This window comes from Ramlibacter aquaticus (assembly GCF_015159745.1).
Taxonomy (GTDB): Bacteria; Pseudomonadota; Gammaproteobacteria; order Burkholderiales; family Burkholderiaceae_C; genus Ramlibacter; species Ramlibacter aquaticus.
In genome coordinates, this window is the sequence record NZ_JADDOJ010000026.1 from 1 (window position 1) to 47579 (window position 47579).

Sequence of the window (47579 nt, forward strand, 5' to 3'; positions counted from 1 at the left end):
GGCGGCGGCCGGGTAGTGCGGGAGCGGGTGCGGCGCACCCTGCACCGCGGCCGTGGCCTGCGCAGCGGGCATGGCCAGGGCAGGGGCATGGGCCACGGCCCGGCCTGGCCCACCCGCGTCCCGCACATTGCCGGCCCCGTCGACCTCCAGCCATACCAGCTCCGACCCCACGGCCAGCATGCTGCCGGGCGTTCCCATCAGCCCGGTGACGGTGCCGTTCACGGGCGAGGGGATCTCCACGGTCGCCTTGTCCGTCATCACATCGGCCAGCACCTGGTCCTCCTTCACGGCGTCGCCGGGCTGCACATGCCAGGCGACCAGTTCGACCTCGGCGATGCCTTCGCCGATGTCGGGCGTTCGGATCACGTAGCTGCCCATGGCTCAGCCCTCCATCGCCTGCCGCATGGCGCGACCCACGCGGTCCGGCCCGGGGAAGTAGTTCCATTCCTGCGCGTGCGGGTAGGGCGTGTCCCAGCCCGTGACGCGGGCGATGGGGGCCTCCAGGTGGTAGAAGCAGTGCTCCTGCACCAGGGCCGCCAGCTCGGCGCCGAAGCCGCTGGTGCGGGTGGCCTCGTGCACGACCACGCAGCGCCCGGTCTTCTTCACCGAGGTGACGATGGCCTCCAGGTCCAGGGGCCAGATGGAGCGCAGGTCGATGATCTCGGCGTCGATGCCGGTCTCGCGCGCGGCGGCTTCGGCCACCCAGACCATGGTGCCGTAGGTGAGCACCGTCAGCGCCTGGCCGGGCCGGAACACCGCGGCCTTCTCCAGCGGCACCGTGTAGTGGCCCTCGGGCACCCGGCCCATGGCGTGCTGGCTCCAGGGCACCACCGGCCTGTCGTGGTGGCCGTCGAAGGGGCCGTTGTACAGGCGCTTGGGTTCCAGGAAGATGACCGGGTCCTCGCATTCGATGGCGGCGATGAGCAGGCCCTTGGCGTCGTAGGGGTTGCTGGGCATCACCGTGCGCAGGCCGCAGACGTGGGTGAACAGCGCCTCCGGGCTCTGGCTGTGGGTCTGGCCGCCGTAGATGCCGCCGCCGCAGGGCATGCGGATGGTCAGGGGCGCGGTGAAGTCGCCGGCCGAGCGGTAGCGCAGCCGGGCCGCCTCCGACACGATCTGGTCCGATGCCGGGTAGAAGTAGTCGGCGAACTGGATCTCCACCACCGGCCGCAGGCCGTAGGCGGCCATGCCCACCGCGGCGCCCACGATGCCGCCCTCGGAGATGGGCGCGTCGAAGCAGCGCGAACTGCCGTACTTCTTCTGCAGGCCCTCGGTCACGCGGAACACGCCGCCGAAATAGCCCACGTCCTGGCCGAACACCACCACGCGGGGGTCGCGGCCCATCATCACGTCCATGGCCGAACGCAGGGCCTGGATCATGGTCATGGGCACCTGATGCGGCGTGTCGGCCTGCGCGTCGGCCCGCTCGCCGGTCCTGGGGGTCGTCACCAGCATCTCACACCCCCAGTTCGTCACGTTGCCGGCGCAGGTGCGCGGGCATGTCCTTGTAGACGTCCTCGAACATCGCGGCCGGGCCGGGGATGTGCCCGTCCAGCAGCGTGCCGTGGCGCTCGGCCTCCTTCTGCGCGGCGGCGACCTCCGCCTCCAGCGCCGCCTGGGCCTGGGCGTGCAGGTCCTCGGACCATTCACCGAGTTGCACCAGGTGCTGCTGCAGCCGCGCGATCGGGTCGCCCAGCGGGAAGCGCTGCCAGTCGTCGGCGGGCCGGTACTTGGAGGGGTCGTCCGAGGTGGAGTGCGGCCCGGCGCGGTAGGTGACCCACTCGATCAGGGTGGGGCCCAGGTTGGCGCGGGCGCGCTCGGCGGCCCAGCGCGAGGCCGCGTACACGGCCAGGAAGTCGTTGCCGTCCACGCGCAGCGAGGCGATGCCGCAGCCCACGCCGCGCATCGCGAAGGTGGTCTGCTCACCGCCGGCGATGGCCTGGAAGCTGGAGATCGCCCACTGGTTGTTGACCACGTTCAGGATCACCGGCGCACGGTAGACGTGCGCGAAGGTGAGGGCGGTGTGGAAGTCGGCCTCGGCGGTGGCGCCGTCGCCGATCCAGGCCGAGGCGATGCGCGTGTCGCCGCTGATCGCCGAGGCCATGGCCCAGCCCACCGCCTGGATGTACTGCGTCGCGAGGTTGCCCGAGATGCTGAAGAAGCCGGCCCGCCGGTACGAGTACATCACCGGTAGCTGGCGGCCGCGCAGGGGGTCGCGTTCGTTGCTCATCAGCTGGCACATCAGCTCGCTCATGGGCACGTCCTGGCGTGCCAGCAGCAGGCTCTGCTGCCGGTAGGTGGGAAAGCACATGTCGCCGGGCGAGAGCGCGAAGGCGTGCGCCGTGCCGATCGCCTCCTCGCCCAGGCTCTGCATGTAGAACGAGAGCTTCTTCTGGCGCTGGGCCATGAGCATGCGGGCGTCGAAGATGCGCGTCTTCATCATGGCGCGCAGGCCCTGGCGCAGCCGCTCGGGCGCGAGGTCCTCCGGCACCCAGGGCCCCGTGGCGCGGCCGTCCTCGCCGAGCACGCGCACCAGGCCGTCGGCGAGGTCCATGGTGTCCGCGGGGCGCGTGTCCAGGGGCGGCTTGCGCACGGCGCCGGCCGGTGAAACGTGCAGGTAGGAGAAGTCGGTGTGGCAGCCGGGTCGCCCGCTGGGCTCCGGCACGTGCAAGCGCAAGGCCTGGTGCTGGCTCATGTGAAGTCCTCGTCCCGGGGTGCCGGGCTTGTCTCTCAAGGGACACGCCCCACCGGGTGGGCAGGGCGCGCAGCCGGGGCGCCACGGGTGGGTGGCGCCCCGATCCAGTTTACGGGGAAAGCCAGCAGCCGGGGGCGGGGGAAGCCCCGGTACAGTTGCCGCCATGTCCCGAACCGTCCAACGCAAGACTTCGTCTCCCGTCCCCCGCGCCGCACCCTCCGGCAGCTCGTCCGTTCACGCCGTGCCCGCCGCACCGTCGGCGGTGCCGCCCTTCCGCCCCATGGGCGACCTGGTGCGCGAGCACGCCGCCGCCCGGCCCTTCCAGCCCGCGCTCATCCAGGGCGAGCGCCAGGTGACCTGGGGCCAGCTCGACGCCATGGCCGACCGCATCGCCGCCTCCCTGCAGCGCGACGGCGTGAAGCCGCAGCAGAGCATCGCGATCTGCGGCGGCAACTCGCTGGAGTACGCCGCGCTGTTCCTGGGCGCGCTGCGCGCCGGCGTGGTGGTGGCGCCCATCCCCACCGGCGCGACGCCCGAGCAACTGGCCGGCATGGTCGAGGACAGCGAGGCCGCCCACTTTTTCGTGGACGCCGCCGCCCACCCGATCCGCACCCGGGCCCGCCGCATCTCGATGGACGGCTCGGCCAGCCCGTCGTTGCAGGCGTGGCTGGCCCCCGAGGGCAGCCGCCCCGCGCCCGTGGCGATCGATCCGGCCTGGGCCTTCAACATCATCTATTCGTCCGGCACCACGGGCACGCCCAAGGGCATCGTGCAGCCGCACGGCATGCGCTGGATGCACGTCGTGCGCGCCGACAGCTACGGCTACAGCGCCAGCAGCGTCACGCTGCTGGCCACCTCGCTGTGCTCGAACACCACGCTGGTGTGCTTCTTCCCGACCATCGCCAAGGGCGGCTGCGCGGTCTTCATGGACACCCCGCGCTTCGACCCCCAGGTCTACCTGCGCCTGGCGCAGCGGCACCGCGTCACGCACACCATGCTGGTGCCGGTGCAGTACCGGCGCGTGATGGCGGTGCCCGACTTCGACCGCTACGACCTGTCCGCCTTCGTGATGAAGTTCTGCACCAGCGCCCCCTTCCACGCCGACCTGAAGGCCGACGTGCTCAGGCGCTGGCCGGGCGGGCTGGTCGAGTTCTACGGCATGACCGAAGGCGGCGGCACCTGTATCCTGGAAGCGCACAACTTCCCCGGCAAGCTGCACACGGTGGGCCGGCCGGCGGAGGGCCACGACATCCGGCTCATCGACGAGGCGGGCCAGGTGCTGCCGGCGGGTGAAGTGGGCGAGGTGGTGGGCCGCTCGGGCGCGATGATGACCGGCTACAAGCACCAGCCCGGCAAGACCCGCGACGCCGAGTGGTACGACGCGCAGGGCCAGCGCTTCATACGCACCGGTGACGTGGGCCGCTTCGACGAGGACGGCTTCCTGGTGCTGATGGACCGGCGCAAGGACATGGTCATCTCGGGCGGCTTCAACATCTACCCCAGCGACCTGGAGGCGGTGCTGCGCGAGCACCCGGCCGTGGCCGACGCGGCTGTGGTGGGTGTGCCGTCCGAGGAGTGGGGCGAGACCCCCGTGGCCTTCGTGGTGCCCCGCGAAGGCGCGCCCGACGAAGGAGCGCTGCGCGCCTGGGCCAATGAGCGCCTCGGCAAGACTCAGCGCCTCTCGGCGGTGCGTTTCATGCACGAGCTGCCCCGCAGCGAGATCGGCAAAGTCTTGAAGCGGGAACTGCGGGACGGGTTTCGCTGAGCTGGTCGCGTTACGGCGGCCGGGTGCTGCTTTGTGGCCCCGGCGGCCGACGGCGGTCGGCGCGTTGCGTTCCCTGCTTGCATTGCGTCAGCTACATCCAGACGCGGGCGGCCGTGATCTCGCTGCGTTTCATGCCTGCATGACCTCAGGCCCACCCGGCCCCGGCAGCCCTGTGCCGCGCCGACTGTGGCGGTCGGCACTTCGTGTCCGACTTCCCCTGCGATGCGCGGTCCAGGCCCTGCGGCGTAACTCGCTACGCGCCCGCCTGCGGCGACCGCTTCGCTCAGACAGACGCCGCAAGTCAGAGGACGAAGGGCCTGGCCCTGCGCTTCTCGGGCGCCCCACACGGCGCGGCACAGGGCAGCCGGGGCCGGGTGGGCCCAACACGTGTGGGCGCGCAGCCGTTGAGCGCCAGCGTCAATTCATGCTCGGGTGATGCGGACGCTCCACGGCGGCGCGCCCAGATGGTGTTCTCGCCCCGCTGGCCGGCCTGTGGCGGGGGCGATTTGTGACGCGGCTGGAATTTGCGGCCTGGGGTCGGGAGCGCGGTCCGCAGGTCCGCGCGTCGTCTCATGCTCACGGCGCCTGTTTGAGCGGAGCGGTGGCGCAGCCAGCGCGTAGCGAGTTGCGCCGTGCCGGCCCCAGGCCGCAAATTCCAGCGGAGTCCGCGCAGCGGACCGCGGCAGTATGAGCCCCCGTCACAGGCCGGCCAGCGGGGCGAGCGCGAGGTCGAAGAGCAAAGCGTGACGCCAGCCAGAACCACCAAAACGAGCGCGAGGTCGATGAGCGGAGCCCGACGAGCCGAGACTGCGATGCGTCCGCGAGGAGGGCTGAAGAGTGACGTCGCGCAGAAGATGCGGCGCGACGCAACGCTCCTCCGGCCTCAGACCTCCGCGACCAGCTCGATCTCCACGCAGGCACCCAGCGGGATCTGCGCCACGCCGAAGGCACTGCGCGCGTGGGCGCCCTTGTCGCCGAACACCTCGCCGAACAGCTCGCTCGCGCCGTTCGTCACCAGGTGTTGCTCGGTGAAGTCCGGGCTGGAGTTGACCAGGCTCATCACCTTCACGATGCGCTTGACCTGGTTCAGGTCGCCCACCGCCGCGTGCAGCGTGCCCATCAGGTCGATCGCGATCTGGCGCGCGGCCTGCTTGGCTTCCTCGGTCCCCATGGTGCGGCCGAGCTGGCCCACCCAGGGCTTGCCGTCCTTGCGCGCGATGTGGCCCGAGATGAAGACGAGGTTGCCGGTGCGCACGAAAGGCACGTAGGCCGCCGCGGGCGTGGCCACCGGGGGCAGGGTGATGTTCAGCTCTTTCAGCTTGTCGTAGACGCTCATGGCGCTCTCCTGGGTTCTGGCGTTCAAAGCGCGATTGTAGGAAGGGCCGAGGCCCTGTACGCCGCAACGCGGCCGCCCGCGCTCAGCCGGCCGGGCTCACCGTCACGGCCACGCTGAGGCTGTGGTTGGCGCCGCCGTGCAGCACACCGCGCACCGGCGACACGTCGGAATAGTCGCGGCCGGTGGCCAGCACGACGTAGTCCTCGCCCGGCGCGCGGCGGTTGGTCGGGTCCAGCGCGGTCCATTGCCCCGGCCCCTCGGCCCCGGGCAGGTACACCGAGACCCAGGCGTGCGAGGCGTCCGCGCCCACCAGCCGCGGCTGCCCCGGGGGCGGCTCCGTCAGCAGGTAGCCGCTGACGTAGCGCGCCGGCAGCCCCAGGCTGCGCAGGCAGCCGATCATCACGTGGGCGAAATCCTGGCAGACGCCCTTGCGCAGCTGCAGGGCCTCCAGCGCGGGCGTGCCCGCGTCGGTGGCCGCCGGCACGTACTCGAACTCGTCATGCACGCGCTGCATCAGGTGCGTGGCGGCCTCCAGCAGGCCGCGCCCGGGGGGGAAGCTGGGCAGCGCGTAGGCCATGAAGTCGGCATGGCGCGGCACGTAGGGCGATGCGAACGCGAATTCGGTCGCCGGGTCGTAGCGGCTGGCCCGGTGGTAGCGCAGCCGCTCGCGCGCGTCCTCCCAGGCCATCTCATGGTCGGGCTGCGCGGCCGCGCGCGTCTCCACCACGCTGCGCGCGACCACGCACAGCGACTCGTGCGGCGAGGGCAGCGAAAAGAAGGTCCGCAGGTTGCCGAACACATCCGTCGATTCGCTCCGCTGCGCAGGCTCGGGCGAGATCTCCAGGCTGTGGCGCAGCAGCGCCTGCTGGCCGCCGTCCGCGGGCCGCAGGTGCGCGATGTGCTGCGCGCTGCGCACCGCAGGTGCGTAGTCGTAGCGGGTTTCGTGGACCAGCTGCAGCCGCATCGCTTCAGGCGCCCACGCTGTGGCGGTCCAGCGCGTGCTCGAAATAACGCGCCGCCAGCGCGTCCGACAGGTGGAAGGCCGCACCGGCACAGGACTGCAGCAGGGCGAGCAGCGCGCGCGGCTGGCCGGCCGCGTCGCGCGTGGCCAGCAGCTCCAGGCTCCAGGCGGCCGGATCGGGCAGGGCCTGCGCGATCGCTGGCAGCTCGCCGCCGGCGCTGCCCGCCAGCCGGGCCAGCCGCCCGCGCAGGGTCTGCGTCACCCAACCCAGCGAGCGCGGGTTGTCGCGGTCGATCACCAGCAGGTCCAGCAGGGGCGGCAGGTCGTGGCGGCGCTGGTAGTGGGCGTGGAAGGTGATGGTGCTGTCGAACAGGGCGAGCAGCGCCTCGTAGCCGTCGCCGTCCTGCACCGCACCGGTCTCGAAGGCCATGCCCATGGCGTCCGCCAGGAAGCCCAGGCGCTCCAGGTGGCGGCCGATGGAGAGCAGGCGCCAGCCGTCGTCCCGGGTCATGCGGTCGGTCTGGGCGCCGGTCATCGCGGCGGTGGCCACCGAGAGCGATTCCAGCAGGCGTATCGCCTCCAGCGAAGCCTGCTCGCCACGGCCGGGCAGGGCCTGGCAGCCGAGGCGGAAGTCCTCCTCGGCCTGCACCAGCAGGTTCCACTGCTCCTGCGACAGCCGCTCTCGCACCGCGGAGGCCGCGCCGCGCAGCGCCGCCAGGTTGAAGCCCACGCTGCTGGCGTTGCGGCTGTCGCCCAGGGCGGCGACCAGCGAGCGCTCGAAGACGCGGCGCGCCTGCGTGGCGACGGGCACGGCGGGCAGCACCAGGCCGTTGCGCTGGGCCAGCGCTCCCAGCCAGGCGATCAGGCGCTGGGAGCTCTGGTCCTCGCCGTTCAGGCTTTCCAGCACCAGCCGCGCGAGGCGGGCCGTGTTCTCGGTGCGCTCGGTGTAGCGGCCCAGCCAGAACAGGTTCTCGGCCGCGCGGCTGGTCGTGGTCCGGCTGCGGTGGCGGACGTCGGCCGCGGGCTGGTCCGACACCAGCAGGGTGCTCTGGTCCACCTCGCCCTCGGTCATGACCCAGGTGTCGGCGCTGCTGCCGCCGCGCTGCATGGAGGCGATGTCCAGCGTGGTGCCGGCGATGCGGGTGAGCCCGCCGGGCAGCACCCGCCAGGCGCCCGGCCCGTCGGAGACCGCGAACACACGCAGCATCATGGAGCGCGGCAGGATGCGGTTGCCGTCGGGCGCCCGCTTCCAGGTCGGCATCTGCGACAGCGGCAGGTAGGCCTGCACGGTGTGGTCCTCGGGGGCGCGCAGGATGCGGCCGGCCCACTCGTCCAGCCCGCGCCGGCCCAGCTGCTTGCCCAGCACCGCGCCGGCGTTGCCGTAGGTGGGCTTGACCACGCTGCCCGAGAGCTGCGGCAGCACCGCCTCCAGGGCGGCGCGCTCGCCGCACCACCAGGTCGGCACCGAGGGCAGGGCCAGCGGCTCGCCCAGCAGGTGGCGCGAGAGCGCGGGCAGGAAACCGAGGATGGCCGTGGACTCCAGCAAGGCCGAGCCCGGCGCGTTGGCCACCAGCACGTTGCCGGCGCGTATCGCCTGCAGCAGGCCGGGCACGCCCAGCTGGGAATCGGCGCGCAGCTCCAGCGGGTCCAGGAACTCGTCGTCCAGCCGCTTGAGCAGGCCGTGCACGCGTTCCAGGCCGGTCAGGGTCTTCAGGTAGAGGCGGTCGCCGCGCACGGTGAGGTCGCTGCCCTCGACCAGCGTAAGGCCCAGGTACCGCGCCAGGTAGGCGTGCTCGAAGTAGGTCTCGTTGTAGGGGCCGGGCGTGAGCAGCGCGATGCGCGGCTCCTCGCCGCCGGCGGGGCAATGGGCACGCAGCGAGTCGATGAGCGCGCGGTAGGTGCCGGCCAGCCGCTGCACCTGCAGGCCCCGGAAGGCCTCGGGGAACAGGCGGGAGATCAGGAGGCGGTTCTCCAGCAGGTAGCCCAGGCCCGAGGGGGCCTGGGTGCGCTGCGACACCACCCACCAGCCGCCCTGCGCGTCGCGCGCGAGGTCGAAGGCCGCGATGTGCAGCCAGGTGCCGCCGGCGGGCTGCACGCCGTGCATGGACCGCAGGTACCCGGGGTGGCCCTGCACCAGCGCGGGAGGCAACAGGTTGGACTGTAGCAACTCGCGCGGGCCGTAGACGTCGGCCAGCACGCGGTCCAGCAGCTTCATGCGCTGGAGCACGCCGGTTTCGATGCGCGCCCAGCTCGCGGGCTCGACCAGCAGGGGAAACAGGTCCAGCGACCACGGCCGCTGCGGTCCGTGCGTGTCGGCGTAGACGTTGTAGGTGATGCCGTTGTCGCGCACCTGGCGTTCCAGGTTGGCGGTGCGGCGGTCCAGGTCGGCGAAGCCGCCCGGCCCCATCTGCTCGAAGAAACGCTGCCAGGGGGCGCACACCGGGCCCTGGGCGCCGGGGCCAGCCGACAGGCGAGCGCGCAACTCGTCGAAATGGCCGGCCGTGGCCGCGGGCGCCAGGGCGGCAGCCAGCGCCGACGGCGAGGCCTCCGCATCGCGGCCGAACAGCGAATCTTCCGTGGCGTCGGGCTTGTCCAAGTCGCAGATTCTTACATCGAAGCGCGGGCGGGGCTGCGCGCCGCCCGCGGCAGGGCCCGGGCTGCCCAGTCGGACCGCCGTGCGCGCTGCCGGCGCACAGCACCCGGCAGGCGGTTCCTACAGGACTGCCGTGCCGCCCGGGCCAAGCTACGGCGCATCAGACACAACGGGAGATCACTGATGCGACACACCCTTGGCATCGCCGGCGCGCTGGCCGTCGCCGGCCTCGTCGGCCTCACGGGTTGCGACGTGCGCAAGACACAGGAGGGGCATGTGCAGGCGCCCAAGTACGAGGTCGAGAAGAAGCAGTCCGGCGAGGTGCAACTGCCCAAGTACGACGTCACCGCGCCCGACGTGAAGGTCGGCAGCACGCAGAAGGAAGTGACCGTGCCCAAGGTCGAGACCGAGAAGAAGACCATCGACGTCCCCTCGGTGGACATCACCACGGCGCGCGACAAGGAAAAGCAGAAGCAGGGCGGCTGAGGCCCGGCCAAGCCCGCCCGGGGCGGGCCTGTCAAGGCCCGCCGCAGCAAGAATTGCCGCCTGCCCGCGAAACAGGCAGGACAGCCGGAACCCGCGTGGATGCTCGCTGTGCGCGCGGCGTCCCCGGCTGCCCAACAGGGTTATCCACAGCGCCGGTGGATATTTTTTTCAATCCTGGCCCACCCGGCGCAGGTCCAGGGTGAAGGGAAACTCGCGGCTGGCGGCGACCTGGGCGCTCGCCGGCGGCACCGCCAGCGGCCCGGCCGTGTGGCCCATGCGGAAGAAGCGCGCGAGCCGCCGGCTCTCGGCCTCGTAGGCGTTCACCGGCAGGGTCTCGTAGTTGCGCCCGCCCGGGTGGGCCACGTGGTACTGGCAGCCGCCCAGCGACCGCTGCATCCAGGTGTCCACGATGTCGAACACCAGCGGCGCGTGCACGCCGATTGTGGGATGCAGGGCCGAGGCCGGCGCCCAGGCCTTGTAGCGCACCCCGGCCACGAATTCGCCCGCCACGCCCGTGGGCTGCAGCGGCAGGGCGTGGCCGTTGCAGGTCACCGCGTAGCGGCTTTCGTTGAGCCCGCTCACGCGCACCTCGATGCGCTCCAGCGAGGAATCGACGTAACGCACGGTGCCACCCGCCGTGCCTTCCTCGCCCATCACGTGCCAGGGCTCCAGCGCGTTGCGCAGGGTGAGCGTCATGCCCTGGGCCCTGAACTCGCCCACGCGCGGGAAGCGGAATTCGAAGTGCGGCTCGAACCACTCGTCCTCGAACGCATGGCCGGCCTCGCGCATCTCCTGCAGCACGTCGGCGAAGTCCATGCGGATGAAGGCCGGCAGCAGGAAGCGGTCGTGCAGCTGCGTGCCCCACCGCGTGACGGGTGCGTCGTAGGGGCGCTTCCAGAAGCGGGCCACCAGCGCACGGATCAGCAGCTGCTGGGCGATGCTCATGCGTGCGTGCGGCGGCATCTCGAAGGCCCGCAGTTCCAGCAGGCCGAGCCGGCCGGTGGCGCTTTCCGGGGCGTACAGCTTGTCGATGCAGAACTCGCTGCGGTGCGTGTTGCCGGTCACGTCGACCAGGATGTTGCGCAGCGTGCGGTCCACCAGCCAGGGCGGCATGTCCGCGCCGTGCAGTTCGCGCTGGCGCGCGATCTCGCGCAGGGCGATCTCGAGCTCGTACAGCTGGTCGTTGCGCGCCTCGTCCACCCGCGGCGCCTGGCTGGTCGGGCCGATGAACAGGCCCGAGAACAGGTAGCTGAGCGAAGGATGGTTGTGCCAGTAGAGCACCAGGCTGGCCAGCAGCTCGGGGCGGCGCAGGAAGGGCGAGTCGGCCGGGGTGGCACCGCCCAGCACCACGTGGTTGCCGCCGCCGGTGCCGGTGTGGCGCCCGTCGGTCATGAACTTCTCGGCCGACAGGCGGGATTCGAATGCGGCCCGGTACAGGAACTCGGTGTGCTGCACCAGCGCCTGCCAGTCGTGCGCCGGGTGGATGTTGACCTCGATCACGCCCGGGTCGGGCGTGACCTGCAGCAGCTTCAGGCGTGGGTCGCGCGGCGGCGGGTAGCCCTCGATCACCAGCTGCATGCCCAGGTCGCGCGCGGTGGCCTCCACGGCGGCCAGCAGGTCCAGGTAGTCCTCCAGGCGCGCGAGCGGGGGCATGAAGACGTAGAGCAGGCCGCTCTGGCCGCCGTGCTCGCGCTCCGCGCGCGGGCCGTTGGCACGCTGCGGGTCGCGCGCTTCCACGCACAGCGCGGTGCGCGTGATGCCGCGCGCGGATTCGAAGCGCTGCGGGGCTGCGGCGTCCGCCTGCGCCCCGGCCGGGCCCTGGCCCGCAGCCCCCGCGCCGCCGGCCGCGCCCGCCGCACTGGCGGGTGACTGCATGACGCGCGCAGCCTGCGTCCGGCTTGCAGGCGTGGCCGCGCCGTAGCGCGCCTGCATCTCGACGAAGGCCGGCAGGCCGGCCCGCGCCTCGGTCGGGTCCTGCGGGGTCATGAAAGGCTGGTCGCCGCGCGTCACCCAGGGCAGCGCGTCCAGCGGCAGGCGAAAGCCCATGGGCGAATCGCCCGGGATCAGGTACATCCGGTCGTCGCGGAAGAACCAGGGGCCGGTGCTCCACACCGTCGACGCGAGCGCCGGCCCGGTCACGTTGGCCTGCAGCGGCAGGGCGTAGCCCACCGGCTTTTCCAGCCCCTGGCCGAAGACGCGGCGCAGGCGCACCCGCTCCAGCTCGTCGTCCAGGCGCGAGTCGAAGGGGTCCACGTTGACGGGCAGCCGCCGCTCACGCCACAGGTAGTAGAAGGTGTCCTCGTAGCCGGGTTGCACGAAGCGGTCGGTCAGGCCGAGCCGGGTGCACAGGCTGCGCAGGAAGCGCTCGGCATCGGCGGCCGTGTAGCTCGCCGGCACGCGTTCGTCGGCGAACAGCGAGGGGTCGGACCACACCGGCTGCCCGTCGGCGCGCCAGTAGATCGACAGGGCCCAGCGCGGCAGCTGTTCGCCGGGGTACCACTTGCCCTGGCCCAGGTGCAGGAAGCCGCCCGCGCCGTACTCGGCCTGCAGCTTCTGCACCAGCGCCGTGGCGTACTGGCGCTTGGTCGGGCCCAGCGCCTCGGTGTTCCACTCGGGCGCGTCGCGCTCGTCGATGCCCACGAAGGTCGGCTCGCCGCCCATGGTCAGGCGCACGTCGCCTTCGGCCAGTTCCCGGTCCACGGCCTCGCCCACGGCCAGCATGCGCTGCCACTGTGCCTCGGTGTAGGGCTTGGTGACGCGCGGCGATTCCAGGATGCGCGTTACCTCCATGTGGTGGCTGAACTGCACCTCGGCCTCGTCCACCAGGCCCTCGATGGGCGCCGCGCCCGAGGGCTGCGGCGTGCAGGCCAGCGGCACGTGCCCCTCGCCGGCGAGCAGGCCCGAGGTCGGGTCCAGCCCGACCCAGCCCGCGCCCGGCAGGTAGACCTCGCACCAGGCGTGCAGGTCGGTGAAGTCGACCTCGGTGCCGCTGGGACCGTCCAGCGACTTGACGTCCGGCGCGAGCTGGATCAGGTAGCCCGACACGAAGCGCGCCGCCAGGCCGCAGTGCCGCAGCAGCTGCACCAGCAGCCAGCCGGAGTCGCGGCAGGAGCCGCTGCCCTGGGCCAGCGTCTGCTCGGGCGTCTGCACGCCCGGCTCCATGCGGATCAGGTAGCGGATGTCCTGCTGCAGCTGCTGGTTGATGGCAACCAGGAAATCGATGGTCGGCTTCTCGCGGCGGTCCACGCGGTCCAGGTAGGCCGCGAGCCTCGGCGTCAGGGGCTCGGCCGCGAGGTAGGGCGCCAGCTCCTGCGCCAGCAGGGGCTCGTAGCGGAAGGGAAAGCGCTCGGCCGCGGGCTCGAGGAAGAAGTCGAAGGGGTTGTACACCGCCATCTCGACCACCAGGTCCACCGTGACCTTGAACTCGGTCGTCGGCTCCGGGAAGACCAGCCGGGCCTGGTGGTTGGAGAAGGGGTCCTGCTGCCAGTTGATGAAGTGCCGTGCCGGCTCCACCGTCAGCGAATAGGCGAGCACCTGGCTGCGCGAGTGGGGCGCGGGCCGCAGGCGGACCACCTGGTGACCGAGCCGGACCGGGCGGTCGTACCGGTAGTGCGTGACGTGGCGCAGGGCGGCATGGATGGACATGCGACCCATGCTAGCAAGTCTGGGGCCCGGTCAGGGGCCGGGGCGCTGCGAGCAAGGCCCGGGCCCGAACGCTTTCCCAGGCAGGATTCACCCGCCGTGGGCCCGCCAGCGGCCTGTTGCGTTGTGCACGGATGGGCACCGGACGGGGCTGGATGCCGGTGCTGGCCGGCGTGGTGGTGGGCACGGCCTTGCAGGTGCTCCAGCCCTCGGCCTGGCCGGCCGGCGGCTACGCGGCCCTGGGCGCGTCGGGCCTGCTCCTGGCCGCCCTGCCCTGGGCCGGAGGTCGGCGCGTGCAGGCCCCGCTCGCGTGGGCGCTGGCCGCGGCGGCCCTGGCCTTCGCGGCCGCGGGGGGCCGCACCCTGGAGCGAGCGGCCGGCCGGCTGGACCCGGCGCTGGAGGGGCGTGACCTGGTGGTGACCGGCGTGGTGGGCGCGCTGCCCCAGCGGCTGGACACCGGCGCGCGCTTCCGCTTCGAGCTCGAGTCGGCCCGGCTCGCGGGCCGGGCGGTGGCGCTGCCGCCCGGCCTGCTGCTCGCCTGGTACGGCGCCGTGGACGCCATGGAGGACCAGGCCGAGGCGCGTTCGGTGCGCGCCGGTGAGCGATGGCAGTTCGCGGTGCGCCTGAAGGCGCCGCACGGCGGCGTCAACCCGCACGGCTTCGATGTGGAGCTCTGGCTCTGGGAACAGGACCTGGGCGCCACCGGCTACGTGCGGGCCGGCGCATCGGACCCGCCCCCGCTGCGCCTGGGCATGACGACGCGCCACCCGGTGGAGGCGGCGCGGCAGCGGGTGCGCGACGCGATCTTCGCCCGCGTGCCGGACGCGCGGCTGGCCGGCATCGTCGCGGCGCTGGTGGTGGGGGACCAGTCTGCCATCGAACGCGGCGACTGGGACGTGTTCCGGGCCACCGGCGTCGCGCACCTGATGAGCATCTCGGGGCTGCACATCACCATGTTCGCCTGGGCCGCCGCGGCCTTGCTGCAGCGGCTGTGGCGGCGCTGGCCCCGCGCCTGCCTGGCCTGCCCGGCGCAGCACGCGGGGCTGGCCGGTGGCGTGCTGCTGGCCACCGGCTACGCGCTGTTCAGCGGCTGGGGCCTGCCCTCGCAGCGCACGGTGCTGATGCTCGCGTGCGTGGGGGCCTTGCGGCTCTCGGGCCGGCGCTGGCCCTGGCCCGCCACCTGGCTGCTGGCTTTCGCGGCGGTGGCGGTGGCCGATCCCTGGGCCTTGTGGCAGGCGGGCTTCTGGCTGAGCTTCGTCGCCGTGGGGGTGCTGTTCGCCTCGGGGCCCCGCGCGGCCGCGGCGCAGCGGGAGGCCGCGGCGGGGCCGCACGCCGTCCGCCCCGCGCCGGCCGGCGGGCGGAGCCGGCTGCGCCGGACCGGGCAGGCCCTGGCGCGCAGCCTCGCCGGCGGCGCCCGCGAGCAGCTCACCGTGACGCTGGCGCTGGCGCCGCTCACCCTGTTGCTGTTCGGGCAGGTCTCGCTGGTCGGCCTGCTGGCCAACGCCCTGGCGATCCCCTGGGTGACGCTGGTGCTCACGCCCCTGGCCATGGCCGGCGTCCTCGTGGCGCCGGCCTGGGACCTGGCGGCCGGCGCCGCGTCCCTGCTGGCGGGCGTGCTGGGCGCCCTGGCCGCCTTGCCGGGTGCGGTGCTGTGGCGGCCGGTGGCGCCCGTGTGGGCCGCGGCCCTGGGCGTCGCCGGCGGGCTGCTGCTGGTGCTGCCCCTGGCGCCGCGGCTGCGGCTGCTGGGCCTGCCCTTGCTGGTGCCGGTGCTGGCCTGGTCCGTGCCCCGGCCGGCGCAGGGCCAGTTCGAGTTGCTGTTCGCGGACGTGGGCCAGGGCAACGCGGTGCTGGTGCGCACCGCGACGCACGCGCTGTTGTACGACGCCGGGCCGCGCTGGGGCCCTGACAGCGATGCCGGGCAGCGCGTGCTGGTGCCCCTGCTGCGCGCACGGGGCGAGTCGCTGGACATGCTGGTGCTCAGCCATCGCGACACCGACCACACCGGCGGCGCGGCCGCGGTGCTGGCCACCCAGCCCGGCGCGGTGCTGGTGGCCGGCCTGGAGGCCGGCCATCTGCTGTGGCGGCTGCGCCCGGGTCGCGCCTGCCTCGCCGGCACGCGCTGGACCTGGGACGCCGTGGGCTTCGAGCTGCTGCACCCGCGCGCCGAGGACTTCCAGCCCGGCGCGAAGCCGAACAGCCTGAGCTGCGTGCTGCGCATCCGCGCCGGCGTGGCGCAGGGCACGCCGCGTGTGGACGCGCCGGCTGCCAACGTGGCCTCCGCACCGGCGGGCACGGCCCTGCTGGTGGGCGACCTGGAGCAGGCGCAGGAGCTGCGCCTGGTGGGCGAGGGCGCGCCGCTCGCCGCCGACCTGCTGATGGTGCCCCACCATGGCAGCAAGACCTCGTCGTCCGGCGCCTTCCTGGACGCGGTGTCGCCGCACTGGGCCCTGGTGCAGGCCGGCTGGCGCAACCGCTTCGGCCACCCGGCGCCCAGCGTGCTCGCGCGTTACCGCGAGCGGGGCATTCGTGTCGTGGACAGCGCGCACTGTGGCGCCGCGACCTGGGCCAGTGCCCAGCCCGACGCGCTGCGCTGCGAACGCGAGGCCGATCCACGCCCCTGGCGTCACCGGCCGCCCTGAGGGAAGACCCGAAACAGTCCCGTTTGCGGCCCGGAACTTGCTATTCTGTGGCACAGGAGAAACGCGCCCCATCATGCTCAAGTTCGACGAGATGTTCTCGCAGCTGCCCGAGGGCGGGCAGCCCCTCAATTTCACGGGCGGCGCGCAGGACCTGCGCCAGCACTACCTGGCCTATGCGCAATGGCTCGCGCGGCAACCGCAGGAGGTGATGCGCGCACGCCGCGAAGAGGCGGAGATGATCTTCCGCCGCGTCGGCATCACCTTCGCGGTCTACGGCGCGAAGGACGAGGATGGCGCCGGCACCGAGCGCCTCATCCCTTTCGACCTGATCCCGCGCATCATCCCCGCCGGTGAGTGGGCCGAGATGGAGAAGGGCCTGGTGCAGCGCGTCACCGCCCTCAACCGTTTCCTGCATGACGTCTACCACGAGCAGGAGATCCTGCAGGCCGGCGTGATCCCCGCGGAGCAGGTGCTGAACAACATGCAGTACCGGCAGGAGATGATGGGCGTGTACACGCCGCACCGCGTCTACTCGCACATCGCCGGCATCGACATCGTCCGCGCGCCCGACGCGCAGGGCAAGGGCGAGTACTACGTGCTGGAGGACAACCTGCGCGTGCCCAGCGGTGTCTCCTACATGCTGGAAGACCGCAAGATGATGATGCGGTTGTTCCCGGACCTGTTCTCGCAGCACAAGGTGGCGCCCGTCATGCACTACCCGGACCTGCTGCTCGAAACCCTGCGCGCGTCGGCCCAGCCCGGCGCGCCCGACCCGACGGTGGTGGTGCTGACCCCCGGCATGTACAACAGCGCTTATTTCGAGCACGCCTTCCTGGCGCAGCAGATGGGCGTGGAGCTGGTCGAGGGCCAGGACCTCTTCGTCAAGGACCGCTTCGTCTACATGCGCACCACCCGCGGGCCGCGCCGCGTGGACGTGATCTACCGCCGCGTGGACGACGACTTCCTGGACCCCTCGGTCTTCCGTCCCACCTCCACCCTGGGCTGCCACGGGCTGGTGGACGCCTACCGGGCGGGCAACGTGACGATCTGCAATGCGATCGGCACCGGCGTGGCCGACGACAAGTCGATCTACCCCTACGTGCCCAAGATGATCGAGTTCTACCTGGGCGAGAAGCCCATCCTCAAGAATGTGCCCACCCACATGTGCCGCCAGGCCGACGACCTGAAGTACGTGCTGTCCAACCTCAAGGACCTGGTGGTCAAGGAGGTGCACGGCGCCGGGGGCTACGGCATGCTGGTCGGGCCGGCCGCAACGAAGCAGGAGATCGAGGATTTCCGCAAGGCCCTGGAGGCCAACCCCAGCGGCTACATCGCGCAGCCCACGCTCTCGCTGTCGTCCTGCCCGACCTTCGTGGAGAGCGGCGTGGCGCCGCGCCACATCGACCTGCGGCCCTTCGTGCTCTCGGGCAAGACGGTGCAGATGGTGCCGGGCGGGCTGACGCGCGTGGCCCTGAAGGAGGGGTCGCTGGTGGTGAACTCCTCGCAGGGCGGCGGCACCAAGGACACCTGGATCCTGGAGGAATGATGACCACCCCGACGGACCTTCGGCCCTGCCCCTCGAGGGACGGCACCAGCGGCCCGGCAACGCCGGTTTTCGCGGCGCCCTGCGCCCAGACCCTTTGACTCGCGCACAAGGCAAGACTGCGATGCTTTCCCGAACCGCCGACCACCTTTTCTGGATGTCCCGCTACACCGAGCGGGCCGAGAACACCGCCCGCATGCTGGACGTGAACTACCAGACCTCGCTGCTGCCGCAGTCCGCCGAGGTCGCGCAGGTGGGCTGGCAGGGCATGCTGTCCATCAGCGAGCTGATGCCGGCCTACGCCGCCCGCCACGGCGAGATCGTGCCCGACCGCGTGATGGAGTTCATGGTGAAGGACGAGGGCAACCCGTCCTCCATCGTCTCCTGCCTGCGCGCCGCCCGCGAGAACGCGCGCGCCGTGCGGGGCTCGCTCACCACCGAAGCCTGGGAGACGCAGAACCAGACCTGGCTGGAGATCAACCGCATGCTCAAGGCCGGTGAGTTCGAGCGCGATCCCGGCCAGTTCTTCGAGTGGGTGAAGTTCCGTTCGCACCTCTCGCGCGGCGTGACCGTGGGCACCATGCTGATGGACGAGGCGCTGCATTTCATGCGCCTGGGCACCTTCCTCGAGCGGGCGGACAACACGGCCCGACTGGTGGACGTGAAGTTCCACGCGGTGCAGAGCGACTTCTTCGGCACCGCCAGCGAGAAGGACCAGGAGTACGACTTCTACCACTGGAGCGCGATCCTGCGCAGCGTCTCCGGCTTCGAGATCTACCGCAAGGTCTACCGCGACGTGATCAAGCCCGAGCGCGTGGCCGACCTGCTGATCCTGCGCCCCGACATGCCGCGCTCGCTGCATGCCAGCATGAACGAGGTGGTGTCCAACCTCTCCATGGTGGCGAACGACCAGTCCGCCGAGACGCAGCGCCGCGCCGGCAAGCTGCGCGCCGACCTGCAGTACGGCCACATCGACGAGATCCTGGCCAACGGCCTGCACGCCTTCCTCACGCAGTTCCTGGACCGCGTGAACGAGCTGGGCGGCCACATCAGCCGGGACTTCCTGGTTCCTGCAAGCGCCTGATCCCGCGACGCAGGCCACGGGCTGGCGTGCGCGACGATTCGCCGGGCCGGGGGCCGCGCGGGCCGGACCCGGCTCAGGCCGGGGGCAGGGCGCGCCGCACCTCCTGCCCCAGCTCCAGCACCGCCATCGCGTAGTAGCTGGACCAGTTGTAGCGGGTGACGGCGTAGAAGTTCTCGGTGCCGGCCACGTACACGGGCGGCTGGTCGCCGTTCTGCAGTTCCACCAGCGCCAGCAGGCCGGTGTGCTGCAGGGCCGGGCCCTCCAGTTGCGCGCCCCGGGCCAGGAAGGCGGGCACCGTGAAGGTCGGCAGGATGTCCGGCGCGAGCAGGGCCTCGAGGTCGGCCCCGGGCAGCAGCCGGACGGGGTACCAGGCGGGCAGGCCCGGAACCCAGCCGAAGGCCTGGAAGTAGTGGGCCACCGAGCCGATCACGTCGGCCGCGCTGCGGTCCAGGTCGATGTGCCCGTCGCCGTCGAAGTCCACCGCCCAGCGCGCGAGGCTGCTGGGCATGAACTGCGGCAGGCCCATGGCGCCGGCGTAGCTGCCCAGGGGCTGCGTGGGGTCGGCGCCGGCGCGGGCCTGCAGCACCAGGAAGGTCTCCAGTTCCTGGCGGAAATAGGCGCTGCGCTCGGCGGCGCGCGGATGGCTGGGCGGGAAATCGAAGGCCAGCGTCGCCAGCGCGTCCAGCACCCGGAAGTTGCCGGTGTAGCGGCCGTACAGGGTCTCCACGCCCACGATGCCCACCACGAGCTCGGCCGGCACGCCGTAGCGCTGCTCGGCCCGGGCCAGCGCTTCGCGGTTGTCCTGCCAGAAGCGCAGGCCGGCGGCGATGCGGATGGGCTCGATGAAGCGGGCCCGGTAGGCGTGCCAGTTCTTGGCGGTGCCGGGCGGCGCGGGCTGCATGAGGCGCACCACCGTGGGCTGCAGCCGCGCCTGCGCGATGGCGGCCTGGGTCCAGGCCGGGTCCAGGCCGAGCCGGATCGCGGTGTCGGTGGCCCAGGCCATGGCCAGGGGGTTGTCGCCGTAGGCGGGGCCGGCGGCGCTGGCGGTCTTGCGGGCGGCTTGGGCCCGCGCGGGCTGCGAAGCGCTGGCGCCGCGGCGCTGCGGGCCGGCGAGGGCGGCGCCGGCGCTGGTGGCCAGCAGGGCCGCCAGGAGCCGGCGGCGGTCGGGGAGGTAATGCATCGTCGTCTGCGCAGGCGGCCCGGAGATCGGGGCGGTGTGGAGTGAAGGCCGGGCGGCGCTCAGCGCGCGCCGGGCCAGGCCAGGCGGTGGTAGCTGCGCTCGAGCTGGCGCAGGGTCTGCGGGGGGGTGCGGGCGTAGCGCTGCGCCTCGAGCTGCAGCAGCCACTCGGCCAGCGGGGCACCGGCCTCGCCGAAGCGCTCGCGCACGCGCTGGGCCATCAGCCGGGGCGGCGCCTCGGTTGGCAGCGCGAGGCCGGCCTGGGCCAGGCGCTGGCGCACCCGTTGCAGCAGCCGCAGCCAGGGGTCGTGCTGGCGACGTTCCCAGTAGGCCCAGCCCGCGCCCAGCAGCGCGCCCGAGACCAGTAGGGCGATCAGCACGTAGCTCAGGTCTTCCCAGCTGGGCGACTCGAAGCCCAGCTGGCGCAGCAGGTCCAGCTGCTTGCTCTGCGTGTAGTTGAGCACCCACTGGTTCCAGCTGTTGTTCACGGCCTCCCAGGCGTTGCGCAGCGAGGCCACCATGCCGGGGCTGAGCGTGACCAGGGCCGAGCCCAGCACGCCGCGCTGGGGCTGCAGGCGCTGGAAGCTGCCCACGCGGCCCGGGGCCACCATGGCGGTCGGATCGACACGGACCCAGCCGCGCCCCTCCAGCCAGACTTCGGCCCAGGCGTGGGCGTCGGACTGGCGCACGGTCCAGTAACCGTCCACGGGGTTGCGCTCGCCCCCCTGGTAGCCGGTGACCACCCGGGCCGGAATGGTCAGGGCCCGCATCAGCACCACGAAGGCCGAGGCGATGTGCTCGCAGAAGCCCTCCTTGCGGTCGAACCAGAACTCGTCGGCGGAGTTCGGCCCGTAGGTGCCCGGGTCCAGGGTGTAGGTGTAGCCGCCGGTGCGAAGCCGCTCCAGCGCGGCCCGCACCAGGGCCTCGTTGCCGCCGCGCACCAGCGCCGGGTCGCGCGTCATGCGGCCGGCCAGCTCCAGGGTGCGCGGGTTGTAGCCTTCGGGCAGCTGGGTGTATTCGGGCAGCACGCCGGCCTCGCTGGTGGGCCCGTGCTGGAACAGCGGGTAGCTGTCGGCCTCGTAGCGCAGCAGGTCCGTGAGCGGCCGCACCGAGACCCAGTCCAGCTCGCCGGTCATGAAGCTCTGCAGGCCGGGCGCGCGGGGTGGCTGGGCCGTGCCGTCCAGGGTCAGCAGCCAGGGCCGGTTGCTGGGCTCCAGGGTGACCTGGTAGTGGCGCGGGGTGCCGCCCACGCGCAGCTGCGCCAGGGCCGCCGGCAGGTAGCTGGTCGTCGAGCGCGCCTGCAGCGGACGCCACTCTCGGCCGTCGAACACCGACAGCACCGGGCCGCGGAAGTACATCTCAGACTGCGGCGGCGGCGGCCCGTCGAACTTCACCCGCATCGCCACGGTCTCGTCCAGCGCGAGCCGGGCCAGGTTGCCCACCTGCATGCTGGAGGACAGCCCGCTGCGGCCGCTCATCGCGTCCGAGGGCGCGCCCCACAGCGGCCCCAGGCGGGGAAAGAGCACGAAGAGCGCGGCCATCACGGGCGCCCCCAGCAGCGTCATCCAGCCGGCGGTGCGAGCGGCCTCCAGCAGGGGGGGCTTGCCCACCGGCATGTGGGCCAGCACCACCGCCGTCAGCAGCCCCAGCAGGCCCACCAGCATCCCGGCCGCGATCGGCAGCGACTGCGAGAAGAAGAAGTTGGTGAGCATGGTGAAGAAGCCGAGGAAGAACACCACGAAGGTGTCGCGCCGGGCGCGCAGTTCCAGGGTCTTCAGGGCCAGCAGCACCACGATCAGCGTCACGCCCGCGTCGCGGCCCAGCAGCGTGCGGTGCGTGAACAGGGTGGCGCCCACGGCCACCAGCAGCGTGCCCAGCACCCAGCGCGGGGCGGGCAGGGGGCGCGAGCCCAATGCCAGCACGCCGCGCCAGAGCAGCACCACCACGGCGAGCGCGCTGCACCACACCGGCAGGTTGGCCAGGTGCGGCAGGATCACCCAGCCGATCACCACCAGCAGGAACAGGGTGTCGCGCGCGTCGCGCGGCAGCGAGTGCCAGCGGTTCAGCATGTGGCCAGGGCCTCCAGGCAGCGCCGCCTGTGCGCCTCGCCGGTGGCCGGCGCGATCTCCTGGCCGGGCAGGCGCAGGCCCCAGTCCAGGCCCAGTCGGTCGGCCTGCAGCACCCAGGCCGCCAGCCGCGAGATGCGCAGCTCGGTGTCCACCGGGCCGGCCTGCTGGAAGTCCAGCCAGAGCTCGTAGCGCTGGGCCTGCTGCGTGTCGCGGCTGACCAGCTCGTCCGACTTGGCCGCCTTCTTCCAGACCACCAGCTTGAGCGCGTCGCCGCGGCGGTAGGGCCGCACGCCGTCGAACTCGCCGCTGCTGCGCGCGTTCGCCATCACCGGCCCGCCGCTGCGCGGCTCGCCGGGCGGCAGGGGCGGCGGATGGGCCTCCGGGGCCGGGTAGACCAGCACCTGCGCCGCCGGCTTCCACACGGTCCAGACGCGGAAGGTGCCCAGCGGGAAACGGGTCTCGGCCGTGAGCGGCGGCACGCGGTGCAGGCCCCGCCGGCCCGGCCGGAAGGCCACCTCGACCACGCTGCTGCCCTGCGCCGGCACGTCGGTCCAGGCCCACTGGTCGCGGGCGTCCAGCACCGCCAGGCCGATGCCGTGGCGCGTGCTGCGGCGCTCGCTGGTCAGCGTGATGCGAAGCGTGGCGGCGACGCCGGCGAACTGCGGCTCGGGCGGTGCCAGGGAGAGCGTCAGCCCGCGCAGGGTGGCGTGGCAGACGTGCATGCCCACCACGCCACAGCCCGTCAGCAGGAAGGTGAGCAGGTAGCCCAGGTTCAGCTGGTAGTTGATGGAGGCGATGATCAGCACCGCCAGCGTCGCGCCCAGCATGAAGCCGGGCCGGGTGGGCAGGATGTAGACGTTGCGCTGCGTGAGGGTGAGGGTGTCCGACAGGGGCAGGCGGGCCTGCCACCACGCCCGGAACTGCCGCCGCACGTGGTTGAGCGGGTTGAGCGAGGCCGCCACGCTCATGGGATGGGCACGGCCTCCAGCATGGCGCGCACCTGCTCGATGGGGCCGCGGCCGGCGTCGCCGACCGGCACCAGCCGGTGGGCGATGGTCTGCGGCAGGATGGCCTGCACGTCGTCCGGCGCCACGTAGTCGCGCCCGCTGAGCAGCGCCTGGGCCTTGGCGGCGCGGATCACGCCGATGGCCGCGCGCGGCGACAGGCCCTGCAGGAACCAGCGGCCCGAGCGCGTCGCGGCGACCAGGTCCTGCAGGTAGTTCAGCAGGGGCTCGGCCACGTGCACGGCCAGCACCTGCTGCTGGATCTGGTGCAGGTCCTGCGGGGTGAGCATGCCGCGCAGGGTCTCGACCATGCCGCGCCGGTCAGCGCCGGCCAGCAGCTCGCGCTCGGCGGCCCGGTCCGGGTAGCCCAGCGAGATGCGCATCAGGAAGCGGTCCAGCTGCGACTCGGGCAGGGCGAAGGTGCCCAGCTGGTCGTGCGGGTTCTGGGTGGCGATGACGAAGAAGGGCGTGGGCAGCGGGCGCGTCTCGCCCTCCACGGTGACCTGGCGCTCCTCCATGGCCTCGAGCAGGGCGCTCTGGGTCTTGGGGCTGGCGCGGTTGATCTCGTCGGCCAGCAGCACCTGGGCGAACACCGGGCCGGGGTGGAAGACGAAGGACTCCTTGGCGCGCTCGTAGACGGAGACGCCGGAGAGGTCGCTGGGCATGAGGTCGGCTGTGAACTGCACGCGCGAGAACTGCAGGCCGAACGAGCGCGCCAGCGCATGGGCCAGGGTGGTCTTGCCGACGCCGGGCACGTCCTCGATCAGCAGGTGGCCACCCGCCAGCAGGCAGGCCACGCAGTCGCGCACCTGTAAGCTTTTCCCGACCACCACCGTGTTAAGCTGATCCAGCAGGGACTTCAGTTTGTCGTGGGCATCCATGGGCCGGGCGGGTGAAATGTGTTGTCGGGCTACGAAGTCCTAGACCTTATCCGAAATTCGCAGCTCTCATGTTCAAGACCGGGTATTTCACGCACGCCGATTGCAGGCGCCACGAGATGGGGCCGGGCCACCCGGAATGCCCCGAGCGGCTGGACGCCATCGAGGACCGCCTGCTGGCCAGCGGCCTGGGCGATTTCCTGGACCGGCGCGAGGCCCCCGTGGGCTCCGTCAAGGAGATCGAGCTCGCGCACGACAAGCTGCACGTGGCGGCCATGCGCGGCATGGCCCAGGAACTGGCCGAGGACATCAACGCCGGCGGCCGCGGCTACGCCCAGATCGACCCCGACACCGCCATGAACGTGCACACCTTCCCGGCCGCGCTGCGGGCCGCCGGGGCGGTGATGGCGGCCACCGACGCGGTCATGGCCGGTGAGCTGCAGAACGCCTTCTGCGCCGTGCGCCCGCCCGGTCACCATGCCTGCCGCGACAAGGCCATGGGCTTCTGCTTCTTCAACAACGTGGCGGTGGGCGCCATGTACGCGGTGCACCGCTACGGCCTGGAGCGGGTGGCGGTGGTCGATTTCGACGTGCACCATGGCAATGGCACCGAGGACATCCTGGCCGGCGACCCGCGGGTGCTGATGGTCAGCTTCTTCCAGCACCCCTTCTATCCCTACAGCGGCGACACGGCCCCGGCACCCAACATGCTGAACGTGCCCGTGCCGGCCTACACCCGGGGTCCGGCGATCCGCGAGCTGGTCGAGCACCAGTGGCTCCCGCGCCTGGAGGCGTTCAAGCCGCAGCTGGTGTTCATCAGCGCCGGCTTCGACGCCCACCGCGAGGACGAACTCGGCCAGATGGGCCTGACCGAGGCCGACTACGCCTGGATCACCGCCCGCATCCGCGACGTGGCCCAGCGCCACGCGCAGGGCCGCATCGTCTCCTCGCTGGAGGGCGGCTACAACCTCAGCGCCCTGGGGCGCAGCGTCGAGGCCCACCTGCGCGTCCTCGCCGACCTTTGAAGGACCTGCCATGAGCGACTCGAACGACGCCGTCCTGCTTGCGCGCGACGCGCGCGGCGTGGTCACGCTGACCATGAACCGGCCCGCCAACTTCAACGCCCTGAGCGAGGAGATGCTGGCCGCCCTGCAGGACGCGCTGGACCGCGTGGCCGCCGACGAATCCGCCCGCGTGGTGGTGCTGGCCGCCCACGGCAAGGCCTTCAGCCCCGGCCACAACCTCAAGGAGATGGTGGAGCAGCCCACGGCCGCGTACTACCGCAAGCTCTTCGCCCAGTGCAGCCGCATGATGCTCAGCATCGTTCGCCTGCCGGTGCCCGTGATCGCGCGGGTGCACGGCATCGCCACGGCCGCCGGCTGCCAGCTGGTGGCCCAGTGCGACCTGGCCGTCGCCGCCGAGGAGGCCCGCTTCGCCGTCAGCGGCATCGCCTACGGGCTGTTCTGTTCCACCCCCAGCGTGCCCCTGCTGCGCAACGTGCCGGCCAAGGCGGCCATGGAGATGCTGCTGACCGGCGAATTCATCAGCGCCCGGGAGGCGCGCGAGCGCGGGCTGGTGAACCGCGTGGTTCCCGCGGACGCGCTGGACGCCGAGATCGGCACGCTGGTGGACAGCATCCTGGACAAGCCGCGCGTCGCCGTGGCCATGGGCAAGGAGCTCTTCTACCGCCAGCGCGAGATGGGCCTGGAGGCCGCCTACCAACTGGCCGGCGAGACCATGGCGCAGAACATGATGGACCCCTGCGCGCAGGAGGGCTTCCGCGCCTTCACGGAAAAGCGCAAGCCGGCCTGGAAACCCTGAGCGCATGACTGAACTCGACCGCCTGCTGCGGGACCTGGGGCATCCCCGCGTCCCGCTGGAATTCGCCGTCCTGCTCGGCTGCCTGGTGCTGGCCTGGGGCCTGTCCTGGCTGGCCGGGCGCCGCCACCGGGGCGATTCGGTCTGGTTCGGCCGCTTCACGGTCGACGGGCTCCTGTTCCCGCTGCTCGCGCTCGCCTTCTGCTGGGGCGCCCGCCTGGCCTTCATGGCCCACGACACCGCGCCCACGCCGCTGCTGCGGCTGGCGGTGCCCATGCTGGTGTCCCTGGCGGGCATCCGCTTCCTGGCCCGGGTGCTGACGGTGGTGTTCCCCGCCTCGCCCTTCGCGCGCCTGGTCGAGCGCCTGTTCTCCTGGCTGGCCTGGATCGCCGCGGTGCTCTGGATCCTGGGCCTGCTGCCGCAGGTGATGGACCAGATGGACGAGGTCCACGTCGCCTTCGGCAAGTCGCACGTCAGCCTGCTGGCCATCGTGCAGGCCGTGCTGTCCTCGGGCGCGGTGATGGTGCTGGTGCTGTGGATCTCGGCCGCGCTGGAGCGCCACGTGCTGGCCGAAACCCTGGAAGACCTGTCCCTGCGCAAGGTGGCCGGCAACGCGCTGCGGGCCCTGCTGCTGGTGGTGGGCCTGCTGTTCGCGCTCTCCGCGGTGGGCGTGGACCTCACGGCCCTGTCGGTGCTGGGCGGCGCACTGGGCGTGGGCCTGGGCTTCGGCCTGCAGAAGCTGGCTTCCAACTACGTCAGCGGCTTCGTCATCCTGTTCGAGCGCAGCCTGCGCATCGGCGACACGGTGAAGGTCGACAACTTCGAGGGCGTGGTCACGGACATCAAGACCCGCTACACCCTGATCCGCGCGCTCAACGGCCGCGAGGCCATCGTGCCGAACGAGAAGGTCATCACCGAGCGGGTCGAGAACCTGTCGCTCGCCGACACGCGGGTGCTGATCTCCACCGACGTCACGGTGGGCTACGAGAGCGACACCGCCCAGGTTCAGGCCCTGCTGCGCGAGGCGGCGCTCTCGGCCCCGCGCGTGCTGCGCGACCCGGCGCCGGCGCCTCACCTGGTGAGCCTGGCGGCCGACGGGCTCGCGTTCACGCTGTATTTCTGGATCGCCGACCCGGCGAACGGCCAGGCCAACGTGAAGTCGGAGGTCAACCTCGCGGTGCTCAAGGCCCTGCGCGAGGCCGGCATCAACATCCCGTACCCCCAGCGCGTGCTGCGCATCGTGCCGGCGGGCGGTGCCGGCGCTGCGGGCGAAGCGGCCGCGCCTCAGGCGGCCGGCCTGCCCAGCCCCAGGTAGGTGGCGACGACCCGTGGGTCGTGCATCAGCGTGGCCGCGGGGCCCGACAGGCCGATGCGGCCGTTCTCCAGCACGTGCGCCTCGTCCGCCACCTGCAACGCGGCGCGGGCGTTCTGCTCCACCAGCAGGATGGCCACGCCGCGCTCGCGCAGCCCGGCGATGATGTGGAAGATCTCTCGCACCACCAGCGGCGCCAGGCCCAGGCTGGGCTCGTCCAGCATCAGCAGGCGTGGGCGCGACATGAGCGCCCGGCCGATCGCCAGCATCTGGCGCTCGCCGCCCGAGAGCGTGCCGGCCAGCTGCGTCCTGCGCTCCGCGAGCCGGGGGAACAGCGCGAAGACCTCGTCGCGCGCTTTCGTCCAGCCGCGGCCGCGCCAGTCCAGGTGCACGTAGCCGCCCAGGAGCAGGTTGTCCTCCACGGTCATGCTGGCGAAGAGCTCGCGCTTCTCCGGCACCAGGCACAGGCCCTCGGCGACCCGCGACTCGATTGCCCCATGCCGGTTGCGGCCTTCGAACAGCACCTCGCCCGCTGCCGCGGGCAGCACGCCCATGATGGCGTTGAGCAGGGTGGACTTGCCGGCGCCGTTGGGGCCGATCACCGTCGCGATGCGGCCGGCCTCCACCCGCAGCGAGGCCTCGTGCAGCGCGCGCACCTTGCCGTAGTCCACTGACAGGCCGCGCACCTCCAGCAGGGCGCTCATTCCACGCCCCCCAGGTAGGCTTCGATGACGCGCGGGTCCTGCCGCACGGCCTCGGGCTGGCCTTCGCAGATGCGGGTGCCGAAGTCCATCACCACCAGCCGGTCCACCAGGCCCATGACGAAGTCCATGTCGTGCTCCACCAGCAGGATGCTCACGCCTTGCGCACGCAAGCCGCGCAGCAGCGTGGCCAGGGCCTGCTTCTCCTGGTGGCGCAGGCCGGCTGCGGGCTCGTCCAGCAGCAGCAGCACCGGGTCGCAGGCCAGGGCCCGCGCGATCTCCAGGATGCGCTGCTGGCCCAGCGCCAGGCTGCCGGCCTCGCGCAGGGCGGCGTCGCCCAGGCCCACGCGCTCGAGCTGCGCCTGGGCTTCGGCGAACAGGCTGGCCTCCTCGACGCGGTTGGCGCGCAGCACGCCCGCCACCCAGCCACGCTGGCCGCGCAGGTGGGCGCCGATCGCCACGTTCTCGATCACGCTCATCTGCGGCAGCAGGCGCACGTGCTGGAAGGTGCGCGCCAGCCCGGCACGGGCCAGCTCGCGCGAGGGCCGGCCGTCCACGCGCCGGCCCAGGAAGTGCACCTCGCCGGCGGTGAGCGGCAGCACGCCGCTGACCAGGTTGAACATGGTGCTCTTGCCGGCGCCGTTGGGGCCGATCAGGCCCAGGATCTCGCCCGCGTGCAGATCGAAGCTGACGTCGTTGACGGCCACCAGGCCGCCGAAGGTCTTGCGGGCGGCCTTCACCTGCAGCACGGGCGCGCCAGGGGCGGGCTGCGCGCGCCGCGGCAGGGGCTGGGCCAGTGCCTTGTTGCGCAGCCCGGCCGGCTGGGCGCGTTCGCCGCTGCCCAGGCGGCCGCGCAGGGCGGCGCCGGCGCGCTGCACCATGGGCCACAGGCCGCCCGGCGCGCGCTGCAGCAGCAGGATCAGCAGCGCCCCCGAGACGATCACCTCGAAGTTGCCGCTCTGGCCCAGCAGGCGCGGCAGCAGCTCTTGCAGCCAGTCGGCCAGCAGGGTCATCAGCGCCGCACCGGCCAGCGCGCCCCACACATGGCCCACGCCACCGACCACCGCCATGAACAGGTAGCCGATGCCGGCGTTCAGGCCGAAGGGCGTGGGGTTCACGGCCCGCTGCAGGTGGGCGTAGAGCCAGCCCGACAGCCCGGCCAGCACGGCGGCGAGCACGAAGGCCAGCAGCTTGGCGCGGGTGGTGGGGACGCCGCAGGACTCGGCCATCACCAGGCCGCCGCGCAGCGCGCGTATGGCGCGGCCGGGGCGTGAATCGAGCAGGTTCAGCACCGCCAGCACCCCCAGGCCGACGATGGCCCAGATCAGCAGGTAGAGGTGGCGGCCGCTCTCCAGCTCGAAGCCGCCCAGCATGATGGGCGGGATGCCGGTGATGCCGTCGAACTTGCGCAGGGTTTCCAGGTTGCCGAACAGGTAGAACAGCGACAGGCTCCAGGCGATGGTGCCCAGCGGCAGGTAGTGGCCCGACAGGCGCAGCGTGATCGCGCCCAGCGCCGTCGCCGCCAGCACCACCAGCGCGAGGCCGGCCAAAAGCCCCACCCAGGGCGAGGCCCCGCAGCCCGTGGTGAGCACGGCACTGGCATAGGCCCCCAGCGCCACGAAGGCGGCCTGGCCGAAGGAGGTCATGCCGCCCACGCCCGTGAGCAGCACCAGGCCCAGCGCCACCAGGCTATACAGGCCGATGTAGTTGGCCAGGGTGATCCAGAACTCGGGCACGGGCAGCAGCCCGAACGCCAGCATGGCCAGCGCCCAGAGGACCAGGCCCAGGCGGTCGCCGCGCGGCATGCGCATCATTCCTCCTCCTCGTCCAGCAGGTTGTGGCTGGTGAAGGAGCGCCAGGCCAGCACCGGCACGATCAGCGTGAAGACCAGCACCTCCTTGTAGGCGCTGGCCGAGAACGAGGCATAGGACTCGATCAGGCCCACCAGCAACGCGCCGCCGGCCGCGATGGGGTAGCTGGCCAGCCCGCCGACGATGGCGCCCACGAAGCCCTTGAGGCCGATCAGGAAGCCGGAGTCGTAGTACACGGTGGTGACGGGCCCGATGAGCACGCCCGAGAAGGCGCCGATCAGCCCCGCCAGCAGGAAGGCCAGCCGGCCTGAGCGCGCCACCGGGATGCCCATCAGCCGGGCGCCCAGCCGGTTCACCGCGGTGGCGCGCAGCGCCTTGCCGGGCACCGTGCGGGCGAAGAAGAGCGAGAGCGCGGCCATGATCAGCAGCGAGGCCGCGATCACCGCCAGGCCCTGGCCGGTCAGCGTGAGCGGGCCGGCCTGGATCCGCAACTCCGAGAAGGGCTGCGAGCGCGCGCCCTCGGCGCCGAACATGACCAGCCCCAGGCCCAGCAGCACGAAGTGCGCCGCCACGGAGACGATGAGCAGCAGCAGCACGCTCGCATGCGCCACCGGCTCGAAGGCCAGCCGGTAGACGATGGGCCCCAGCGGCGCGACGATGCCCAGGGTCAGCGCCACCTGCCAGGCCAGCGGCAGGCCTTTGGCGTCCAGCAGCGCGACGCAGGCCGCCATGGCGCCCGGCCAGGCCAGGTTGGCCAGGGCCGAGCGCAGCAGCATGCCGGGCGCGGCGGGCGCCGCGCGCGGCCCGAAGCGCTGCCAGAGATCGATGAGGAAGACCGCCACGCCGCCGGCGCACAGCAGCCAGGCCGTGGCCGGACGCTGGCCCGCCTGCAGGGCCGCGATCGTGAGGGCGCCATAGGCCACGAGTTCGCCCTGGGGGATGAAGATCACCCGGGTCACGGCGAAGACCAGCACCAGGCCCACCGCCAGCAGCGCGTACACCGCGCCCGAGGTGATGCCGTCCTGGGCCAGGATCAGCGCGATCGAAAAGTCCATGCGGGAAGGAGGTGGGGGCTGGCGAAAAAAAGGCGCTGCCGGTTCGCAGCGCCTGGGTGCGGGCGCCAAGCCCTTATTGGACCAGCTTCCAGGTGCCGTTCTCGATCTTGACCATCACGCGGGCGCGCTGGTCGAAGCCCATGTGGTCGGTCTTGCTCATGTTGATGATGCCGTGCGTGACGACCAGGTCCTTGGTGTTCTCGATCGCGTCGCGCAGCGCCTTGCGGAACTCCTTGGTGCCGGGCTGGGCCACCTTGAGCGCCTGCGGGATCGCGTGCTGCAGGATCAGCCACACGTTCCAGGCATGCGCCGAGAAGGAGTTGGCGCTGCCGGGCGGGTACTTGGCATCGTGCTGCTTGATGAAGTCCAGAGAGACCTTCTTGGTCGGGTTGCTGTCGGGCAGCTGCCTGGCGACCACGAAGGGGCCGGCCGGCAGGAAGGCGCCTTCCAGGTCCTTGCCGCCCACGCGCAGGAAGTCGTCGTTGATCACGCCGTCGGTGAAGTAGATCTTGCCCTTGTAGCCGCGCTCCTTGAGCGCCTTGGCGGGCAGGGCGGCCGGGGTGCCGCTGGCGGCGATCATGATCGCGTCCGGGTTGGCGGCCATGAGCTTGAGCACCTGGCCGGTGACGCTGGTGTCGGTGCGGGCGTAGCGCTCGGTCGCCACCACGCTGAGCTTGCGCGCGCCGGTGAGCTTGCCGAACTCGGCGATCACGCCCTCGCCGTAGGCGTCGTTGAAGCCGATCAGGCCCACGGTCTTCACGCCGTTGTCCGCCATGTGGGCGGTCATGGCGGTCATCATGTGGGCGTCGTTCTGCGGCGTCTTGAAGACCCAGTGCTTCTTCGCGTCCACCGGGTCCACGATGCGCAGCGAGGAGGCGATCGCGATCATGGGCGTCTCGGACTCGGCCGCCACGTCGATCATGGCCAGGCTGTTGGGCGTGATGGACGAGCCGGCGATGACGTCGACCTTGTCCTCGGACACGAACTTGCGGGTGTTCTTCACGGCCGCCACGGGGTCGGAGGCATCGTCCAGGACGATCCATTCGATCTTCTTGCCGGCGATCTCGCGCGGCGCGATGGCAAAGGCGTTCTTCTCGGGAATGCCCAGCGAGGCGGCCGGGCCGGTGGTGGACAGCGTGACGCCGATCTTGATCTGGGCCAGGGCGGGGGCGCAGGAGAACGCCAGCCCCAGCGCGGCGGCGAGCAGGTATTTCTTGGACAACATGGAACGGTCTCCCGTGGTGAAGGCTGCGGCCACTATACGGAGCCCGGCCGTGGGGCCTCACATGGCTTTCCCGGATTCGCCGACCGATCGGTCGGGCATCCGGGAGGGCGCAGAATCGGCTCGGATATTCCCGCCTGCGGGCCCGACTTCCCTATAATCGCTAAAAAAAAGAACGACCGTTCGTTTTTTACCGCCGGGGCGGTGGCCTGCCCGCCGACCCTAGAATTCCAGTTTACGTAAACGTCAATTCAAAACCTCCAAGGAGCCCCAGCATGAAGGTCCTCGTCCCGGTCAAGCGGGTGGTCGACTACAACGTGAAGGTCCGCGTCAAGTCGGACAACACGGGCGTCGACATCGCCAACGTGAAGATGAGCATGAACCCGTTCGACGAGATCGCTGTCGAGGAAGCCGTGCGCCTGAAGGAAAAGGGCGTGGCGACCGAGGTGATCGCCGTGTCCTGCGGGGTGGCCCAGTGCCAGGAAACCCTGCGCACCGCCATGGCGATCGGCGCCGACCGCGCCATCCTGGTGGAAACGAACGACGAGCTGCAGCCGCTGTCGGTGGCCAAGCTGCTGGCCGCGCTGGTCGCCAAGGAGCAGCCGGGCCTGGTGATCCTGGGCAAGCAGGCGATCGACGACGACGCCAACCAGACCGGCCAGATGCTGGCCGCGCTGTGCGACATGCCCCAGGCCACCTTCGCCTCCAAGGTCGAAGTGGCGGACGGCAAGGCCCGCGTGACCCGTGAAGTGGACGGCGGCCTGGAGACTGTGGCCATCACGCTGCCGGCGGTGGTCACCACCGACCTGCGCCTGAACGAGCCGCGCTACGTCACGCTGCCCAACATCATGAAGGCCAAGAAGAAGCCGCTGGAGACCGTCAAGCCCGCCGACCTGGGCGTGGAGGTCAAGCCGCACCTCAAGACCCTGAAAGTGACCGAGCCGCCCAAGCGCTCCGCCGGCATCAAGGTGCCGGACGTGGCCACGCTCGTCAACAAACTCAAGACCGAAGCCAAGGTGATCTGATCATGACCGCGCTCGTCATCGCTGAACACGACAACGCCTCCATCAAGGCCGCCACCCTCAACACCGTGACCGCGGCCGCCCAGTGCGGCGGCGAGGTGCACGTGCTGGTCGCCGGCCACAACGCCGGCGCCGCCGCCGCCGCCGCCGCGCAGGTCGCGGGCGTCACCAAGGTGCTGCACGCCGACGCCGCGGGCCTGGCCCACGGCCTGGCCGAGAACGTCGCGGCCCAGGTGCTCGCCATCGCGGGCCAGTACAGCCACATCCTCTTCCCGGCCACCGCCAGCGGGAAGAACGTCGCGCCGCGCGTGGCCGCCAAGCTGGACGTGGGCCAGATCTCGGACGTGACCAAGGTGGTCTCGGCCGACACCTTCGAGCGCCCGATCTACGCCGGCAACGCCATCGCCACCGTCCAGAGCCTGGACGAGAAGAAGGTGATCACCGTGCGCACCACCGGCTTCGACGCGGCGGCCGCCACCGGCGGCTCGGCCGCGGTGGAGACCGTGGCGGCCCAGGCCGACGCGGGCAAGAGCAGCTTCGAAGGCAACGAGATCGCCAAGAACGACCGCCCCGAGCTCACCGCCGCCAAGATCATCGTCTCCGGCGGCCGCGCGCTCGGCTCCTCGGAGAAGTTCAACGAAGTGATGACGCCCCTGGCCGACAAGCTGGGCGCCGCGCTGGGCGCCAGCCGCGCCGCGGTGGACGCCGGCTACGCGCCCAACGACTGGCAGGTCGGGCAGACCGGCAAGATCGTCGCGCCCCAGCTGTACGTGGCCTGCGGCATCTCCGGCGCCATCCAGCACCTGGCCGGCATGAAGGATTCCAAGGTGATCGTGGCGATCAACAAGGACCCCGAAGCGCCCATCTTCTCCGTGGCCGACTACGGCCTGGAGGCCGACCTGTTCACGGCCGTGCCGGAACTGGTCAAGGCGCTGTAACGCCCCTCGGCCGCCCCCCACGGAGGGGGGTGGCCCGCAGGCGCACCCGAGCTGAAATGCGCCTGTTCCCCGCCCGCCGCGTGCGGGCGGGACCCGTTTGAACCTGCGGAGATATCGATGAGCTACAAGGCCCCCCTCAAGGACATGCTGTTCAACATCGAGCACCTGGCGCGTATCGAAGAGATCGCCAAGATGCCCGGTTTCGAGGACGCCAACCTGGAGACCGCGCAGGCGGTGCTCGAGGAGTGCGCGAAGTTCAACGAGGGCGTGGTCGCGCCCCTGAACGTGCCCGGCGACCGCAACCCGTCCGCCCTGAAGGACGGCGTGGTCAGCACCACCCCCGGCTTCGCGGACGCCTTCCGCCAGTTCGCCGAGGGCGGCTGGCAGGGCCTGCAGCACCCGCAGGATTTCGGCGGCCAGGGCCTGCCCAAGACCATTGGCGCCGCCTGCGGCGAAATGCTCAACTCGGCCAACCTCAGCTTCGCGCTCTGCCCGCTGCTGACGGACGGCGCGATCGAGGCGCTGCTCACGGCCGGCTCGGACGAGCTGAAGGCCATCTACCTGGAGAACCTGGTGTCGGGCAAGTGGACCGGCACCATGAACCTCACCGAGCCGCAGGCCGGCTCCGACCTGTCGCTGGTGCGCACCCGCGCCGAGCCGCAGCCCGACGGCACCTACCGCGTCTTCGGCACCAAGATCTACATCACCTACGGTGAGCACGACATGGCCGAGAACATCGTGCACCTGGTGCTGGCCCGCGTGGTCGGCGCGCCGGAGGGCGTGAAGGGCATCAGCCTGTTCGTGGTGCCCAAGTTCATGGTCAACGCCGACGGCTCCCTGGGTGCGCGCAACGACGTGCACTGCGTGAGCATCGAGCACAAGATGGGCATCAAGGCCTCGCCGACGGCGGTGCTGCAGTACGGCGACCACGGCGGTGCCGTGGGCTACCTGGTGGGCGAGGAGAACCGCGGCCTGGAGTACATGTTCATCATGATGAACGCCGCCCGCTACGCGGTGGGCGTGCAGGGCATCGCGATCGCCGAGCGCGCCTACCAGAAGGCCGTGCAGTACGCGCGCGACCGCGTGCAGTCGCGCCCGGTGGACGGCTCCATGAACGCCGCCGCGCCCATCATCCACCACCCGGACGTGCGCCGCATGCTGATGACCATGCGCGCCACCACCGAAGGCTGCCGGGCCATGGCCGCGGTGGCCGCGGCCGCCTACGACGCCGCCCACCACCACCCGGACGCCGCGGTGCGCAAGCAGAACCAGGCCTTCTACGAATTCCTCGTGCCGCTGGTCAAGGGCTACAGCACCGAGATGAGCCTGGAGGTGACTTCGCTGGGCGTGCAGGTGCACGGCGGCATGGGCTTCATCGAGGAGACCGGCGCCGCGCAGTACTACCGCGACGCCAAGATCCTCACCATCTACGAAGGCACGACCGCGATCCAGGCCAACGACCTGGTGGGCCGCAAGACGGCGCGTGACGGTGGCCAGGGCGCCCGCGCCATCGCCGCGCAGGTGGAAGTGACCGAGGGCGAGCTCGCCCGCAGCGGCAGCGCCGATGCGAAGGCCGTGCTCAAGCGCCTCGCGGCGGCGCGCCAGGCCTTCCTGGACGTGGTCGACTACATGGCCGGCCAGGCCAAGGCCTCGCCAAATGGCGTGTACGCCGGCTCGGTGCCCTACCTGATGCTGGCCGGCAACCTGGTGGCGGGCTGGCAGATGGCCCGCGCGCTGCTGGTGGCCGAGGCCGCTGCCGCGCGCGGCGAGGACGTCGCCTTCATGCAGGCCAAGGTGGCCACCGCGCGCTTCTACGCCGACCACATCCTGTCCCGCGCGCCGGGCACCCGCGACGCCATCGTCGAGGGCGCCGACAGCGTGACCTCGCTGGCCCTCGAAGCCTTCTGAGGAACCCCATGTCCAAGCTGCCCGCGGTGTTCAGCCGCCTGCGCCTGCCCGTCATCGGCTCGCCGCTCTTCATCATCAGCAACCCCAAGCTGGTGATCGCCCAGTGCCAGGCCGGCATCGTGGGCTCCATGCCCGCGCTCAACGCCCGCCCGGCCTCCATGCTGGACGAGTGGCTGCACGAGATCACCGAGACGCTGGCCGCGTACGACCGGGCCAACCCCGACCGGCCGAGCGCGCCCTTCGCCATCAACCAGATCGTGCACAAGAGCAACGACCGGCTCGACCACGACATGGAAGTGATGGCCAAGTACAAGGCGCCCATCGTGATCACCTCGCTGGGCGCGCGCACCGACGTCAACGACGCGGTGCATGCCTACGGCGGCGTGGTGCTGCACGACATCATCAACAACGCCTTCGCCCGCAAGGCGATCGAGAAGGGCGCCGACGGCCTGATCGCGGTGGCGGCCGGCGCCGGCGGCCACGCGGGCGTGAAGAGCCCCTTCGCGCTGATCCAGGAGATCCGCACCTGGTTCGACGGCCCGCTGGCGCTGTCCGGCGCGATCGCCACCGGCGACGCGATGCTGGCCGCGCAGGCCATGGGCGCCGACTTCGGCTACATCGGCTCGGCCTTCATCGCCACCGAGGAGGCGCGGGCCTCCGAGGCCTACAAGCAGGCCATCGTCGAAGGCAACTCCGACGACATCGTCTACTCCAACCTGTTCACCGGGGTGCACGGCAACTACCTGAAGCCCAGCATCGTGGCGGCCGGCCTGGATCCGGACAACCTGCCCGAGAGCGACCCCACCAAGATGAACTTCGGCGACGGGGCCAAGAAGGCCTGGAAGGACATCTGGGGCTGCGGCCAGGGCATCGGCGCCGTGCAGCAGGTGCTGCCCGCGGCCGAACTGGTGGCGCGGCTGGCGCGCGAGTACGACGCGGCGCGCGCGCGCCTGGGCCTGGCCGCCGTCACGCACTGACATCCGCCACCGGCGCACGGCCCGGCCGCAGCCGGATCGGGCAGGGCGCCGCCCATCACCCGCAGCAGATCCGGCGGGCGCAGCCGCCCGCGGATCACGCCGTGGTCCCGCCTCAGGCCGCCGCTTCGGCGGCCCCCAGCGCGGCCTCCAGCGCGCTGACCAGCGGCGCCAGGGTCGCCGCGAATTGCTCCAGCAGGGGGTCCAGCGTGGCGCGCGGCTCGCGCTGGCGCAGGGCCTGCTCCACCGAGGCCGCGCAGGCGGCCACCGCATCCGCGCCCACCGTGGCGGCCACGCCCTTGGCGGTGTGGGCCAGGCGCTCGGCCGCCGCGGCGTCGCCCGCATCCAGTGCCTGGCGCACCTGCGCCGGCGCATGGCGCTGGCCGTCCAGGTAGCGGCGCAGCATGGCCAGGTAGAGCGGCCGGCGCTGCAGCATGCGGCGCAGGCCGCTGGTGGCATCCAGCCCCGGGATGCACATCAGGGGGTCTGCCGCAGCGTCAGGCGCTGCCGCCACCGGCGCGTCGCGCCCGGTCGACGGCGTCGCGCCCAGGGCCTTGTGGGGCGCAGGCTGCGCCGCCGGCGTCGGCCGTGCATCGGCGGCCGGCTGCGCCCGCGTCGGCAGCCAGCGCACCAGCGCAGCGGCGAGGTCCTGCGGCGCGATGGGCTTGGTGACGAAATCGTTCATGCCTGCGTTCATGCAGCGCTCCCTGTCGCGCTGCATCACGCTCGCGGTCATCGCGACGACGGGCAGCGCCTGGAATTCGGGGTGACGGCGGATCTCCAGCGTGGCGCTGATGCCGTCCATCAGCGGCATCTGCATGTCCATGAGCACCAGGTCCCAGGGCTCTTCGCGAACCCGGGCCAGGCCGTCCTGGCCGTTGGCCGCGATGGCCACCTGGAAGCCCATGTCCTCCAGCAGCTCGCGGGCCACGCGCTGGTTGATGTCGTTGTCCTCCACCAGCAGCAGGCGCGCGCCGCGGCGTGCCGCCAGCTGGGCCGCCAGCACTTCCTCGAGGTCGCCCGCGGGGCCGGGCCTGGCCTTCTCCTGCGGTGCGTGCGTGCCGTCGGCCGCACTGCCCACGCCGATGCGCACGGTGAACCAGAAGGTGCTGCCCAGGCCCCAGCGGCTGTCCACCCCGGTGTCGCCGCCCATGAGCCGGGCCAGCTGGCGCGAGATGGCCAGGCCCAGGCCGGTGCCGCCGTAGCGGCGGGTGGTGGAGGTGTCGGCCTGCTCGAAGCTCTGGAACAGCCGGGCCGTCTGGTCGGCGGTGAGGCCGATGCCGGTGTCCGAAACGCCGAAGTGCAGCAGTGCGGTGTCGTCGGCGCGCTCCAGCAGGCGCACGCTCACCACCACCTCGCCCTGCTCGGTGTACTTCACCGCGTTGTCGGCGTAGTTGATCAGGATCTGGCCGATGCGCAGCGGGTCGCCCACCAGGTGGTGCGGCACGTCCTCGCCGACCTCGAAGCGCAGCGCCAGGCCCTTGGCCGTGCTCTTGGGCGTGGTGAGGTCCGACACGTCGCCCAGCACCTTGTCCAGCGTGAAGGCGGCGCGTTCGATGGCGATCTTGCCAGCCTCGATCTTGGAGAAGTCCAGGATGTCGTTGACGATGCCCAGCAGGTGCTGGCCGGCGGCCTGCACCTTGCCGATGTAGTCGCGCTGGCGCGCGTCCAGGCCGGTCTTCAGCGCCAGGTGCGACAGGCCGATGACGGCATTGAGCGGCGTGCGGATCTCATGGCTCATGTTGGCCAGGAAGTCCGTCTTCATGCGCGTGGCCTGCTCGGCCACCTCGCGGGCGCGGCGGGTCGCCTCCCAGGCCTGGCGCTGCTCGGTCGCGTCCTTGAGCGTGACGATGTAGATGTCGTCCTCGCCGTGCGAGGCCAGGGCGACGGTCAGCTCCAGGCTGCGCTCGCTGCCGTCGGCGCGGTGGTAGGTGGTCTCCCAGGGCACGGCGCGGCCGCGCGCCGAGAGCTGCGCGTCCACCGCGCGCAGGGCCTCGGCCGTCCAGCCCGGGTCCAGCTCCTGCAGGCTGCAGCCCAGCAGCTGGTCGATGCGGCGGCCCAGCAGCTCGCAGGCCGCGGGGTTGGCGTAAGACAGCTGGAGCGACCTGCGGCGCACCCAGAGCATGGGGCCTGAGCTTTCCACCACCACGTGGTTGAACATCATCTCCTGCTCGAAGCGCACCCGCTGGGTCACGTCCCGGTAGTTGACGACCTTGCCCACCACCTGGCCGCGCACCACCTGCGGCGCCACGTAGCGCTCGAAGATGCGCCCGTCCAGCAGCTCGACCACGTTGAAGTCCTCGCTGTCCTGCGCGCGGCGCGAGACCTGCTGGCGGAACTCCTCCGGGTCGCTGACCTGCACCTCCAGCAGCGCGCTCAGCGCGGCCTCGCCCATGCCCTCCAGCCCGTCGTGCGGCAGCCGCCACATCTCGACGAAGGCGGCGTTGAAGTAGATGGCCTCGTCCTCGAAACGCACGGCCAGCACGCCGTCGGTGGTGGACTCCAGCGTGGACACCAGCAGCGAGAGCGAGGCCCGGGTGGCGGCCAGCTTCTGACCCTGCTCGGCCAGCAGGCGGTCCCGCCGGGCCAGCTCGGCGCGCAGCGCCAGCAGCTCGTCCTCGAGCCGCGGGGCGTCGTCGCGCTGGCCGAAGGCGAGCATGGTCCGCGTGTCTTTCTTCAGTGCAGCCGGCCGGCCAGGGGGCCGGTGGCGAGCCCGTGCGAGGCCGCGTGCAGCCCCGCTGCGTCGGTGGCCGGCTGCACGCGCAGGCGCAGCCGCTGCAGCAGCTCGCGGGTGGCATCCGCGCTGCCGCCCGACGTCGCCAGCCGGACCGACCAGGCGCGCAGCGGCTGGGCGAAGCCCTTGGCCACCAGGGGCTGCTGCTCCACCGCTTCGATCTCTTCGGCGACCAGGGCGTGGGTCTCGGCGGACAGCAGCACGCCACCGGCCGGCGCGGCCTGCTCCAGGCGGGCCGCCTTGTTCACCTCGGCGCCGATGATGGTGTAGTCCATGCGCAGGTCGCCGCCGAAGTTGCCGACGTCGCAGACCCCGGTGTGTATGCCCATGCGTACGGCCAGCTCGCGGGCGACCCCGGCGGCGCGCCAGCGCTGGTGCAGGGGTTCCATGGCCTGCTGCATGGCGATGGCCATGCGCACGCACTGCAGCGCGTCCTCGCGCACGCCGCGGGTGTGCGGGTCGCCGAAGAACACCACCATGCCGTCGCCCACGAACTTGTCGATGGTGCCGCCGTGCGCGTAGGCGATGCGCGACATCTCGCTGAAGTAGCTGTTGAGCACGAAGGTGACTTCTTCCGGCTCCCAGCTGGCCGTGGCGGCGGTGAAGTCCTTGATGTCGGAGAAGAAGATGCTGAGCCTGCGCCTGCGGGTGCGCACCTCGGCCGTGGCGCGGCCCTCGAACAGGGACTGGTAGAGCTGGGGCGACAGGTAGCGGCCCAGCTGCTGCGAGAGGTGCTGCAGCCGGCGCGAGGCGGCAGCGCGCTCGAGCTGCGAGCGCACGCGCGCCAGCAGGATGGGCGCGCTGATCGGCTTGGTGATGTAGTCGGCGGCGCCCAGGTCCAGGCCCAGCTCTTCCTGCTCGGGGCTGTCCAGTGCGGTGAGGAAGATGACCGGCAGGTCGGCGGTGCGCAGGTCCTGGCGCATCCGCCGCATCACCGCATGCCCGTCCAGGCCGGGCATCAGGATGTCCAGCAGCACCAGGTCGGGCAGGGGCTCGGCGTCCAGGCAGGCGAGCGCATCCTCGCCGCTGGCCGCGACCTGCACCTCGCACAGGTCCTCCAGCAGCGACTGCATCAGGAAGCGGTTGTCCTCGCTGTCGTCGACCACCAGCACGCGGGGGCGGACGGGACTGGATTCGCCGGTGTTCATGGATTGCCTCTCGGGTTGGTGCGCCTCGCCATGAAACCATTTCCCCGGGGACCCAGCCGTACGCCAAAAACACCTCAAGCCTAAGCAGATTGCTTACGCGGGCGCCGTGCACCACCCTGGTGCAGTTGTGTGGAACGCCTCTTGCTCATCCAAGGCATGAAGGAGAGCCGCGCATGAGCACCGCCCCGGGGTCCCCACACCCGGCCTCGCCGGTCGAGGCCGTCCTGCATGCCCTGTTCGAGCGCCACCGTTCCACCCTGGAAGGTCAGGTCGCCGACTACATTCCCGAACTCTCCAACGCCGACCCCCGTGCCTTCGGCATCTGCATCGCCACCCGCGACGGCCATGTGTACGAGGTGGGCGACACGCGCCAGCCCTTCACCATCCAGTCCATCAGCAAGGCCCTGGTCTATGGCCTGGCGCTGCAGGACCGGGGCGAGGAGGAGATCCTCAGGCGCATCGGCGTGGAGCCCTCGGGCGACGCGTTCAATGCGATCAGCCTGCGCCCTGGCAGCGGCGCGCCCTTCAACCCCATGATCAACGCCGGGGCGATCGCCGCCTGCGGCCTGCTCGACAAGGACGCCGCGGGCAGCCGCATCGCGCGCGTGCTGGAGTTCCTGTCCGGCTTCGCCGGCCGCGCACTGGACATCGACGAGGCGGTCTACCGCTCGGAAAGCGAGACCGGGCACCGCAACCGCGCGATCGGCTGGATGCTGCGCAATGTCGGCATCCTGGACGAGGACCCCACGGACACCCTGGAAACCTACTTCCGCCAGTGCGCGGTGCGGGTCACCTGCCGCGACCTCGCGCTCATGGCCGCCACGCTGGCCAACCACGGCCTGCATCCCGTCACCGGCCAGGTGGCGGTGCAGCCCGGGGCCGTGCGCAACATCCTCTCGGTGATGTCCACCTGCGGCATGTACGACGCCTCGGGCGAGTGGATCTACAGGGTGGGCCTGCCGGCCAAGAGCGGCGTGGGCGGCGGCGTGATGGCCGTGCTGCCGGGCCAGCTGGGCATCGGCGTGTTCTCGCCGCCGCTGGACGCGCAGGGCAACAGCGTGCGCGGCGTGCGGGTCTGCACCGATCTGTCGCGCGAGCTGTCGCTGCACCTCTTCCAGGCCGGTGGCCCCCTGCCGGCGCTGCGGCTGGTGTACGACGCCAGCAAAGTGCATTCGCGCCGCCGCCGCAGCCCCTGGCAGCGCGAACTGCTGGCCCAGGAAGGCCACCGCATCCGGGTGATGGAGTTGCAGGGCGACCTGGTCTTCGGCAGCGTGGAGCCGGTGATCCGCGCAGCGCACGAGCAGGCGTCCGGCCTGCGGGCCCTGGTGCTGGACCTGCGCAACGTGCTGGCCGCCGACGAGCCCAGCCTGCGGCTGCTGGCCCGCCTGCAGCAGGGCCTGGCGGCGGGCGGACTGTCGGTCAGCCTGTGCCATGCACGCGCGCTGGGGCCCCGGCTGGTGGCCCAGGGGCTGGCGCCCGGATCGCTCAAGCCCGACATCGACATGGCCCTGGAGGCGGCCGAGGAGCTGCTGCTGTCGCGCGATGCGCGCCAGGCGGGCGCGGGGGCCGCGGTCGCGCTGCGCGAGTGCGAACTGCTGGCGCCGCTGGCCCCGCAGGACCTGGCCTGGCTGGAGGCGCTCATGCCCGAGCAGGGGTTTGCCGCGGGAGAGCCGGTGGTCCGCGCCGGGGACCCGGGCGACGCGATGTTCTTCCTGCTCGAAGGCACGGTGGAGGTGCGCCTGTCCGGGCCGGGTCCGGGCCGCGGCCGCCGCGTCGACGTGTTCACCGCCGGCATGAGCTTCGGCGAGATGGCCTTCATCGACGGTGCGCCGCGCTCGGCGGACGTGGTCGCCGTGCAGCCCACGCGCTGCCGCGTCCTGCCCCTGGCGGTGTTCGAGCGCCTGGACCGGGAGCGGCCCCAGCTCAAGATCCGCCTGTTGCAGCAGGTGACGCGCCAGCTGTCGACCAACCTGCGGCGCATCAACGCGGAGGCCCAGGCCATGCGCGGCTGAAACAGCTGCATACCTGGACTGTATGGAATAACAGTATCATGCGGGCATGGGTGAAGTTGCCATCCCGCTGCAGGCGCTCAAGGGCCGGGGCGCCGCCTCGCGCCTGGCGCACCGTTTCCAGGCCGAGGACCGCGGCGGTTTCGACGACGGCTGGGGCAGCCTGCCGGACCTGCTGGACGGCCAGCCCGCGCCGGCCACGCAGGTCACCTGGGAAGACGCGAAGTCCGTCATCGCGCGCAACGCCTCGCCCGACATCTACTTCGACCGCTCGCTCAACCCCTACCGGGGCTGCGAGCACGGTTGCATCTACTGCTACGCCCGGCCCACCCACAGCTACCTCAACCTCTCGCCGGGCCTGGATTTCGAAACCCGCCTGATCGCCAAGCGCAACGTCGCGCAGAAGCTGCGCGAGGAACTGTCGCGCCCGGGCTACCAGCCCTCGGTGATCGCCATCGGCAGCGCCACAGACTGCTACCAGCCGGTGGAGCGCGAGCTGCGGCTCACCCGGGCCGTGCTGGAGGTCCTCAGCGAGGCGCGGCACCCCTTCGCGCTGGTCACCAAGTCCAGCGGCGTGGAGCGCGACCTGGACCTGATCGCCCCCATGGCCCGGGACGGCCTTGCGGCGGTCTACATCACCATCACCACGCTGGACGCCGACCTGTGCCGCAAGCTGGAGCCGCGCGCCGCGGCGCCGCACCGCCGCCTGCGCACCCTGCGCACCCTGGCCGAGGCCGGCGTGCCCTGCGGCATCAGCCTGGCGCCGCAGATACCCTTCCTCAACGAGGACATGGAGCAGGTGATGGAAGCCGCCTGGGAGGCCGGCGCGCGCAGCGCCTTCTACCATGTGCTTCGCCTGCCCTGGGAGGTGGCGCCGCTGTTCCGTGAATGGCTGGAGGTGCACTACCCGCAACGCGCGGCCCGCATCATGGCCCGGGTGCAGGAGATGCGGGGCGGCAAGGACTACGACGCCGACTTCGCCACCCGCATGAAGGGCAGCGGGGTGTGGGCGCAACTGATCGGCCAGCGCTTCCAGAAGGCGGCGGCGCGGCTGGGCTACAACCGCGAGCGCAGGGTGCTGGACAGCACGCAGTTCCGGCCGCCCGGGGCGGCGGGGCAGGGCAGCCTGTTCTGAGGGCGATGGTCCTCGTCGCCAGGCATTCCTGTGCGCCAGGCCTCCAGCGGTGTGCGCACGACCCGCTGGCGCCGGTAAAGAAAAAGGGCCTGCATGGCAGGCCCCGTGTCGCAGGCATCGCCCGCAGCGTCAGGCGCTGAAGAAGCCCTTGAGCTTGTCGGCCCAGCTTTCCTCGCCCGGCGAGTGCTTGGCGCCGCCCTTCTTCAGCGATTCGTCCAGCTCGCGCAGCAGCTTGCGCTGGTGCTCGGTCAGCTTGACCGGCGTCTCCACCGCGATGTGGCAGTACAGGTCGCCCGGGTAGCTGGAGCGCACGCCCTTGATGCCCTTGCCGCGCAGGCGGAACTGCTTGCCCGGCTGCGTGCCCTCGGGGATGTCGATGGCGGCTTTGCCGGCCAGCGTGGGCACCTCGATCTCGCCGCCCAGCGCCGCGCGGGTGATGCTGATGGGCACCACGCAGTGCAGGTCGTCGCCGTCGCGCTCGAAGATCTCGTGCTTCTTCAGCCGGATCTCGATGTACAGGTCGCCCGGGGGGCCGCCGTTGGTGCCGGGCTCGCCGTTGCCGGCACTGCGGATGCGCATGCCGTCGTCGATGCCGGCGGGGATCTTCACCTCCAGCGTCTTCTGCTTCTTGACGCGGCCCTGGCCGTGGCAGGTGGGGCAGGGCTCGGGGATGATCTTGCCGGAGCCGCGGCAGTGCGGGCAGGTCTGCTGCACGCTGAAGAAGCCCTGGCGCATCTGCACCACGCCCTGGCCGTTGCAGGTGGTGCAGGTCTTGGCCTGGGTGCCGGGCTTGGCGCCCGAGCCGTGGCAGGTGTCGCAGCCTTCCCACGAGGGAATGCGGATCTGCGCTTCCTTGCCGGTGGCGGCTTCCTCCAGCGTCACTTCCATGGCGTAGGAGAGGTCGCTGCCGCGGTAGACCTGGCGACCGCCGCCGCGCCCGCCGCGCGCGCCCCCGCCGCCCTGGCCGAAGATGTCGCCGAAGATGTCGCCGAAGGCCTCCGCGAAACCGCCGAAGCCCTCCGCGCCCGGGCCGCCCGCGCCCCGCATGTTGGGGTCCACGCCGGCGTGGCCGTACTGGTCGTAGGCCGAGCGCTTCTCGGCGTCCGAGAGCATCTCGTAGGCCTCCTTGGCCTCCTTGAACTTCGCCTCGGCCGTCTTGTCACCCTCGTTGCGGTCGGGGTGGTACTTCATCGCCAGCTTGCGATAAGCCTTCTTGATCTCGTCCTCCGAGGCGTTCTTGGGCACCCCGAGGATTTCGTAATAGTCTCTTTTGCTGCCAGCCATGTTCGTGTTCTTTCGAAGTGCGAACGCCGCGCCAGCCGTGAGGGCTGTGCGCGGCGCGTCGCCGGGTGTTCAGCCCGCGGGCATCAGCCCTTCTTCACTTCCTTGACTTCGGCGTCGACCACGTTGTCGTCGGCCGGCTTGGAAGCCGTGGCGGACTCGGCGCCGCCCGCCGCCGCGCCGGCACCGGCGGCCTGCGCCGCCTGCTGCGCCTGCATGTCGGCGTACATCTTCTCGCCCAGCTTCTGGCTCACGCTCATGAGCGCATCGGTCTTGGCGCTGATCGCGTCCTTGTCCTCGCCCTTGAGCGCTTCCTCGGCCTCCTTGATGGCGGCCTCGATCTTTTCCTTCTCGCCGCCGTCCAGCTTGTCGCCGTACTCGCCCAGGCTCTTGCGCACCGAGTGAACCAGCGCCTCGCCCTGGTTGCGGGCCTGCACCAGCTCGAGCTTCTTCTTGTCCTCTTCGGCGTTCAGCTCGGCGTCCTTCACCATCTTCTGGATCTCGTCCTCCGACAGGCCCGAGTTCGCCTTGATGGTGATCTTGTTTTCCTTGCCGGTGCCCTTGTCCTTGGCGCTCACGTGCAGGATGCCGTTGGCGTCGATGTCGAAGGTCACCTCGATCTGCGGCAGGCCGCGCGGCGCCGGCGGAATGCCTTCCAGGTTGAACTCGCCCAGCAGCTTGTTGCCGCTGGCCATCTCGCGCTCACCCTGGAAGCACTTGATCGTCACCGCCGGCTGGTTGTCGTCAGCGGTCGAGAAGGTCTGCGCGAACTTGGTCGGGATGGTCGTGTTCTTCTGGATCATCTTGGTCATCACGCCGCCCAGGGTCTCGATGCCCAGGGACAGCGGGGTGACGTCCAGCAGCAGCACGTCCTTGCGGTCGCCGCCCAGCACCTGGCCCTGGATGGCCGCGCCCACGGCGACGGCTTCATCGGGGTTCACGTCCTTGCGCGGCTCCTTGCCGAACAGCTCCTTGACCTTCTCCTGCACCTTGGGCATGCGGGTCTGGCCGCCGACCAGGATCACGTCGTGGATGTCCGAGATGGACACGCCGGCGTCCTTGATGGCGGTGCGGCAGGGGGCGATGGTGCGCTCGATCAGCTCCTCCACCAGCGACTCCAGCTTGGCGCGGGTCAGCTTCAGGTTCAGGTGCTTGGGACCGGAGGCGTCGGCCGTGATGTAGGGCAGGTTGATGTCGGTCTGGTTGCTGTTGGACAGCTCGATCTTGGCCTTCTCGGCGGCTTCCTTCAGGCGCTGCAGGGCGAGCACGTCCTTGGACAGGTCCACGCCCTGTTCCTTCTTGAACTCGCCGATGATGTAGTCGATGATGCGCTGGTCGAAGTCCTCGCCGCCCAGGAAGGTGTCGCCGTTGGTGGAGAGCACCTCGAACTGCTTCTCGCCGTCGACGTCCGCGATCTCGATGATGGAGACGTCGAAGGTGCCGCCGCCCAGGTCGTACACGGCGATCTTGCGATCGCCCTTTTCCTGCTTGTCCAGGCCGAAGGCCAGGGCCGCGGCGGTGGGCTCGTTGATGATGCGCTTGACGTCCAGGCCGGCGATGCGGCCGGCGTCCTTGGTGGCCTGGCGCTGGCTGTCGTTGAAGTAGGCCGGCACCGTGATCACGGCCTCGGTCACGGCCTCGCCCAGGTAGTCCTCGGCGGTCTTCTTCATCTTGCGCAGCACTTCGGCCGAGATCTGCGGCGGGGCCAGCTTCTTGTCGCGCACCGAGACCCAGGCGTCGCCGTTGTCGGCCTTGCTGATCTCGTAGGGCATGAGGTGGATGTCCTTCTGGACTTCCTTTTCCTCGAACTTGCGGCCGATCAGGCGCTTGACGGCGTACAGCGTGTTCTTGGCGTTGGTCACCGCCTGGCGCTTGGCCGAGGCGCCGACGAGGATCTCGCCGTCCTCCTGGTAGGCGACGATGGACGGCGTGGTGCGCGCGCCCTCGCTGTTCTCGATGACCTTGGGCGTGTTGCCCTCCATGACCGCCACGCACGAGTTGGTGGTGCCGAGGTCGATGCCGATGATGCGTCCCATGATTTCTCCTTGCTCTCTGGGGCTTGCGCCCGATTCAGTCTTGATGGGGGTTAGCTGTGGATAAGTTGTGGGGTTTCAAGCCGGGGGCTGCACTCACTTGGGCGCGGACACCGTCACCAGCGCAGGGCGCAGCACGCGCTCGGCGATCAGGTAACCCTTCTGCAGCACGGCGACCACGGTGTTGGCTTCCTGTGTGGAACCGGGGGGCATCGGCACCACCGAGATGGCCTGGTGCTGGTGCGGATCGAACCTGGCGCCGGCCGCGGGCGCGATCTCGACCACCTTGTTGCGTTCCAGGGCGCTCTTGAGCTGGCGCAGGGTCGCCTCGGCGCCCTCTCGGATCTGCTCGATGGTGGCCGCCTGGATGGCCAGGCCGGCTTCCAGGCTGTCCAGCACCGGCAGCAGGGACTCGGCGAAGCTCTCCACGGCGAACTTGCGCGCCTTGGCGATCTCGTCCTCGGCGCGGCGGCGCGTGTTCTGCATGTCGGCCTGGGCGCGCAGGTACTGCTCGCCCAGTTCGGCGTTCTTCGCCTGCAGCACCGCGATCTCGGCCTGCGCGACGGTCAGGGCGTCTTCGCCGGCCAGGGCGGCGGGGGCCGGGGC

34 protein-coding genes are annotated in these 47579 nt (G+C 71.4%); 14 read left to right on the forward strand and 20 right to left on the reverse strand.

The features are described 5' to 3' along the window. From IM725_RS08340 to IM725_RS08350, 3 genes are all read right to left on the reverse strand, one after another. Positions 1-378 (reverse strand): biotin/lipoyl-containing protein (locus tag IM725_RS08340; protein WP_321576196.1); only part of this gene is annotated, 378 nt, incomplete at its 3' end. Positions 379-381: 3 nt separating this feature from the next. Continuing rightward, complete coding sequence (locus IM725_RS08345; RefSeq protein ID WP_193780148.1) at positions 382-1386, reverse strand: alpha-ketoacid dehydrogenase subunit beta; 1005 nt, start codon at positions 1384-1386, stop codon at positions 382-384. A gap of 70 nt (positions 1387-1456) precedes the next feature. Next, on the reverse strand, positions 1457-2695 hold the full coding sequence (locus IM725_RS08350) for a 3-methyl-2-oxobutanoate dehydrogenase (2-methylpropanoyl-transferring) subunit alpha (RefSeq protein WP_193780119.1): 1239 nt from the start codon (positions 2693-2695) through the stop codon (positions 1457-1459). A 280-nt stretch (positions 2696-2975) separates the two neighbouring features. On the opposite strand from IM725_RS08350, the gene IM725_RS08355 reads away from it, so the two are divergent. Then, positions 2976-4460, forward strand: coding sequence for a class I adenylate-forming enzyme family protein (locus IM725_RS08355; RefSeq protein WP_227753683.1), 1485 nt, complete (start codon positions 2976-2978; stop codon positions 4458-4460). Between the two features lie 883 nt (positions 4461-5343). On the opposite strand, the gene IM725_RS08360 is transcribed toward IM725_RS08355, so the two are convergent. From IM725_RS08360 to IM725_RS08370, 3 genes are all read right to left on the reverse strand, one after another. Continuing rightward, positions 5344-5796: a RidA family protein gene (locus IM725_RS08360; protein WP_193780149.1), complete on the reverse strand. Its 453-nt coding sequence runs from the start codon at positions 5794-5796 to the stop codon at positions 5344-5346. An 82-nt stretch (positions 5797-5878) separates the two neighbouring features. Then, entirely contained in the window at positions 5879-6760 is an 882-nt protein-coding gene (locus tag IM725_RS08365; protein WP_193780121.1) for a transglutaminase family protein, read from the reverse strand. Positions 6761-6764: 4 nt separating this feature from the next. Beyond that, positions 6765-9353 carry a circularly permuted type 2 ATP-grasp protein gene (locus IM725_RS08370; RefSeq protein ID WP_227753682.1) on the reverse strand — a complete coding sequence of 863 codons (2589 nt, stop codon included), beginning with the start codon at positions 9351-9353 and terminating at the stop codon, positions 6765-6767. Between the two features lie 180 nt (positions 9354-9533). Between IM725_RS08370 and IM725_RS08375 the strand changes: the two genes are divergently transcribed. After that, the gene (locus IM725_RS08375; protein WP_193780122.1) at positions 9534-9836 is read left to right on the forward strand and encodes a hypothetical protein; all 303 of its coding nucleotides are present in this window, start codon (positions 9534-9536) and stop codon (positions 9834-9836) included. A 168-nt stretch (positions 9837-10004) separates the two neighbouring features. On the opposite strand, the gene IM725_RS08380 is transcribed toward IM725_RS08375, so the two are convergent. Further along, complete coding sequence (locus tag IM725_RS08380) at positions 10005-13481, reverse strand: transglutaminase family protein (RefSeq protein ID WP_193780123.1); 3477 nt, start codon at positions 13479-13481, stop codon at positions 10005-10007. Positions 13482-13612: 131 nt separating this feature from the next. On the opposite strand from IM725_RS08380, the gene IM725_RS08385 reads away from it, so the two are divergent. From IM725_RS08385 to IM725_RS08395, 3 genes are all read left to right on the forward strand, one after another. Beyond that, positions 13613-16117, forward strand: a complete 2505-nt coding sequence (locus tag IM725_RS08385) for a DNA internalization-related competence protein ComEC/Rec2 (protein ID WP_193780124.1) — start codon at positions 13613-13615, stop codon at positions 16115-16117. 73 nt (positions 16118-16190) lie between these two features. Beyond that, positions 16191-17663 carry a circularly permuted type 2 ATP-grasp protein gene (locus IM725_RS08390; RefSeq protein ID WP_193780125.1) on the forward strand — a complete coding sequence of 491 codons (1473 nt, stop codon included), beginning with the start codon at positions 16191-16193 and terminating at the stop codon, positions 17661-17663. A 121-nt stretch (positions 17664-17784) separates the two neighbouring features. Further along, positions 17785-18744, forward strand: coding sequence for an alpha-E domain-containing protein (locus tag IM725_RS08395; protein WP_193780126.1), 960 nt, complete (start codon positions 17785-17787; stop codon positions 18742-18744). 73 nt (positions 18745-18817) lie between these two features. On the opposite strand, the gene mltB is transcribed toward IM725_RS08395, so the two are convergent. From mltB to IM725_RS08415, 4 genes are read right to left on the reverse strand one after another with little or no spacing between them, the layout of a single operon-like run. Next, positions 18818-19924, reverse strand: a complete 1107-nt coding sequence (mltB, locus tag IM725_RS08400; RefSeq protein WP_193780127.1) for a lytic murein transglycosylase B — start codon at positions 19922-19924, stop codon at positions 18818-18820. 59 nt (positions 19925-19983) lie between these two features. Beyond that, positions 19984-21990, reverse strand: a complete 2007-nt coding sequence (locus IM725_RS08405) for a transglutaminase family protein (RefSeq protein WP_193780128.1) — start codon at positions 21988-21990, stop codon at positions 19984-19986. Further along, complete coding sequence (locus IM725_RS08410) at positions 21984-22958, reverse strand: DUF58 domain-containing protein (protein WP_193780129.1); 975 nt, start codon at positions 22956-22958, stop codon at positions 21984-21986. The genes IM725_RS08405 and IM725_RS08410 overlap by 7 nt, the downstream gene beginning before the upstream one ends. Further along, complete coding sequence (locus IM725_RS08415) at positions 22955-23875, reverse strand: AAA family ATPase (protein WP_193780130.1); 921 nt, start codon at positions 23873-23875, stop codon at positions 22955-22957. The genes IM725_RS08410 and IM725_RS08415 overlap by 4 nt, the downstream gene beginning before the upstream one ends. A gap of 68 nt (positions 23876-23943) precedes the next feature. Here IM725_RS08415 and IM725_RS08420 point away from each other — a divergent pair, with 68 nt between their 5' ends. The 3 genes from IM725_RS08420 to IM725_RS08430 are packed head-to-tail and all read left to right on the forward strand — an operon-like array spanning position 23944 to position 27005. After that, complete coding sequence (locus tag IM725_RS08420) at positions 23944-24897, forward strand: histone deacetylase family protein (protein WP_193780131.1); 954 nt, start codon at positions 23944-23946, stop codon at positions 24895-24897. Positions 24898-24907: 10 nt separating this feature from the next. After that, positions 24908-25693 (forward strand): enoyl-CoA hydratase, encoded by a 786-nt coding sequence (locus IM725_RS08425; protein ID WP_193780132.1) that lies wholly within the window; start codon positions 24908-24910, stop codon positions 25691-25693. Between the two features lie 4 nt (positions 25694-25697). Then, the gene (locus IM725_RS08430; protein ID WP_193780133.1) at positions 25698-27005 is read left to right on the forward strand and encodes a mechanosensitive ion channel family protein; all 1308 of its coding nucleotides are present in this window, start codon (positions 25698-25700) and stop codon (positions 27003-27005) included. On the opposite strand, the gene IM725_RS08435 is transcribed toward IM725_RS08430, so the two are convergent. The 4 genes from IM725_RS08435 to IM725_RS08450 all read right to left on the reverse strand — a co-directional run bounded on the left by IM725_RS08435 (position 26975) and on the right by IM725_RS08450 (position 31794). Continuing rightward, entirely contained in the window at positions 26975-27706 is a 732-nt protein-coding gene (locus tag IM725_RS08435; RefSeq protein WP_193780134.1) for an ABC transporter ATP-binding protein, read from the reverse strand. The genes IM725_RS08430 and IM725_RS08435 overlap by 31 nt on opposite strands. Continuing rightward, positions 27703-29517, reverse strand: a complete 1815-nt coding sequence (locus IM725_RS08440; protein ID WP_193780135.1) for a branched-chain amino acid ABC transporter ATP-binding protein/permease — start codon at positions 29515-29517, stop codon at positions 27703-27705. Before IM725_RS08440 ends, IM725_RS08435 begins: the two co-directional genes overlap by 4 nt. Further along, on the reverse strand, positions 29514-30569 hold the full coding sequence (locus IM725_RS08445; protein WP_193780136.1) for a branched-chain amino acid ABC transporter permease: 1056 nt from the start codon (positions 30567-30569) through the stop codon (positions 29514-29516). Before IM725_RS08445 ends, IM725_RS08440 begins: the two co-directional genes overlap by 4 nt. 73 nt (positions 30570-30642) lie before the next feature. Continuing rightward, positions 30643-31794, reverse strand: coding sequence for an ABC transporter substrate-binding protein (locus IM725_RS08450; protein ID WP_193780137.1), 1152 nt, complete (start codon positions 31792-31794; stop codon positions 30643-30645). A gap of 272 nt (positions 31795-32066) precedes the next feature. Between IM725_RS08450 and IM725_RS08455 the strand changes: the two genes are divergently transcribed. The 4 genes from IM725_RS08455 (at position 32067) to IM725_RS08470 (ending at position 36636) form a co-directional block, all read left to right on the forward strand. Beyond that, on the forward strand, positions 32067-32816 hold the full coding sequence (locus IM725_RS08455) for an electron transfer flavoprotein subunit beta/FixA family protein (RefSeq protein ID WP_193780138.1): 750 nt from the start codon (positions 32067-32069) through the stop codon (positions 32814-32816). Between the two features lie 2 nt (positions 32817-32818). Further along, positions 32819-33751, forward strand: a complete 933-nt coding sequence (locus IM725_RS08460) for an electron transfer flavoprotein subunit alpha/FixB family protein (protein ID WP_193780139.1) — start codon at positions 32819-32821, stop codon at positions 33749-33751. Between the two features lie 117 nt (positions 33752-33868). Continuing rightward, on the forward strand, positions 33869-35659 hold the full coding sequence (locus IM725_RS08465; protein ID WP_193780140.1) for an acyl-CoA dehydrogenase: 1791 nt from the start codon (positions 33869-33871) through the stop codon (positions 35657-35659). 8 nt (positions 35660-35667) lie between these two features. Further along, positions 35668-36636 carry an NAD(P)H-dependent flavin oxidoreductase gene (locus IM725_RS08470; RefSeq protein WP_193780141.1) on the forward strand — a complete coding sequence of 323 codons (969 nt, stop codon included), beginning with the start codon at positions 35668-35670 and terminating at the stop codon, positions 36634-36636. A 112-nt stretch (positions 36637-36748) separates the two neighbouring features. Here the strand turns inward: IM725_RS08470 and IM725_RS08475 are convergent, their stop codons facing one another. Together IM725_RS08475 and IM725_RS08480 are read right to left on the reverse strand one after the other, a co-directional pair. Continuing rightward, complete coding sequence (locus IM725_RS08475) at positions 36749-39292, reverse strand: PAS domain-containing hybrid sensor histidine kinase/response regulator (RefSeq protein ID WP_193780142.1); 2544 nt, start codon at positions 39290-39292, stop codon at positions 36749-36751. A gap of 17 nt (positions 39293-39309) precedes the next feature. After that, positions 39310-40515, reverse strand: coding sequence for an adenylate/guanylate cyclase domain-containing protein (locus IM725_RS08480; protein WP_193780143.1), 1206 nt, complete (start codon positions 40513-40515; stop codon positions 39310-39312). A gap of 173 nt (positions 40516-40688) precedes the next feature. Here IM725_RS08480 and glsA point away from each other — a divergent pair, with 173 nt between their 5' ends. After that, the gene (glsA, locus tag IM725_RS08485; protein ID WP_193780144.1) at positions 40689-42527 is read left to right on the forward strand and encodes a glutaminase A; all 1839 of its coding nucleotides are present in this window, start codon (positions 40689-40691) and stop codon (positions 42525-42527) included. A gap of 46 nt (positions 42528-42573) precedes the next feature. Beyond that, positions 42574-43659, forward strand: a complete 1086-nt coding sequence (locus IM725_RS08490) for a PA0069 family radical SAM protein (RefSeq protein WP_193780145.1) — start codon at positions 42574-42576, stop codon at positions 43657-43659. A 129-nt stretch (positions 43660-43788) separates the two neighbouring features. On the opposite strand, the gene dnaJ is transcribed toward IM725_RS08490, so the two are convergent. The 3 genes from dnaJ to grpE form a co-directional block, all read right to left on the reverse strand. Then, on the reverse strand, positions 43789-44943 hold the full coding sequence (dnaJ, locus tag IM725_RS08495) for a molecular chaperone DnaJ (protein ID WP_193780146.1): 1155 nt from the start codon (positions 44941-44943) through the stop codon (positions 43789-43791). 83 nt (positions 44944-45026) lie between these two features. Beyond that, a complete protein-coding gene (gene dnaK, locus IM725_RS08500; RefSeq protein WP_193780147.1) occupies positions 45027-46976 on the reverse strand; it encodes a molecular chaperone DnaK in 1950 nt (649 codons plus the stop codon). Between the two features lie 93 nt (positions 46977-47069). Next, positions 47070-47561 (reverse strand): nucleotide exchange factor GrpE, encoded by a 492-nt coding sequence (grpE, locus tag IM725_RS08505; protein ID WP_193780151.1) that lies wholly within the window; start codon positions 47559-47561, stop codon positions 47070-47072. Positions 47562-47579: the final 18 nt, after the last annotated feature.

Coding starts and splice junctions, on each gene's coding strand:
- IM725_RS08345 (WP_193780148.1), bottom strand. CDS start 1,386: ATGACCATGATCCAGGCCCTGCGTTCGGCCATGGACGTGATGATGGGC.
- IM725_RS08350 (WP_193780119.1), bottom strand. CDS start 2,695: ATGAGCCAGCACCAGGCCTTGCGCTTGCACGTGCCGGAGCCCAGCGGG.
- IM725_RS08355 (WP_227753683.1), top strand. CDS start 2,976: ATGGGCGACCTGGTGCGCGAGCACGCCGCCGCCCGGCCCTTCCAGCCC.
- IM725_RS08360 (WP_193780149.1), bottom strand. CDS start 5,796: ATGAGCGTCTACGACAAGCTGAAAGAGCTGAACATCACCCTGCCCCCG.
- IM725_RS08365 (WP_193780121.1), bottom strand. CDS start 6,760: ATGCGGCTGCAGCTGGTCCACGAAACCCGCTACGACTACGCACCTGCG.
- IM725_RS08375 (WP_193780122.1), top strand. CDS start 9,534: ATGCGACACACCCTTGGCATCGCCGGCGCGCTGGCCGTCGCCGGCCTC.
- IM725_RS08380 (WP_193780123.1), bottom strand. CDS start 13,481: ATGTCCATCCATGCCGCCCTGCGCCACGTCACGCACTACCGGTACGAC.
- IM725_RS08385 (WP_193780124.1), top strand. CDS start 13,613: ATGGGCACCGGACGGGGCTGGATGCCGGTGCTGGCCGGCGTGGTGGTG.
- IM725_RS08390 (WP_193780125.1), top strand. CDS start 16,191: ATGCTCAAGTTCGACGAGATGTTCTCGCAGCTGCCCGAGGGCGGGCAG.
- IM725_RS08395 (WP_193780126.1), top strand. CDS start 17,785: ATGCTTTCCCGAACCGCCGACCACCTTTTCTGGATGTCCCGCTACACC.
- mltB (WP_193780127.1), bottom strand. CDS start 19,924: ATGCATTACCTCCCCGACCGCCGCCGGCTCCTGGCGGCCCTGCTGGCC.
- IM725_RS08405 (WP_193780128.1), bottom strand. CDS start 21,990: ATGCTGAACCGCTGGCACTCGCTGCCGCGCGACGCGCGCGACACCCTG.
- IM725_RS08410 (WP_193780129.1), bottom strand. CDS start 22,958: ATGAGCGTGGCGGCCTCGCTCAACCCGCTCAACCACGTGCGGCGGCAG.
- IM725_RS08415 (WP_193780130.1), bottom strand. CDS start 23,875: ATGGATGCCCACGACAAACTGAAGTCCCTGCTGGATCAGCTTAACACG.
- IM725_RS08420 (WP_193780131.1), top strand. CDS start 23,944: ATGTTCAAGACCGGGTATTTCACGCACGCCGATTGCAGGCGCCACGAG.
- IM725_RS08425 (WP_193780132.1), top strand. CDS start 24,908: ATGAGCGACTCGAACGACGCCGTCCTGCTTGCGCGCGACGCGCGCGGC.
- IM725_RS08430 (WP_193780133.1), top strand. CDS start 25,698: ATGACTGAACTCGACCGCCTGCTGCGGGACCTGGGGCATCCCCGCGTC.
- IM725_RS08435 (WP_193780134.1), bottom strand. CDS start 27,706: ATGAGCGCCCTGCTGGAGGTGCGCGGCCTGTCAGTGGACTACGGCAAG.
- IM725_RS08440 (WP_193780135.1), bottom strand. CDS start 29,517: ATGATGCGCATGCCGCGCGGCGACCGCCTGGGCCTGGTCCTCTGGGCG.
- IM725_RS08445 (WP_193780136.1), bottom strand. CDS start 30,569: ATGGACTTTTCGATCGCGCTGATCCTGGCCCAGGACGGCATCACCTCG.
- IM725_RS08450 (WP_193780137.1), bottom strand. CDS start 31,794: ATGTTGTCCAAGAAATACCTGCTCGCCGCCGCGCTGGGGCTGGCGTTC.
- IM725_RS08455 (WP_193780138.1), top strand. CDS start 32,067: ATGAAGGTCCTCGTCCCGGTCAAGCGGGTGGTCGACTACAACGTGAAG.
- IM725_RS08460 (WP_193780139.1), top strand. CDS start 32,819: ATGACCGCGCTCGTCATCGCTGAACACGACAACGCCTCCATCAAGGCC.
- IM725_RS08465 (WP_193780140.1), top strand. CDS start 33,869: ATGAGCTACAAGGCCCCCCTCAAGGACATGCTGTTCAACATCGAGCAC.
- IM725_RS08470 (WP_193780141.1), top strand. CDS start 35,668: ATGTCCAAGCTGCCCGCGGTGTTCAGCCGCCTGCGCCTGCCCGTCATC.
- IM725_RS08475 (WP_193780142.1), bottom strand. CDS start 39,292: ATGCTCGCCTTCGGCCAGCGCGACGACGCCCCGCGGCTCGAGGACGAG.
- IM725_RS08480 (WP_193780143.1), bottom strand. CDS start 40,515: ATGAACACCGGCGAATCCAGTCCCGTCCGCCCCCGCGTGCTGGTGGTC.
- glsA (WP_193780144.1), top strand. CDS start 40,689: ATGAGCACCGCCCCGGGGTCCCCACACCCGGCCTCGCCGGTCGAGGCC.
- IM725_RS08490 (WP_193780145.1), top strand. CDS start 42,574: ATGGGTGAAGTTGCCATCCCGCTGCAGGCGCTCAAGGGCCGGGGCGCC.
- dnaJ (WP_193780146.1), bottom strand. CDS start 44,943: ATGGCTGGCAGCAAAAGAGACTATTACGAAATCCTCGGGGTGCCCAAG.
- dnaK (WP_193780147.1), bottom strand. CDS start 46,976: ATGGGACGCATCATCGGCATCGACCTCGGCACCACCAACTCGTGCGTG.